This window comes from Nocardia sp. NPDC050435 (assembly GCF_040655395.1).
Taxonomy (GTDB): Bacteria; Actinomycetota; Actinomycetes; order Mycobacteriales; family Mycobacteriaceae; genus Nocardia.
In genome coordinates, this window is the sequence record NZ_JBFAJW010000003.1 from 227,966 (window position 1) to 284,117 (window position 56,152).

Annotated in this window: 51 protein-coding genes and 1 tRNA gene (2 of these 52 cut by a window edge); 26 read left to right on the top strand and 26 right to left on the bottom strand. The window is 69.6% G+C overall.

All coding sequences use genetic code 11. The annotated features are described in order from the left end of the window. Together AB0I43_RS09490 and AB0I43_RS09495 are read right to left on the bottom strand one after the other, a co-directional pair. A protein-coding gene (locus AB0I43_RS09490; RefSeq protein WP_356971228.1) for an NADPH-dependent 2,4-dienoyl-CoA reductase crosses the window boundary here: on the bottom strand, window positions 1–1,074 show its 5' portion. 957 nt of this gene lie to the left of the window's left edge; the window shows 1,074 of its 2,031 coding nt (coding positions 1–1,074); it begins with the start codon at window positions 1,072–1,074; the stop codon falls past the left edge of the window. Continuing rightward, entirely contained in the window at window positions 1,071–1,655 is a 585-nt protein-coding gene (locus tag AB0I43_RS09495) for a PadR family transcriptional regulator (RefSeq protein WP_356971226.1), read from the bottom strand. The genes AB0I43_RS09490 and AB0I43_RS09495 overlap by 4 nt, the downstream gene beginning before the upstream one ends. 150 nt (window positions 1,656–1,805) lie before the next feature. Between AB0I43_RS09495 and AB0I43_RS09500 the strand changes: the two genes are divergently transcribed. Next, window positions 1,806–3,179, top strand: a complete 1,374-nt coding sequence (locus AB0I43_RS09500; protein WP_356971224.1) for an MFS transporter — start codon at window positions 1,806–1,808, stop codon at window positions 3,177–3,179. Window positions 3,180–3,227: 48 nt separating this feature from the next. On the opposite strand, the gene AB0I43_RS09505 is transcribed toward AB0I43_RS09500, so the two are convergent. Together AB0I43_RS09505 and AB0I43_RS09510 are read right to left on the bottom strand one after the other, a co-directional pair. Beyond that, window positions 3,228–4,679 (bottom strand): serine hydrolase domain-containing protein, encoded by a 1,452-nt coding sequence (locus tag AB0I43_RS09505; RefSeq protein ID WP_356971222.1) that lies wholly within the window; start codon window positions 4,677–4,679, stop codon window positions 3,228–3,230. Between the two features lie 149 nt (window positions 4,680–4,828). Continuing rightward, a complete protein-coding gene (locus AB0I43_RS09510) occupies window positions 4,829–5,443 on the bottom strand; it encodes a TetR family transcriptional regulator (protein ID WP_356971220.1) in 615 nt (204 codons plus the stop codon). A 175-nt stretch (window positions 5,444–5,618) separates the two neighbouring features. On the opposite strand from AB0I43_RS09510, the gene AB0I43_RS09515 reads away from it, so the two are divergent. The 3 genes from AB0I43_RS09515 to AB0I43_RS09525 are packed head-to-tail and all read left to right on the top strand — an operon-like array spanning window position 5,619 to window position 8,240. After that, a complete protein-coding gene (locus AB0I43_RS09515; protein WP_356971218.1) occupies window positions 5,619–6,731 on the top strand; it encodes an FAD-binding oxidoreductase in 1,113 nt (370 codons plus the stop codon). 24 nt (window positions 6,732–6,755) lie between these two features. Continuing rightward, entirely contained in the window at window positions 6,756–7,904 is a 1,149-nt protein-coding gene (locus tag AB0I43_RS09520; RefSeq protein ID WP_356971217.1) for an acyl-CoA desaturase, read from the top strand. A 30-nt stretch (window positions 7,905–7,934) separates the two neighbouring features. Beyond that, window positions 7,935–8,240 (top strand): hypothetical protein, encoded by a 306-nt coding sequence (locus AB0I43_RS09525; RefSeq protein ID WP_356971215.1) that lies wholly within the window; start codon window positions 7,935–7,937, stop codon window positions 8,238–8,240. Between the two features lie 4 nt (window positions 8,241–8,244). On the opposite strand, the gene AB0I43_RS09530 is transcribed toward AB0I43_RS09525, so the two are convergent. Beyond that, window positions 8,245–8,787, bottom strand: a complete 543-nt coding sequence (locus AB0I43_RS09530; RefSeq protein ID WP_356971214.1) for a DUF4254 domain-containing protein — start codon at window positions 8,785–8,787, stop codon at window positions 8,245–8,247. 443 nt (window positions 8,788–9,230) lie between these two features. Here AB0I43_RS09530 and AB0I43_RS09535 point away from each other — a divergent pair, with 443 nt between their 5' ends. Both AB0I43_RS09535 and AB0I43_RS09540 read left to right on the top strand, forming a co-directional pair. After that, window positions 9,231–9,509 (top strand): hypothetical protein, encoded by a 279-nt coding sequence (locus AB0I43_RS09535; RefSeq protein WP_356971212.1) that lies wholly within the window; start codon window positions 9,231–9,233, stop codon window positions 9,507–9,509. A gap of 501 nt (window positions 9,510–10,010) precedes the next feature. Further along, window positions 10,011–10,730, top strand: coding sequence for a DUF4389 domain-containing protein (locus AB0I43_RS09540; RefSeq protein ID WP_356971210.1), 720 nt, complete (start codon window positions 10,011–10,013; stop codon window positions 10,728–10,730). Here AB0I43_RS09540 and AB0I43_RS09545 read toward each other — a convergent pair. Genes AB0I43_RS09545 through AB0I43_RS09555 form a run of 3 tightly spaced genes read right to left on the bottom strand, consistent with a single transcriptional unit; the run spans window position 10,712 to window position 13,339 of the window. Beyond that, window positions 10,712–11,704: an ATP-binding cassette domain-containing protein gene (locus AB0I43_RS09545; protein WP_356971209.1), complete on the bottom strand. Its 993-nt coding sequence runs from the start codon at window positions 11,702–11,704 to the stop codon at window positions 10,712–10,714. The two genes, AB0I43_RS09540 and AB0I43_RS09545, sit on opposite strands and share 19 nt — an antisense overlap. 2 nt (window positions 11,705–11,706) lie before the next feature. Next, entirely contained in the window at window positions 11,707–12,540 is an 834-nt protein-coding gene (locus tag AB0I43_RS09550; RefSeq protein ID WP_356971207.1) for an ABC-2 family transporter protein, read from the bottom strand. Continuing rightward, window positions 12,533–13,339: an ABC-2 family transporter protein gene (locus AB0I43_RS09555; protein ID WP_356971206.1), complete on the bottom strand. Its 807-nt coding sequence runs from the start codon at window positions 13,337–13,339 to the stop codon at window positions 12,533–12,535. Before AB0I43_RS09555 ends, AB0I43_RS09550 begins: the two co-directional genes overlap by 8 nt. Before the next feature lie 188 nt (window positions 13,340–13,527). Here AB0I43_RS09555 and ectB point away from each other — a divergent pair, with 188 nt between their 5' ends. After that, entirely contained in the window at window positions 13,528–14,823 is a 1,296-nt protein-coding gene (gene ectB / locus AB0I43_RS09560) for a diaminobutyrate--2-oxoglutarate transaminase (protein WP_356971205.1), read from the top strand. A gap of 148 nt (window positions 14,824–14,971) precedes the next feature. On the opposite strand, the gene AB0I43_RS09565 is transcribed toward ectB, so the two are convergent. Continuing rightward, a complete protein-coding gene (locus tag AB0I43_RS09565; RefSeq protein WP_356971203.1) occupies window positions 14,972–18,460 on the bottom strand; it encodes an indolepyruvate ferredoxin oxidoreductase family protein in 3,489 nt (1,162 codons plus the stop codon). Between the two features lie 299 nt (window positions 18,461–18,759). Between AB0I43_RS09565 and AB0I43_RS09570 the strand changes: the two genes are divergently transcribed. Then, window positions 18,760–19,623: an NAD-dependent protein deacetylase gene (locus tag AB0I43_RS09570; RefSeq protein WP_356971201.1), complete on the top strand. Its 864-nt coding sequence runs from the start codon at window positions 18,760–18,762 to the stop codon at window positions 19,621–19,623. Window positions 19,624–19,635: 12 nt separating this feature from the next. On the opposite strand, the gene AB0I43_RS09575 is transcribed toward AB0I43_RS09570, so the two are convergent. The 4 genes from AB0I43_RS09575 to AB0I43_RS09590 all read right to left on the bottom strand — a co-directional run bounded on the left by AB0I43_RS09575 (window position 19,636) and on the right by AB0I43_RS09590 (window position 22,099). Further along, window positions 19,636–19,977, bottom strand: coding sequence for a hypothetical protein (locus AB0I43_RS09575; protein WP_356971200.1), 342 nt, complete (start codon window positions 19,975–19,977; stop codon window positions 19,636–19,638). Window positions 19,978–20,041: 64 nt separating this feature from the next. Next, window positions 20,042–20,974: a hypothetical protein gene (locus tag AB0I43_RS09580; protein ID WP_356971199.1), complete on the bottom strand. Its 933-nt coding sequence runs from the start codon at window positions 20,972–20,974 to the stop codon at window positions 20,042–20,044. A 162-nt stretch (window positions 20,975–21,136) separates the two neighbouring features. Beyond that, window positions 21,137–21,574, bottom strand: a complete 438-nt coding sequence (locus AB0I43_RS09585; protein ID WP_356971198.1) for a hypothetical protein — start codon at window positions 21,572–21,574, stop codon at window positions 21,137–21,139. 87 nt (window positions 21,575–21,661) lie between these two features. After that, window positions 21,662–22,099 (bottom strand): MarR family winged helix-turn-helix transcriptional regulator, encoded by a 438-nt coding sequence (locus AB0I43_RS09590; protein ID WP_356971196.1) that lies wholly within the window; start codon window positions 22,097–22,099, stop codon window positions 21,662–21,664. A gap of 195 nt (window positions 22,100–22,294) precedes the next feature. On the opposite strand from AB0I43_RS09590, the gene AB0I43_RS09595 reads away from it, so the two are divergent. From AB0I43_RS09595 to AB0I43_RS09605, 3 genes are all read left to right on the top strand, one after another. Next, complete coding sequence (locus AB0I43_RS09595) at window positions 22,295–23,455, top strand: SMI1/KNR4 family protein (protein WP_356971194.1); 1,161 nt, start codon at window positions 22,295–22,297, stop codon at window positions 23,453–23,455. 84 nt (window positions 23,456–23,539) lie between these two features. Beyond that, window positions 23,540–24,400, top strand: a complete 861-nt coding sequence (locus AB0I43_RS09600) for a LuxR C-terminal-related transcriptional regulator (RefSeq protein ID WP_356971192.1) — start codon at window positions 23,540–23,542, stop codon at window positions 24,398–24,400. Window positions 24,401–24,510: 110 nt separating this feature from the next. Then, a complete protein-coding gene (locus AB0I43_RS09605) occupies window positions 24,511–26,127 on the top strand; it encodes an AMP-binding protein (RefSeq protein ID WP_356971191.1) in 1,617 nt (538 codons plus the stop codon). Here the strand turns inward: AB0I43_RS09605 and AB0I43_RS09610 are convergent. Further along, window positions 26,087–27,079, bottom strand: coding sequence for a DMT family transporter (locus AB0I43_RS09610; RefSeq protein WP_356971189.1), 993 nt, complete (start codon window positions 27,077–27,079; stop codon window positions 26,087–26,089). The genes AB0I43_RS09605 and AB0I43_RS09610 overlap by 41 nt on opposite strands. 38 nt (window positions 27,080–27,117) lie before the next feature. On the opposite strand from AB0I43_RS09610, the gene AB0I43_RS09615 reads away from it, so the two are divergent. After that, the gene (locus AB0I43_RS09615; protein WP_356971187.1) at window positions 27,118–27,648 is read left to right on the top strand and encodes a CGNR zinc finger domain-containing protein; all 531 of its coding nucleotides are present in this window, start codon (window positions 27,118–27,120) and stop codon (window positions 27,646–27,648) included. A 68-nt stretch (window positions 27,649–27,716) separates the two neighbouring features. Beyond that, window positions 27,717–29,042, top strand: coding sequence for a bifunctional o-acetylhomoserine/o-acetylserine sulfhydrylase (locus AB0I43_RS09620; protein ID WP_356971185.1), 1,326 nt, complete (start codon window positions 27,717–27,719; stop codon window positions 29,040–29,042). Between the two features lies 1 nt (window position 29,043). Here the strand turns inward: AB0I43_RS09620 and AB0I43_RS09625 are convergent, their stop codons facing one another. The 3 genes from AB0I43_RS09625 to AB0I43_RS09635 all read right to left on the bottom strand — a co-directional run bounded on the left by AB0I43_RS09625 (window position 29,044) and on the right by AB0I43_RS09635 (window position 31,844). Further along, window positions 29,044–29,862 carry an MBL fold metallo-hydrolase gene (locus AB0I43_RS09625; RefSeq protein WP_356971183.1) on the bottom strand — a complete coding sequence of 273 codons (819 nt, stop codon included), beginning with the start codon at window positions 29,860–29,862 and terminating at the stop codon, window positions 29,044–29,046. A gap of 95 nt (window positions 29,863–29,957) precedes the next feature. Further along, window positions 29,958–30,923 (bottom strand): alpha/beta hydrolase, encoded by a 966-nt coding sequence (locus tag AB0I43_RS09630; RefSeq protein ID WP_356971181.1) that lies wholly within the window; start codon window positions 30,921–30,923, stop codon window positions 29,958–29,960. Between the two features lie 30 nt (window positions 30,924–30,953). Continuing rightward, a complete protein-coding gene (locus AB0I43_RS09635) occupies window positions 30,954–31,844 on the bottom strand; it encodes an alpha/beta hydrolase (RefSeq protein WP_356971180.1) in 891 nt (296 codons plus the stop codon). 95 nt (window positions 31,845–31,939) lie between these two features. Between AB0I43_RS09635 and AB0I43_RS09640 the strand changes: the two genes are divergently transcribed. Then, a complete protein-coding gene (locus AB0I43_RS09640; RefSeq protein WP_356971178.1) occupies window positions 31,940–32,968 on the top strand; it encodes a helix-turn-helix domain-containing protein in 1,029 nt (342 codons plus the stop codon). A 264-nt stretch (window positions 32,969–33,232) separates the two neighbouring features. Here the strand turns inward: AB0I43_RS09640 and AB0I43_RS09645 are convergent, their stop codons facing one another. The 3 genes from AB0I43_RS09645 to AB0I43_RS09655 form a co-directional block, all read right to left on the bottom strand. After that, on the bottom strand, window positions 33,233–34,057 hold the full coding sequence (locus AB0I43_RS09645; protein WP_356971177.1) for a hypothetical protein: 825 nt from the start codon (window positions 34,055–34,057) through the stop codon (window positions 33,233–33,235). After that, entirely contained in the window at window positions 34,054–34,803 is a 750-nt protein-coding gene (locus AB0I43_RS09650; protein WP_356971176.1) for a DUF4239 domain-containing protein, read from the bottom strand. The genes AB0I43_RS09645 and AB0I43_RS09650 overlap by 4 nt, the downstream gene beginning before the upstream one ends. A 606-nt stretch (window positions 34,804–35,409) precedes the next feature. Further along, a complete protein-coding gene (locus AB0I43_RS09655; protein ID WP_356971175.1) occupies window positions 35,410–35,889 on the bottom strand; it encodes a nitroreductase family deazaflavin-dependent oxidoreductase in 480 nt (159 codons plus the stop codon). Between the two features lie 109 nt (window positions 35,890–35,998). Here AB0I43_RS09655 and AB0I43_RS09660 point away from each other — a divergent pair, with 109 nt between their 5' ends. From AB0I43_RS09660 to AB0I43_RS09670, 3 genes are all read left to right on the top strand, one after another. Then, on the top strand, window positions 35,999–36,679 hold the full coding sequence (locus AB0I43_RS09660; RefSeq protein ID WP_356971174.1) for a TetR/AcrR family transcriptional regulator C-terminal domain-containing protein: 681 nt from the start codon (window positions 35,999–36,001) through the stop codon (window positions 36,677–36,679). 101 nt (window positions 36,680–36,780) lie between these two features. Continuing rightward, on the top strand, window positions 36,781–37,191 hold the full coding sequence (locus AB0I43_RS09665; RefSeq protein ID WP_356971172.1) for a hypothetical protein: 411 nt from the start codon (window positions 36,781–36,783) through the stop codon (window positions 37,189–37,191). A 144-nt stretch (window positions 37,192–37,335) separates the two neighbouring features. Beyond that, window positions 37,336–38,304 (top strand): NAD(P)H nitroreductase, encoded by a 969-nt coding sequence (locus tag AB0I43_RS09670; RefSeq protein WP_356971170.1) that lies wholly within the window; start codon window positions 37,336–37,338, stop codon window positions 38,302–38,304. Here the strand turns inward: AB0I43_RS09670 and AB0I43_RS09675 are convergent, their stop codons facing one another. Both AB0I43_RS09675 and AB0I43_RS09680 read right to left on the bottom strand, forming a co-directional pair. After that, on the bottom strand, window positions 38,305–38,952 hold the full coding sequence (locus AB0I43_RS09675; RefSeq protein ID WP_356971169.1) for a response regulator transcription factor: 648 nt from the start codon (window positions 38,950–38,952) through the stop codon (window positions 38,305–38,307). 223 nt (window positions 38,953–39,175) lie between these two features. Continuing rightward, window positions 39,176–39,249 (bottom strand) — tRNA-Arg (locus AB0I43_RS09680). A 190-nt stretch (window positions 39,250–39,439) separates the two neighbouring features. Here AB0I43_RS09680 and AB0I43_RS09685 point away from each other — a divergent pair. The 5 genes from AB0I43_RS09685 (at window position 39,440) to AB0I43_RS09705 (ending at window position 50,432) form a co-directional block, all read left to right on the top strand. Next, complete coding sequence (locus AB0I43_RS09685) at window positions 39,440–41,482, top strand: cytochrome c oxidase assembly protein (protein WP_356971167.1); 2,043 nt, start codon at window positions 39,440–39,442, stop codon at window positions 41,480–41,482. 40 nt (window positions 41,483–41,522) lie between these two features. After that, the gene (locus tag AB0I43_RS09690; RefSeq protein WP_357431683.1) at window positions 41,523–42,470 is read left to right on the top strand and encodes a threonine/serine dehydratase; all 948 of its coding nucleotides are present in this window, start codon (window positions 41,523–41,525) and stop codon (window positions 42,468–42,470) included. Between the two features lie 228 nt (window positions 42,471–42,698). Next, window positions 42,699–43,214, top strand: coding sequence for a single-stranded DNA-binding protein (locus AB0I43_RS09695; RefSeq protein ID WP_356971165.1), 516 nt, complete (start codon window positions 42,699–42,701; stop codon window positions 43,212–43,214). Between the two features lie 95 nt (window positions 43,215–43,309). Then, window positions 43,310–44,986 carry an energy-dependent translational throttle protein EttA gene (ettA, locus tag AB0I43_RS09700; RefSeq protein WP_356971163.1) on the top strand — a complete coding sequence of 559 codons (1,677 nt, stop codon included), beginning with the start codon at window positions 43,310–43,312 and terminating at the stop codon, window positions 44,984–44,986. 478 nt (window positions 44,987–45,464) lie between these two features. Further along, the gene (locus tag AB0I43_RS09705; RefSeq protein ID WP_356971161.1) at window positions 45,465–50,432 is read left to right on the top strand and encodes an NAD-glutamate dehydrogenase; all 4,968 of its coding nucleotides are present in this window, start codon (window positions 45,465–45,467) and stop codon (window positions 50,430–50,432) included. Between the two features lie 60 nt (window positions 50,433–50,492). Here the strand turns inward: AB0I43_RS09705 and AB0I43_RS09710 are convergent, their stop codons facing one another. Beyond that, window positions 50,493–50,762 carry a GlsB/YeaQ/YmgE family stress response membrane protein gene (locus AB0I43_RS09710; protein WP_356971160.1) on the bottom strand — a complete coding sequence of 90 codons (270 nt, stop codon included), beginning with the start codon at window positions 50,760–50,762 and terminating at the stop codon, window positions 50,493–50,495. Between the two features lie 90 nt (window positions 50,763–50,852). Then, window positions 50,853–52,094 (bottom strand): MFS transporter, encoded by a 1,242-nt coding sequence (locus AB0I43_RS09715; RefSeq protein ID WP_356971159.1) that lies wholly within the window; start codon window positions 52,092–52,094, stop codon window positions 50,853–50,855. A gap of 83 nt (window positions 52,095–52,177) precedes the next feature. Here AB0I43_RS09715 and AB0I43_RS09720 point away from each other — a divergent pair, with 83 nt between their 5' ends. The 3 genes from AB0I43_RS09720 (at window position 52,178) to AB0I43_RS09730 (ending at window position 54,353) form a co-directional block, all read left to right on the top strand. Beyond that, a complete protein-coding gene (locus AB0I43_RS09720; RefSeq protein WP_356971158.1) occupies window positions 52,178–53,053 on the top strand; it encodes a LysR family transcriptional regulator in 876 nt (291 codons plus the stop codon). A gap of 207 nt (window positions 53,054–53,260) precedes the next feature. Next, on the top strand, window positions 53,261–53,677 hold the full coding sequence (locus AB0I43_RS09725; RefSeq protein ID WP_356971443.1) for a thioesterase family protein: 417 nt from the start codon (window positions 53,261–53,263) through the stop codon (window positions 53,675–53,677). Window positions 53,678–53,690: 13 nt separating this feature from the next. Then, on the top strand, window positions 53,691–54,353 hold the full coding sequence (locus AB0I43_RS09730) for a hypothetical protein (RefSeq protein ID WP_356971157.1): 663 nt from the start codon (window positions 53,691–53,693) through the stop codon (window positions 54,351–54,353). 31 nt (window positions 54,354–54,384) lie between these two features. Here the strand turns inward: AB0I43_RS09730 and AB0I43_RS09735 are convergent, their stop codons facing one another. Together AB0I43_RS09735 and AB0I43_RS09740 are read right to left on the bottom strand one after the other, a co-directional pair. Further along, window positions 54,385–54,696 carry an AzlD domain-containing protein gene (locus tag AB0I43_RS09735; protein WP_356971156.1) on the bottom strand — a complete coding sequence of 104 codons (312 nt, stop codon included), beginning with the start codon at window positions 54,694–54,696 and terminating at the stop codon, window positions 54,385–54,387. Beyond that, entirely contained in the window at window positions 54,693–55,550 is an 858-nt protein-coding gene (locus AB0I43_RS09740; protein WP_356971155.1) for an AzlC family ABC transporter permease, read from the bottom strand. The genes AB0I43_RS09735 and AB0I43_RS09740 overlap by 4 nt, the downstream gene beginning before the upstream one ends. 114 nt (window positions 55,551–55,664) lie before the next feature. Here AB0I43_RS09740 and AB0I43_RS09745 point away from each other — a divergent pair, with 114 nt between their 5' ends. Continuing rightward, window positions 55,665–56,152: the 5' portion of an XRE family transcriptional regulator gene (locus AB0I43_RS09745; protein WP_356971154.1), read on the top strand. 85 nt of this gene lie beyond the right edge of the window; the window shows 488 of its 573 coding nt (coding positions 1–488); the start codon lies at window positions 55,665–55,667; the stop codon falls past the right edge of the window.

The window sequence follows — 56,152 nt, forward strand, 5'->3', positions numbered from 1 at the left end:
GTTCAGCAGGCAGGAGACGGTCTTGTGCTGGAAGGCGTGATCGAGGCAGGCCTGGTTGCAGGCGATGCAGGTGTTGATCTCGTCGGCCCGGTCCTGCCGGGCCTTGTTCACCCATTCGGGGTCGGTGAGGAAGGGCCGGGCGAGCGAGATCAGCTGGGCGTCACCGCGGGTCAGGATCTCCTCGGCGATCTCGGGCATGTTGATCCGGTTGGACGCGCACACCGGGATGTTCACCTGCGCGGTGATCTTCGCGGTGAACTCGACGAACGCCGCGCGCGGCACCGAGGTGACGATGGTGGGCACCCGGGCCTCGTGCCAGCCGATGTCGGTGTTCAGGATGTTCGCGCCCGCGGCTTCGAGTTCCTTCGCCAGGGCGATGATCTCCTCGAAGGTCTGGCCCTTCTCCACCAGCTCGGCCATGGACAGCCGGAACACGATGAGGAAATCCGGGCCGACCGCGGCGCGGGTGCAGCGCACGATCTCCACGGCCAGCCGGCGCCGGTTCTCCGGCGAGCCGCCCCACTTGTCGGTGCGCTTGTTGGTGCGTGCCGCGAGGAACTGGTTGATGAAATAGCCTTCACCGCCCATGATCTCGCAGCCGTCGTACCCGGCGAACTGGGCCAGCTTCGCGCAGCGCGCGTAATCCTCGATGGTCTGCTCCACGCCCTTGGCCGAGAGCGCCCGGGGGCGGAAGGGATTGATCGGCGCCTTGATCGAGGAGGCCGAAACACTGCCGGGCATATAGGAATAGCGGCCCGCGTGCAGGATCTGGATGGCGATCTTGCCGCCCTCGTCGTGCACCGCCTTGGTGATCACGCGGTGCCGGTAGGCCTCGGTCTTGTTGGTGAGCTTGGCGCCGAAGGGCAGCAGCCAGCCGGTGCGGTTGGGCGCGTAGCCGCCGGTGATGATCAGGCCGACGCCGCCGCGCGCGCGTTCGGCGAAGTAGGCGGCCAGCCGATTGGTGTCCCAGGCGCGGTCTTCCAGGCCGGTGTGCATCGAGCCCATCACCACGCGGTTGCGCAGGGTGGTGAAGCCGAGATCCAGGGGCTCGAACAGGTGGGGGAACGGACTCATCGGGGAGCTCCACTTTCTCCGTCGTCGTCCGTGCGCGGGGCTGACGCGCGCGGACGCAGGGCTTGCAATATCTCGTCGCACCATTCGACGAACCCGGCTTCGACACGGATGCCGCCGCGCAGGACGAGGTACTGGTGCAGGGGCGTGCCGGAGAGCTGTTCCGGCACGGGGAAGTCTTTCTTTTCGAGCAGGCGGTACACCTCGAGGCGCTGGGCGTGCTGGTCGCGCTGGCGGGCGACTTCGGCGCACAGGGCCTCGATATCGCCGTGCGCGGCGGCGCGGATCTTCACGCCGAATTCGCTGCGCGGCAGGTCGGTGCTGGAGGGCTCGGCGATCCAGCGGGCCAGTTCGGCTCGGCCGGCGGCGTTGACGGAGTACACCTTCTTGTCGGGTTTGCCGTCCTGGGCGACGGCTTCGCCGTCTACCCAGCCGGATTCCTCCATGCGCTTGAGCACGCGGTAGATCTGCTGGTGAGTGGCGCTCCAGAAGTAGCCGATCGACTTGTCGAAGCGGCGCGCCAGCTCGTATCCGGAGCCGGCGCGCTCGGTCAGCGATACCAGCAGGGCATGCTCGAGTGCCATGCGGACAGAGTATCTGGGACACCCGGTACTATGCAACTAGGTGCATACGCGTGGCGGTGGTCCGGTGTTGGGCCCGCATTCGGCCCGCGGCGCTATTAGGCTGCGCCCATGAGGCAGCATCGCGCGGCGATTCGATGAGGATGGTGGCGGGTGAGCAGTGAACCGGAGGTCGACGCCGAATCGACCGTGGGGCAGGCCGCCGGGCGCGGCCGGGTGCTGGCGTGGGCCCTGTGGGACTGGGGGTCCTCCGCGTTCCACGCCGTGATTCTGACCTTCGTGTTCTCGGTGTACCTGGTCAAGGAGGTCGGCAAGGATCTGCCGGGCGGCATCTCCGCGGGCGCCTGGCTGGGTTTCGCGCTCGGCATCGCCGGGTTCGTGGTCGCGGTGACCGCGCCGGTCAGCGGGCAGTGGTTCGACGCCTCGGCGAAACGCAAACTCTCCCTGGCGATTCTGACGGCGATCACGGTGGCGTCGATGGCCGCGCTGTTCCTGGTGGAGAACGAGCACCGCTATCTCTGGCTGGGCTTGGCGCTGCTCGCGCTGGGCTCCACGGCGTTCGAGCTGTCCAACATCCCCTACAACGCGATGCTGCGCCAGGTGTCGACCCCGCAGACCGTGGGCCGGGTCTCCGGATTCGGCTGGGCGATGGGCTATTTCGGCGGCATCTTCCTGCTGCTGGCCTGCTATCTCGGTTTCATCTCCGGTGACGGCGACAGCCGCGGCCTGCTCGGGGTGACGACCGCCGACGGCCTGAACATCCGGCTGGTGGCGGTGCTGGCGGCGGTGTGGTTCGCGCTGTTCGCGATCCCGGTGTTCTTCGCCGTGCCCGAATTGCCGCGCACCGACGCCGATCCCGGGGCCGCGCGCGCCGGGTTCGCCGACTCGTACCGCGTGCTGTGGCGAGATCTGCGCGAGCTGTGGCACACCGACCGCCGCACGGTCGGGTTCCTGGTCGCCAGCGCGATTTTCCGGGATGGTCTGGCCGGGGTGTTCACCTTCGGCGCGGTGCTCGCGGTGCAGGTCTACGGATTCACCGACGCGCGCGTGCTGCTGTTCGGCATCGCGGCGAACGTGGTCGCGGCGCTGGGCGCGATCGTCGCCGGGCGCTTCGACGACCGGCTCGGGCCGAAGGTGGTGATCGTGGTGGCGCTGGCCTCGATGCTGCTGTGGGGCACCGTGCTGCTGTTCGTGTCCGGGCCGCTGATGTTCTGGATCTTCGGTCTGCTGCTCACCATTTCGGTGGGCCCGGCCCAGTCCTCGGCCCGTTCGTTCCTGACCAGGCTGACGCCGCCGGGGCGCGAGGGCCAGTACTTCGGCCTCTACACCACCACCGGCCGCGCCGCGTCCTTCCTGGCCCCCGCGCTCTTCGGCGCTTTCGTCGCCCTGTTCGGCAACGGCGAACCGGGCGAGGAACGCGTGGGCATTCTCGGCCTGCTGCTGGTGCTCGGGGTCGGGCTGGCCGCGCTGCTCGCGGTGTCGCCGCCGGATCGGTCGCCCGAGCAGCCCGTCGACGCGAAAGTCTGACGGACCGATCCCCCGCCGAATCATCCGGCGGGGGATCGGCTTTTGAGGTCAATCCACCTTCGGAGTCGCGCGGGTGCCGACGATCACACACGGGACGCCGTTGGCCAGCACCGAGAAGATCACCGGCATATAGCCTTCGCTGAAGGACGGTCCCGCACCCGACCCCGCCCAGACCGTCTCGCTGACCGGCGTCAGATCAATGCTCAGCGGCGGGGACATGCCGGCCATCGAGTCGACGAATTCGTAAAGCATGTGCGCCTTGCCTTCGCGCTCGCCGACCGTGACGACGACGCCGGCCCGCTTGTACACGCCCGCGTACGGGGCGATGTCCACCACCGGCGGCTCGACCGCGGGCGCGAACGGCGCGGGCATGGTGACATCGGCCAGCTCGGCCAGCAACTCGCGGAACAGATCCGAGTACAGCTGCCGGGCACCGCCGCCATTGGTCAGCAGCACGATCGCCATCTTCGCCGACGGGATGACGCGCAGGTAGCCGTACTGCCCGATGGCCGCGCCGTCGTGGCCGAAGCCGCCGACGCCGTTCCAGTTGTTGAGCACCCAGCCCAGCCCCTGCCCGTCGCCGCTGACGGTCCACTTGTCCAGGCAGTCCGCCTCGCGGCGCTGCATGGCCGCGGTGCTCGCGGCACTCAGCACCCGCGTACCGTCCTGGGCCACACCGCCGTTCAGATGCATCTGGGCGAACCGCGCCATGGCGCCCGCGCTGGAGATGACCCGGGCCGCGGGGGCCACCGAGCGCGGCATCAGGTCCCACTCCGGCGCCGGATCGGGGTCCACGCCCGGTTCGCCGAGGTGGCTCATCGCGGTGCGGAACTTCAGCGCCTGCTCCGGCAATGTCACCAGGTGCTCGACGCCCAGTGGCCGGGCCAGGCGCTCGGCGACGGCCTGGTCCCAGGTCAGGCCGGTGAGCACCTCGATCATGCGGCCCATCACCACGTAGCCGATGCCGCCGTAGGAGAAGATGGTGCCCGCCGGGCAGTCCTGCGGAACGTCGCGGGCGGCCTCGACGAAAGCGGCCAGGCAGTCGTCGCCCCGGCCGGTGTCGTGATTGAAGTCATTGGTCAAACCCGCGGTGTGCGAGAGCAACTGGCGGGTGGTGATGGTCTCGGTGGCCTGGGCATCGGGCACCGCGAACTCGGGCAGAACATCGACCACCGGGGCGTCGAGATCCAGTTTGCCCTCGTCGACCAGCTGCATGATCAGCGTGGCGGTGTAGACCTTGGCGATCGAACCGCAGAGGAACACCGAGTCGGTGGTGACCTCGACGCCGGTGCCGCGGTGCAGGACCCCGCTGGCCAGTTCGTGCACCTGACCATCGATGACCACGGCCAAGGCGGCGCCGGGCACGTTGTGCGCGGCGCGGAGTTCGTCCAGCCGGTGCTGCCAATGCCCGGTCGCGAACCGGGAGACCGGGCGTTCGGACTTCCCGGATCCCCAGTCGCCCGCGTCGGCCCGGTTGTTCTCGGTGCTGTTCTTCGTCATGGCTGCTCCTCATGCTGCGGGGCGTTCGATGCGAACACTGTTCCCGTATGTAGAACAATGTACTCATATGCGAACGGTGTGCGCAAGTGGTCCGAAAAAACCCGGGCGCCACGGAAACCGTGGTGGGCCCGGGTTGGGAGGTGGAGTGGCTAGCCCTGCGGTTTCCAGACGCCCATGCCGAGTGCGACCAGGCGGACCTGGGACACCGTGCGCTCGACGACGGACTTCTGCTCCCGGGCGGGCGCGGCGATGTAGCCGCTGATGCCCTGGACGACCGTGCCGACGATCAGGTCGGCGGCGATCTCCAGATCGCGCGGCGACCAGGAATCCAGGGCGGAGATGCGGGAGAGATCGGCGACGAGCTCGCGCACGATCAGTTGCAGTTCCGTGGTGATCGCCTGGCGCAGCGCCGCCGAGCCGCCGTGCTGCTCGCGGATGAGGAAGCCGAACAGGTCGCTCTTGCCGTTCACCTGTTCGAAAACGAAGCGGACCGAAGCGGATACGCCGCCGCCGGGGCTGCGCCGCACCTCGCGCAGGGCCAGCCGCAGGGCTGTGACGCCTTCGTCGACCAGGGTGGCGCCCAGGTCGTCGAGGGAGGCGAAGTGCCGGTAGAAGGCGGTGGGGACGATCCCGGCCGAGCGGGCGATCTCCCGCAGGCTCAGCGCCGCGAATCCGCGTTCGGCGGCGAGGGCGAGGGTGCCGTCGACCAAGGCCTGACGGGTCCTCTCTTTGCGCTCGTTCCGCGTTGCTGCCTGCTCGTTCATGTCGATGAGCATACAACCGTTCACTATTCGCACCTTCTGGGGATGTTGTTCGGGTCACACAATCTGCCGGTTGACACCGACACGGGGTCATCGGTCACACTAGTTGAGTGTACAGGCGTGCACTGAAAATGTGGCTCGCACGCCGCAGGCCCGGAAAGAGGGACGGAGAACCAACATGGTGGATCTCATCGATGTGGTGCAGACGCTGACCACGCCGCACCCGCTGGACCGATACCTGGAACTGATCCGGCCCACGCTGACCGCACGCCGGTTGCGCGCCGAGGTCACCCATGTGCGTCGCTCGACGCCGGGCTCGGTGACGCTGAGCTTGCGTCCGACCCGGCAGTGGCGGGGTCACGTGGCCGGGCAGTACGTCCAGATCGGCGTGGTGATCGACGGCGTCCGGCACACACGGTGCTATTCGCCGGTGAATCCCGCGGGCCGGCGGGATCGCTACATCCAGCTCACGATCAAGTCGCACGCGGGCGGGCTGGTGTCGGAGTATCTGTACCGGCACGCCGCGCCCGGGATGGTCCTCGATCTGGAGCCCGCCGCGGGCAGCTTCCGCCTGCCCGAGGCCCGGCCCGAACGGATCCTGCTGGTCAGCGGCGGCAGCGGCATCACCCCGGTGCTGTCGATGCTGCGCACGCTGGCCGACGAGGACTACCGCGGGCAGGTCACCTTCCTGCACTACGCGAAATCGCCGGTGCTGGTGCCACATCGGGCCGAGCTGGACGCGATCGCCCAGGCGCACGACAACTTCCGGATCGAGCTGCGCTACCCGGGCCGGCGCGCGGCCGACGAGCTGGAGCCGGTCACCGTGCGGTCGTGCACCGAGATCAGCGGCATGGGGTACTTCGACTACGACGAATTGGAGCGCGTCGCCCCGTGGTTCGCCGAGGGACAGACCTTCGTCTGCGGGCCGCAGGCCCTGATGGACGCGGTGCGCAAGGTCTACGAGGCCGAGCAGCTCGACGAGCGTCTGCACACCGAGGAGTTCACGCTCAGCCTGGCGCCGGTCGACGACGCCGAAGTCCATGGGACGGTGAGCTTCTCGGCGAGCGGTGTGAGCGCGGCGAACTCCGGGGCGCCGCTGCTGGAACAGGCCGAGGTCGCCGGGCTGAGCCCGGAATACGGCTGCCGGATGGGAATCTGCTTCTCCTGCACCGCGGTACGCCGTACCGGGTGCACCCGCAACCTGCGCACCGGCGAGATCGACAGTGACCCGGATCAGCCCATCCAGTTGTGCATCAGCGCGCCGGTGGGTGACGTCGACATCGACGTCTGACGAGCAAACGACAGGGGACAACTCATGACTATTCTGACCGAGACCAAGGACGGACCGCTGGTTCTGAGCCCGGATCAGGTCGAGGAGCTGGGCAAGGCGCTCGACGACCTGCGGGCTCGCGTCGTCGCCGATCTGGGTGACCGCGACCGCGAGTACATCTACTCGATCATCAAGGCGCAGCGCGGTTTCGAGATCGCCGGCCGCGGCCTGATGTATCTGGGCTTCCTGCCGCCGGTCTGGCTGGCCGCGGTGGCCGCGCTGAGCGTGTCCAAGATCCTGGACAACATGGAGATCGGCCACAACGTGATGCACGGCCAGTACGACTGGATGCGTGAGCCGGACCTGAATTCCCGTGAGTTCGAATGGGATACGGTCTGCCCGGCCGAGCAGTGGCGGCACTCGCACAACTACATGCACCACACCTTCACCAACATCCACAACAAGGACCGCGACATCGGTTACGGCATCCTGCGGATGGACGAGGCGCAGGCGTGGAATCCGCTGCGCCTGGGCCAGCCGCTCTACGCCTTCGCGCTGATGATGCTGTTCGAGTGGGGCGTGATGGGCCACGATCTCGAGGTCGAGAACATCGTGCGCGGCAAGCGCTCCTGGGCGGATGTGAAGAAGCTGGTGCGCGGGCAGTGGCGCAAGGCGGGCAAGCAGGTCCTCAAGGACTACGTGATCTTCCCGGCCCTGTCCGGTCCGCTGTTCCTGAGCACCCTGGCCGGCAACGTGACCGCCAACCTGGTCCGCAATGTCTGGGCCTACTCGATCATCTTCTGCGGGCACTTCCCGACCGGCGTACAGACGTTCACCGAGGAGGAGACGGCCGAGGAGACCCGCGGCGAGTGGTACGTCCGGCAGATGCTGGGTTCGGCCAACATCTCCGGCGGCCGGCTGTTCCACATCATGTCCGGGAATTTGTCGCACCAGATCGAGCACCACCTGTTCCCGGATCTGCCCGCCAACCGTTATCCGGAGATGGCTCCGGAGGTGCGCGCGCTGTGTGAGAAATACGGTCTGCCGTACAACACCGGCCCGTTGAGCAAGCAGGTCGGCTCGGTGTGGTGGAAGATTTGCAAGCTCGCGCTGCCGCCTTCGCTGGTGGCCTCCGACCCGACGCCCGGTGTTATCGTGATGCGTCAGCAAAAGGCAAACGAAGTCGGTGTGTGAATGATCGGGAAATTCGAAAGCAACAAGGACTTGATTCAGGAATTAACCGCTTCCGGCGCCAGACACGTCGGCAATATCGCCTCGATCATCACCAATACGGTGGCGGAGGTGACCCGGGAGATCGGCGATTGGGTCACCGATGCCATCGAGATGAACGAGGCGGCCGCGGCGGCCCGGCGGGACGCGACCGAACAGTCGGATCGCGAGTTCGCCGACACCTCCTTCGACGAGGAGGTGGAGCCGACGGTGCCCACCGGCTCGTTCGTGCCGTCCGAGGTCGTCGTCGAGCCCGAGATCATCGAGCCGGAGATCGTCGAGCCCGGCGAGCACCGCTAGGCGCTCACCAGACCGGCAGCCGGCGCCGGTGCTCGACCACGTCGGTGATCAGATCCTGGTAGCCGTCGGCGAGTTCGGCCAGCCTGGTCCACTGCAGGTGGGCATCGGAGTCCACCTGCGGTGGCGGGGGCGCGCCGTGCCCGTTCATTCCCAGAGCCTGTTGCGCCGCAATCCATTTCGCCGCCATCCGATCGATGACCGCGCCCAGGGTCTCGGTGTGCAGCGAGGCGCCGGAGCGATGCGCGACGTGGGTCGCCACCCAGCCGTCGATGGCGGCGATCAGCGCGCGCCGGCTCTCGTCGATGTCCTCCACCAGCTGACTGCAGGCCGCGACCAACCCGGGGCCGGCGCCGGCCGCGTGCGCGGCCTGCTGTGCGCGGCTGCGGCGCTCGTGGCATTCGACCAATTCGTGCGCCGCGTCCAGGACGCGATGCCTGCGCAGGAGTGGATCGTGGGGTTCGCGAAACGCGCGTAGCAGCGCTGAGCGATGCGGCAACTCGTCGGTTCCGATGCGGGAGTGGGAACCCGTAGACTCGGCGTATTGCATGGTGCACGCCCTTGTGATGATCTTCGATTCGACTGTGTGGATGCGCCAGGGCCGAGGGGGATTTCGGGGAGGGGCACCCCTCGGCTCCGGCGCAGCCCCGGGCCTCGGACGCCCCCCACACAGTCCACCAGCACGGCAAAGAAACCGGGAAATCCGCGACGATGCGATGAGGAAGACGGCCCGAGAAAATCGGGACATATTCAGGAAAGCGCGATAGTCGGACCGGTGCAACCGTATAGCGTAAAAGACCACCAGCTGCCGGGAAATCGTTATCGTCCGTTACGGGCAGGTCACACGGTCCGTGCGCGCCCGATCCCGGGTGCGCGCGAGAGCGCATGGGTGGCAACCACCTTGGGCGCGGCTGCGGTGTGCCGTGCGCGGATGCACTAACCTCCCTATTCGTGCCTGCGTACGTGTCCTCGCCCGAGCTGACATTCGGCTTCATGTTCGCGCTGGAAGACCCCGAGCGAATCGCGGAGGTCGTCCGCGACCTCGTCGTCCGCAAAACGGTGTCGGTGTTCCGGCTCGCGCGGTTGTCCGATGACGACGGGCCGCCGGAGCGCTATGTGGTGAACTGGGCGGCGATCCCGCAAATTTCGATAACCACCGAGTCGCCGCATCCCGAGGATCTGGCCGCGGAGCGAATTCTTCTGGTGAACGCGTTTCTCGGCGAGGGCGGCGAGGTCAGTCTCTACTCTTCGCACGGGTCGACGCCGAGCTGATGACCAGGGCGGATCCGCTCGATCGGTCGTATGTCGGTCACGTTACGGTGATTTGAAACACCAGCGCCTCTAAGTTTGCTATCAGGTCGCGGTCAGTGCTTTCACAGGCCGCCCCGGCATCGTCTGCGGTGTCGGTCGCCCCACGAAGGCGGCCGGCGGACGATTCCGACTATGGAGGTTGCTCTACATGATTCCCGTGATCATCGATACCGGTTCCGCCGCCCTGAACGGCCTGCTCAGCACCGGCTCCGCCGCGCTGTCGGGCATCCTGAGCACGCTGTTCACCGGTTCCTTCGGCGGCTGATAGCCCCCTAGCGTCCGAATTTCGGACCGCCCCCGGCGCTGCGGCGCCGGGGGCGGTTTGCCGTTCCGGCCCGCTGTGCCCGGGTCCGCGACAGGGTTGGCCGATTTCCGCGAAAACGCCTGACCGGTACGGGACAATCGGGGCATACCGCAACGGTTCTCCCGCTGTATCGAAGCGCCCGGGAAGGAGCGTCGATCATGACCGCGTCTGATGACACAGGACCCGACCTCGCGAAGCCGGTTCCCCCTGTCGCCCCCGTCCGTATCCGTGGCGATCTCGACCCCGCCGTGTCCCGCTGGATGTGGCTGGTCAAGTGGATCCTCGCGATCCCGCACTACATCGTGCTGTTCTTCCTGGGCATCGCCTACGTCGTGGTGTGGATCGTCGCGCTGCTGGCGATCTTGTTCACCGGCCGCTATCCACGCGGGCTGTTCGACTTCTCCGTCGGCGTGCTGCGCTGGAGCTGGCGGGTGGGTTTCTACGCCTGGTCGCCGTTGGGCACCGACAAATATCCACCGTTCAGCCTGCGCGTCGACGAGAATTATCCGGCCGATCTGGAAGTCGACTATCCGGACCAGCTGAGCCGCGGTCTGGTGCTCGTGAAATGGTGGTTGCTGGCCATTCCGCATTATCTGGTGGTCATGGCTTTCGCGGGCGGCGGATATATGGCGTTCTCCGAGGATTACGGCATGTCCTGGATAGCGCTGGAACCGCTGCTGACGCTGATCGCCGTCATCGCTCTGCTGTTCACCGCCGCCTATCCCGCGCGGCTTTTCGATTTCATCATGGGCCTGCAGCGCTGGTCGTTGCGTGTACAGGTGTACGCCTCGCTGCTGCGGGACGAATATCCGCCGTTCCGATTGGATCAGGGTCCGCGCGAGCCGGGCTCGCTGATCGTTCAGCGCGCGGATTCGTAGATCCGGCGCACGATGTCCTCGATCTCGGGCTCCTCGATGGACAGGTCGCGGACCTCGGCCCGGTGCGACACGGCCGCCAGAAGCTGGGCGGCCGTGGTGGTTTGCGCGTCGAAGGCGAGGCGCTGCCGGATGCCGCCGCCCTCGCTGGTGAGCAGTTCGGCGTGACAGGGCAGGTCGACCAGGTCGGGTGTGGGCTCGGCCAGGTCGACCACCAGCACGCGCCGGGCGCCGACGGTGGTGCCGAGTCCGGGCAGCGAGCCGTCGTAGACCAGCCGGCCGTGATCGACCACCAGGACGCGGTCGCACAGGCGCTCCACGTCGCCCATGTCGTGGGTGGTGAGCAGCAGGGTGGTGCCCCGGTCCACCCGTTCGGCCCGGAGAAACTCGCGCAGCCGCTGCTTGGACAGCACGTCCAGGCCGATGGTGGGTTCGTCCAGGATCACCAGTTCGGGGCAGTGCAGCAGGGCGGCGGCCACTTCCGCGCGCATGCGCTGACCCAGCGACAGCTGGCGCACCGGAGTGTCCAGGGTCTCGGCCATTTCCAGCTGCTCGACCAGCTCGTAGGTGCGCTTGCGGGTCATGTCGGGATCCAGGCGATGGATCGCCGCCAGGATCGAGAACGACTCGCGCAGCGGCAGATCCCACCACAGCTGGGACCGCTGCCCGAAGACCACGCCGATCCGCGCGGCCAGCTGCCGGCGCTGCCGGACCGGTTCCAGCCCGCAGGTGCGCACGCGGCCGGCGGTGGGCACCAGGATGCCGGTCAGCATCTTGATGGTGGTGGACTTCCCGGCGCCGTTGGCGCCGATGTATCCGACCGCGGCGCCGCGCTCGATCCGGAAGCTCATGTCGTCCACCGCGGTGAGGGTGTCGCGCTGTCTGCGCCAACGGCGGCCGTTCTTGCGGTACAGCGTGAACTGTCTGGTCAGGTTGTCGATTTCAACGATCGCATCCGATAAATCGCCGTCCGCCACGCTTATCCGCCACCTCCCTGGTAGTGCCTGGTTCCGAGCCGCCACAGCCAGAACGCGACGGCCCATACCCACAGTGCGGCCAGGGGCGCCAGCCACGCCAGCCAGGCAGGCAGAATGTCCGGCCCCGGTAGCTGGAGCAGTGCGATGGTGGGCAGGTAGGCCGTGAAGGCGACCGGGATGGCGAATCCGAACAGCAATTTCAACGGGGTGGGAAAAACGGACGCTGGCTGCATGGCGGCGAAAGATCCCCCATAGGTGAAGCTGTTGGTCAGTTCGGCACCGTCGATCAGGAAGAACTGCAGACCGGCCGCACAGACGAAAATGCCGGAAAACAGCAGGACGCCGGTTAACAGGGTAGTGGTAAGCAGGATTACCGCGCCCGGACTCCAGTCGATGTCGTTGCGCAGCAAGCCGATTGCCAGGATCACCATGGCCACCGACGCGCGGGCGAAGCGGCGCAGCGAGATATCGCCGGTGATCAATTGCAGCAGTAGTGGCTGTGGTCGCAGGTGATAGGCGTCGAGGGTGCCCTGCCGGATCAGGGTGGGCAGCGAATCGAGATGCCCGACCAGCACCTGGGCCAGCGCGAAACCGGTGTTGCTCAACCCGAACAGCAGCAGCGCCGCGTCCATGTCCAGGCCGCCCAGCACCCGCACCTGATGGAAGATGACCCACACCTCGGCGAATTCCACGATGCCGATCAGGAACGCGCTGAACACCTCGCTGACGAAGGACAGCCGATAGGCCTGCTGCGCACGGATCCTGGAGCGCAGCACGGCGGCGTAGGGCGTGAGCCAGGTGCCCGCCGGTGCGCTCGCCATCCGGGTCTCAACCACCCTGCACCTCCAGTCTGTGCCGGCCCGCCGCGAGCAGGATGCGGCCGATCGCGCCGACCACGACGACCCAGAACACCTGGACACCAACCAGAGTCAGCGACTCGCCGCCGCCCACGCGACCGGACAGGATGTCGATGGGCGTCTGCAGGATGGAGGGGAACGGCGTGGCGTGCGCGACGACCCGCAACCACTCCGGGAACATGTGCACCGGGACGAACAGCCCGGCCAGGAACGTGCCGCAGATCTGATAGAGCACCCGCAGGCCCCGGGTCTCGATCACCCAGAAGCCGATCAGGCCGACGGCGAACAGGCACAGGAACGACAGCGTGATCGCCAGTAGCAGGCTCAGCGCGCCCCACAGGTAGGGGCCGGCGGTGGTGGGCATGGCCACGCCGAAGGTGAGCATGCCGAAGGCCACGCTGGGGATGCCGCGCGGCAGCATGGTGCACAGGGCGCGGCCCAGATCTGCTGCCAGGTAGCCCAGTTGGATGTCGACGGGGCGCAGGAAATCGATCGCGATGTCCCCGTTCTTGACCCGGTCCACCAGTTCCAGTGGCGGGCCCATGAATTGCATCGCGCCGAGCAGGCCCTGCGACAGCCAGACGTAGGCGCCGATGGTGCCCTCGTCGTACCCGCCGAAATCGCTGCCCGCCCGGACCGCCGCCAGCATCACGGCCGCCCGGACCATGCCGAAGACGCAGTTGGTGAAGAGTCCGGCGAACATGGCCAGCTTGTACTGGGCCTGCCTGCGAAATCCGGCGACGGCGAGTTGCAGGTAGACCCGTTGGGCCCGCCACAATTTCGCTGCCGCAGAGAGTCCTCCTGCCCCCACCGCACTGCAGCGCACAAGCAGTCAACTGTAGTGCGGGGGCCCGGACACGCGGAAGGGTTCCGCGCGGTTTTGGAAAAAGCGAGACAGACCTGTCGCGCCAATGTTAGAAACGCAGGCACTTCAGATTCGCTCTGACGCTCGTGGAAGGACCGACGATGACTGCCGCTAGCGATTGCTTGCCAGAGCGCTCGAAAGGGTCGGTTCAGGGGACCGTATTCGAAAGTCTCGAATCGAATGTCCGCGGCTACTGCCGATCCTGGCCCACGGTGTTCGACACCGCGAGCGGGAGCTGGCTGCGCGACGAGCAGGGCAAGGACTACCTCGACTTCTTCGCGGGCGCGGGGTCGCTGAACTACGGCCACAACAACCCGGTGCTCAAACGCGCGCTGCTGGAGTACATCGCGGGCGACGGCATCACCCATGGCCTGGATATGTCCACCGTCGCCAAGCGCAATCTCCTGGAGGCGCTGCGCGATCTCGTGCTGGAGCCGCGCGGCCTGGACTACAAGGTCCAGTTTCCCGGCCCCACGGGGGCCAACGCCGTGGAGGCGGCGCTGAAGCTGGCACGCAAGGTCACCGGCCGGCAGCCGATCCTGAACTTCACCAACGCCTTCCACGGCATGTCGCTCGGCGCGTTGTCGGTCACCGGCAACGCCGCCAAGCGCGCCGGCGCCGGAGTGCCACTGATCCACGTCGCGCCGATGCCCTACGACGGCTACCTCGGCGGCGCCGACGAACTGCGCTGGATGCGCAAGGCGCTCGACGACTCGTCCTCGGGGCTCGACAAGCCCGCCGCCGTCATCGTCGAGACGGTGCAGGGCGAGGGCGGGGTCAACGTGGCCCGGGCCGCCTGGCTGCGGCAACTGGCCGAATTGTGCGCCGCACGCGGCATTCTGCTCATCGTCGACGACATCCAGATGGGCTGCGGCCGCACCGGCGGGTTCTTCTCCTTCGAGTTCGCGGGCATCACGCCCGACATCGTCACGCTGTCGAAATCGATCGGCGGCTACGGCTTGCCGATGGCGCTGGTGCTGTTCCGGCCCGAGCTGGATCAGTGGACGCCCGGCGAGCACAACGGCACGTTCCGGGGCAACAACGCGGCCTTCGTCACCGCCCGGGTGGCACTCGAGCGGTACTGGTCCGACGGGGTCCTGGCGGCGTCCACGCTGGCCAAGGGCGAGCGCGCGCACACCGCGCTGACGGATCTGGCCGCCGCGTTCCCGGGCCTGTCGGTGCGCGGCCGGGGACTGGTGCAGGGCTTGGTCTTCGAGGACGCCTCCCAGTCCGCCAAGGCCTGCCGGCTCGCCTTCGAACGCGGCCTGCTGGTGGAAACCTCCGGCTCCGAGGACGAGGTGATCAAGCTGCTGCCCCCGCTGACCATCACCGACGAGGAGCTCGAGCACGGGCTGACCGTGCTGTCCGGGGCGGTCTCGGCGATCTGCGGGGGCTGATCGAGTGCCCATATCCCTTTATCGCTGGTAAGAGCCGACATTCGAACACGGATAGGTGCTCGATTCGGCCGCGTTCGGTGTGCTGTGCGGTAACGAGCTCCGGCCGGGACCGTCACACCGTGACGGTCCCGGCCGGAGGAAGCGGGAATCACACCCGCGGCGGCTCCAGCCCGAGCTCCCGCAGCCGCTCGCAGTAGAGCCGCACGTTCGCCAGTTTGATGTCCTCGTAACCGCGGACCACGTCGGTGAGCGCCGCGGCCTGGACGGCGCGGTCGTAGTTCTCGGCGGTCAGCTCGGCGGCCAGGGCGGTCACCATCGCGGTGTAGTGCGCGAGCAGCGTCCGCTCCACCTTGCGGACGTGGGCGTAGCCGAACGGGTCGAACCTGGTGCCGCGCAGCCGCTTCCCCTTGGCCAGCACGCGCAGCGCGACGTGGCTGTTCGGGCCCATGCCGATCTTCTTCTTGCGGCCGAGCGCGCGCAGCACGGGCGGGTGCAGCTTGTAGGTGAGGTTGGCCCCCTCGGGCAGCTGGGCGCTCACCTCGTCCAGAAACGCCGGGTCGGTGAGGCGGCGAGCCACCTCGTACTCGTCCTTGTACGCGGTGAACTTGTACAGGCCGCGCGCCACCTGCTCGCTGAACTCGGTGCGGCCCACGGCCTGATCGGCGGCCCAGATCCGCTGCACGGTGCCGATGTAGTCGCGGGCCACCTTCGTGCCCTGGAAGCCGATCAGCTCCGCGGCCCGCAATTCGACCAGCCGCCGGGTTTCGCCGGTGGCGGTGAAACCCTCGAACAGCACCGGCGGCACGGTGATCTCGGCCTTGGCGCGCGGAGCGCGGGTGGTCGCCGCCGCGAAGGCAGCCGGGTCGGCGATCGCGACCCGGCCCCAGCGGAAGGCGGCGATGTTGGCCGCCACCGCGACGCCGTTGATGCTGATGGCCTCCTCGATGGCGGTGGCCGGGATGCGCAGGCCGCCGGTCTGGCAGGCCGCGCCGACCAGCAGGAAGTTGGCGGCGGCGGTATTGCCGAACAGGATCTCCGCCGCGGCGAGCGCGTCGAAGGATCGCACCGAGCGCGAGACGCCCGCCAGCCGCGCGAGCAGCAGATCGGTCTCGGGGTAGGTCACCGACTTGTCGTAGACCATGTCGCCGGTCGGGGTCTGGCTGGTCGAGGCGACCGACACGGTGGTCTGGGCCGAGCCGTAGCCGAGGTTCTTGACGTCGGTGGCGGCGAGCAGATCGAAGGCGACGATGCAGTCCGCCGAACCCGGGGTGAGCCGGTTGGCCGGCTCCAATTCGCCTGCGACGAAGCGCAGATGCGAGACGACCGGGCCCGCCTTCTGGCTCAGGCCGATCTGATCCAGGCTCGCCACCTCGTATCCGGCCCGCAGCGCGGCGGTGGCCAGCACCTGGTTCACCGTGACGATGCCGGTGCCGCCGATCCCGGCCAGGAAGACGTTCTGCGTCGTCGCCGGGGCGGTGTGGGGCAGCGGCCGCAGCGCGGGCGGTTCCGGATGCCGCGGCTTGGCGCGCTTGGCCTTGGCCTGCGCGGGATCCGGCAGTTCCACCGTGACGAAGGACGGGCAGTCGCCGTCCATGCAGGTGTAATCGGTGTTGCAGGAGGTCTGATCGATGCGGGTCTTGCGGCCGAACTCGGTGTCCACCGGCTGCACCGACAGGCAGTTGCTCTTGGTGCCGCAATCGCCGCAGCCCTCGCACACCGCCTCGTTGATGACGACGCGGGTGCGGCGGGTCGGCAGCGTGCCGCGCTTGCGCTGCCGGCGCGCGTCGGCGGCGCAGTGCTGGTCGTAGATGAGCACGGTGACGCCGGGGACCTCGCGCAGCGCGCGCTGCGCCTCGTCGAGCCGGTCGCGGTGCCAGAGCTTGGTGCCCGGCGCGAGATCGCGCTTGCGGTACTTCGCGGGCTCGTCGGCGCAGACGATGATCTGCGCGACGCCTTCGACGGTGAGCTTGTGCGTCAGCTTCGGCACCGCCAGCGCGCCCTCGGCGTCCTGCGCGCCGGTCATCGCGACGACGTCGTTGTAGAGCAGCTTGTAGGTGATGTTGACTCCGGCCGCCACGCAAGCCTGCACGGCGAGCTGGCCGGAGTGGAAGTACGTTCCGTCGCCGATGTTCTGGAACAGGTGCGGCACCTGCGTGAACGGCGCCTGGCCGATCCACTGCGCGCCCTCGCCGCCCATCTGCGTCAGGCCGAGGACCTTGGAATCCTCGCGACCGGACATGGTGACCATGGTGTGGCAGCCGATGCCGCCGCCGGCCAGCGAACCCTCCGGTACCGCCGTGGAGCGGTTGTGCGGGCAGCCGCTGCAGAAGTAGGCGGCGCGCTTGGCGGGCAGCACGGACAGCGAAAGCGGCTGCGGCAGCGGGCGCTTGATGGTGAGGCCGAGCAGATCGGGGTGCGCGTTGAGGGCGCGGCGCAGCGGCGTGATGATGCGGCCGGTGGTGAGCTCGCCGTCCTGCGGGAACAGCGGCTTGCCGTCCAGGTCGCGCTTGCCGAGGATGCGAGGTGCGTCGGCGGCGCCGTAGAGGATCTCGCGGATCTGGTTCTCCACGAACGCGGTCTTGTCCTCGACGACGATCAGATGGTCCAGGCCCCGGGCGAATTCGCGGACGCGCTCGCCGGCGATCGGGAACGGCATGCCGATGCGGAGCAGCCGGACACCGGCGCGCATCAGGTCGGCGTCCTCGACGCCCAGGTCCAGCAGGGCCTGGCGGACGGCGTCGAAGGTGGTGCCGGTGGCGGCGATGCCGACGGCGGCGTGCGGCGGGTTCACCTCGATCACATCGAGTTCGTTGGCGGTGCTGTAGGCCTGCACCAGTTCCCAGCGCGGGCCGTAGAGATCGGCCTCGGCGACGACGCTGTCGGCGGGTGCCGCCATGGGCCGCTGCTTGTAGACGAAAGGCCGGCCCTCCCAGACGATCTCGGGGACGGTGATGTCGATGTCGCCGACCGCGCCGTCGACCGTCCAGGCGCCGTCCGCGACGTCGGCGACGATCTTCAGCGCCACCAGGCAGCCGCTGGCGCGCGAGAGCGCGACGCCGTGCAGGCCCATGGTGACGATCTCGCGGGCGTTGCGCGGGAACAGCACCGGAATGTTCATCGCGGCCAGCGAGCGCTCGCTCACGGCGGGCACGGTGGAGGATTTCGAGGCCGGGTCGTCGCCGACCAGCAGCAGCACGCCGCCGGCGGCGTTGACGCCGTACATGTTGGCGTGCCGCAGGGTGTCGGTGGCGCGGTCCAGGCCGGGGCCCTTGCCGTACCAGACGCCGACCACGCCGTCGTGGGTCGCGGACTCGGCGGGCAACTGGGCCTGGCTGCCCCACACGGCGGTGGCGGCCAGTTCCTCGTTGAGGCCGGGCACGAAGCTGATGTCGTGTTCGGACAGGACGTCCGGCATGCCGGCCAGCATCTTGTCGACGCCGCCGAGCGGGCTGCCCTGGTAACCGGAGACGAAAGTGCCGACGCGGTGGCCCGCGCGCAGGTCACGCACGTGCTGCTCGACCAGCTGGCGGGCGATCGCCTGCACGCCGGTGAGGACAACGGTCCCGGCGCCGACCCGGTAACGGTCGGCGAGGTCGTAGGGGGCTGGGATCAGTTCGCGATCGGCGAGCTCGGTCATCAGTCTCCACCTCATCCGCTCGGCCTCCCGGTCCGGGACGCTTCGCATCGTTGAGCACTTGTCGCTTGCCAGTCTGTAGATCCGGCGCGATATGAACAAGAGACGAGTCAAAAGTTGAGCAATGTGCGCAATTCGGAGTTTCCGGATTGGGCACCGGCTGCGCAGGGTGCGTGGTCGATGTGATCGCCACCACGTGACGGGGGTTACCGGCGTCGGCGTCGATTGGCTCACACGATAGAACCGCGCGGGCTCCGGAGCCGGTAGCCGTGCGGACGCGTCGGATCCGTACCCTGAAATCCATGCCGGACATCTCGCTCCCGGGCCGCCCCGAGGCGGAGCACGCGGCGCTGCTGGAGCTGCTCTCCGGTCGCCGCGTCGCCGTGCTGACCGGCGCCGGATTGTCCACCGACAGCGGCATCCCGGACTATCGCGGACCGGCGTCCCCGCCCCGCACTCCGATGACCTACCAGCAGTTCGTCGGCGATCCGGTCTTCCGGCAGCGGTATTGGGCCCGCAATCACATCGGCTGGCGGCGGATGGACGCCGCCCGCCCCAATCTCGGCCACCGCGCCTTGGCCCGGCTGGAGCGGCTGGGCGTGGTGACCGGCCTGATCACCCAGAACGTGGACCTGCTGCACACCAAGGCCGGGCACCGCGAGGTCATCGACCTGCACGGCACCTACGCGCGCGTGCGCTGTCTCGGCTGCTCGGCGCTGATCTCCCGGATGACGCTGGCCGACCGCCTGGAGGCCGCGAACCCGGGCTTCGTCACCGCGGCCACGGCGACCGGCGTCGAGGTGGCGCCCGACGCCGACGCGGTGGTCGAGGACACCGAGTCCTTCCGGATGGTCGACTGCGCGCGCTGCGGCGGCCTGCTCAAACCCGACATCGTCTATTTCGGCGAGAACGTCCCGCGCGAGCGCGTCGCCGCCGCCTACGAGGTGGTGGAGTCCGCCGACCTGCTCCTGGTCGCCGGGTCCTCGCTGACGGTGATGTCGGGGCTGCGCTTCGTCCGGCACGCCGCGAAGCGAGGGCAACCGGTCGTCATCCTGAACCGCGGGCGCACGCGGGGCGACGAGCTGGCGGCGCTGCGCCTGGACGCGGGCTGCTCCAGCACGCTGTCGGCGCTCGCCGAGCACACCACCCTCGCGCACGCGCGCTGATCGGCACGCGGGTCAGTTGGTGGTGATGCCCGTCGCGACCTTCACGACGACGTTCTCGGCGGTGACCTCCTGCACGGTGACGTTGAACCCGTCGGCGGGCTGGGTGTCGCCCACGGGGACGTCGACCTGCTGACCGCCGACCTTCAGGGTGACCGTATTGCCGTTCACCGCGACGAGTTCCGCGTCGATGCCCAGCACCGAGGCCTTCGCGTTCACCCCGCGATCGAAGGTGATGGTGCAGCCGCTGAGCTGGCACTCGGTCTTGCTGCCCGCTCCCTCGGCCGAGCAGGCGGCCGCGCCGAAGGTGGCCGTCAGGGCGAACAGGGACAGGGCGATCAGCCGTCGAACTTTCACGCCGCCCAGTCTAGGTCGCGGGGCGCCGAATGGGACGAACCCGGCATCGGCGCGGGATATCGGATCAGCCGGACGAAACCCGGGCCAGCTCGGTCACCGTGCCCAGATAGCTGGTGGCGTACAGCGCGTTCGGATCCCAGCCCGGTCCCGCGCCGAACTCGACCGAGGTGGTCAGCGGCAGGTCGGCGGCGACGGTGCAGAACGCGCCGGTGGCCGGATCCAGCCGGACCACCGCGCCGCCGACGCTGAGCGCCAGGTAGACGGCGCCGTCCGGGCCGACGGTGAGATCGTCGCCGCCGTTGAGCGGCCCGAAGCCCGGCAGGGTGAACAGCTTCGGATCGGAGCCGGGGCGATCGATGTCGTACATCGCGACGGTGGTGGTGGGTGCGAAGGTGGTCGAGACGAACAACCGGCGGCGTTCGGCGTCGTAGGAGACGCCGTTGGTCGACGTCAGCTCGGCGAACGGCCCGGCGTAGGAACCGTTGCGCACCAGCGATACTCGCTGCTCCGGACCCATGTCGGAGGTGAAGACGAACTCGCCGCCGGGCAACCGCGCGAGGCCGTTGGGCAGTCGCAGGTTCGCCGCGACGGTGGCGATCGCGCCGGTGTTCAGGTCGAGGGACTCGATGCTGCCGTCGGCCCGGCCCGCCAGCGCCGAGGACACGCCGAGTCCGGTTGTGTAGTAGGCGATGTCGCCCGAGACCAGGATCGCGCCGGGGCCGTCGACCCTGGCGACGGTGCTGCGGGCGCCGTCGGCGCCGAGCCGCCGGATCGCGCCGGGCCCGTCGGCCGATTGGTCCGACAGCAGCAGGCCGCCGCGACCGTCGAATCCCAAGCCCTCCAGCATGGTGTAGCCGGAGGCCACGACCGAACTGCTCCAGGCTCCGCACCCCGGGGCGGGTGCGGCGACCGCGCTGGGCGCACCGCCGGACAGGGTGAGCGCCGCGCTGGTCAGGGTCGTCAACGCCGAAACGGCAACGCTGCCACGAAAACTCATGTCGATGCCTCATCTCGGCCTGCGTCGGCCAAGGCCGGCGCTGTGAATTTCGGTGAACGGCGGGCGGCCGCATCGAAACGCGATGTGGCGCAAGACATGTGGAAACCGTAGCCGGGCCGTCGTCGCGGCGCAATATAGGAAAGAGTTATTCTCGAAATCGGCTCAGGCGCCGGGCCGGACGATCATGAGCACGACGACCACGGTCCACAGCAGGTTGTAGATCCCGGCCAGCATGGACAGCGCGCGCAATTGCGCGCCGTCGTCGGGCGCGGCCAGGGCGCTGCGCTGCATCGGATGGATCTGCACGGCGAGCAGCCCGCCCGCCACCGCCGTGATGATCATCGCCGCGGTGATCCAGCTCTCGCCGAGTCGCCCCTGCACGGCGGCCAGCACGATGCCGAGCGCCGGGACGACGAGGCCGAGCGCGGCGTAGGTGCCGGTGATCCGGTGCATGGCGCGCGCGACGCCGAGGCTGCGCTCGGAATCCGGCGGTGCGTCGAGCATGGGGGCGTAGCGCGGGAACAGGCTGGTGGCGACCGCCGAGCCGCCCACGAACACGATCCCCGCCAGCACGTGGAGAGACAGCAGTACGTGGTCCACGGGGCGACCTCCCTTCCTTCAATGTGGTTGAAGCCTAGCGCAAGCTTCAGTCATATTGAAGGTTGTGTCCGGGATCGCCGGGACGGCTCAGGGCGCGGCGAAGGCCGCGAGGATCGCGGCGCCGACCTTGCGCAGGATCGGATCCGACTCCGCTCCGAACAGGCGAGTGTCCACGTCCGACACCACTTTTCGCGCCTGGCCCAGCAGGCGCTGCCCTTTGGCCGTGAGTTCGATCGTCGAGGCCGAACCGGCCCGGGCCGTGCGGTCCCGCACCAGTCCGGCGGTCACCAGCGCTTTCACGGCGTTGTGCACGCTCTGCACGCTCGTGCCCGACATGCGCGCCAGCTCACTGAACGACACTCCCGGCAGTCCGGAGATGTGGCCGAGCAGCCCGAGCCGGGCGATCGTGAGATCCAGTGGCGCGAGACCGGCCACCAGTTCGGTCTCCACCTTGCGCGCCAGCGTCAGCACGATGATCGACGGACTGGTGACGGGGGGAGTCGGCCGGGCATTGTCGGTGGTCACGAAATCAGTTTCCCGCACCGCGGCGCCGCGAGCGCCGTACGGTCCGGGACCTGATCTGCGGATTCGCTGAAAAGTAACTCCCAGGACCGCCGCGCCCGACTTAGACACGCCGATTTGCCTGGCCACGGCTACCCGCCCCAGCCGGGGAAGCTAGCTAGGCTCCCGCTGGTAGCAAACAGCCAGCGAAGGAGTCGGATGGGCGCGGCCGTGGGACGGGAGGCATGGCGGGAACTGATCGGCCAGATGGTGGTCCAGAAGAGACGCCTGGTCGAGTTCCGGGAGTACGAATCCGATACTCGGCCGAATCCGGGGGCCAGTGAGGCGGATCTGCGGGCGGCCGAGCTGCGGCTGGGCCGGGAGCTGGACCCCCAGTACCGCGAGCTGCTCTCGGTGGCCGACGGGTGGGAGTACTTCGACCTGTCCTATTCGCTGCTCGGCACCGAGGACATCGGCGCGGGCGCGCGCTGGGCCGCGGGACTCATGCAGGCCGACATCTGGTTCGACGATGAAGAGTGGGCCGAGGAAGTCGGCGCTCCCAACGAGCCCGAGCAGTATCAGCTGGTCGTCGAGAACGACATCGGCTACGCCGGCAACATCTTCCTCTTCGCCGGCCGGGCCACCCGCCTGGGCACCGGCGCGGCGGTGCCCCTACCGCCGGAGATGACCTACCCCGATCTCTACAGCTTCTTCAGCGCCGAGCTGGACAGCATGATCGCCGAGGCCGATCAGGCCACGCTCGGCGAATACTCCGAACCCTGGTGGGGTCGCAACCTGCGCACCCATCCGCCGACGCTCGCCGAGATCGTCGGCAAGATCGCCGAACTGCATGCCCTCGGCCGCCCGGACAGCCCGTCTCCGCTGCAACCCGGCGCCTCCGACTACGAACTGGCCCTGCTGCATCGCAATCTGGGCGGCTGCCTGCATCCGGAACACCGCGAGCTGCTCTCGGTGTCGAACGGTTTGCGCACCCCCTACCACGGCGTCGGCGATATTCTCTCGGTCGAGGAGATCCTGGACGGCGCGCGGTGGCGGGACATGCTGGTGCGCAAGCAGATCGAGGACGACCGCTGCTACCACGACCAGGTCCTCTACCGGCGGGATTCGGATCTGCCCGACCCCGATCCGCTGGCCCCGGTCGCCGAGCGCATCGGACTCATCCCGGCGGTGCCGTTCGCGATCTCCGGCACCGATCCGCAGGGCATCGATGTCCGCGACGGTTTCGTTCGCGATCTGCTCATGGACGACACGGTGTCGCGCGGCGCGCGCCGCAGTTCGGCCGGAACCGTGCGGGCCCACCTGCTGCACGCCTGCTGGCGGATCTGGTGGGAGATCGGGTGCCCGAGCCGGGTCTCCTAGGCTCGGGAGACCGCAAAGACAGGACATCGTCGCAGCGCCGGACTTAGCATCCGAGTGGCCGGCCGCCGCACGAAGGGATCGCCGATGATCGAGACACAGGCCGCGCTGCGCCCGAGCGACGACGACGCGCTGCGCGCGGAGCTGCGCCGGATCGTGCGGGAGCTGGCGGCTCCGGTCGTCTTCGGCGGCGTCGTGCGGGCCGGCGCGATGCTGACCCTGTCGGAGTTCATCGGGACGCGGACCCGCGGCCTGCACGGCCTGCTGGTCGCGCCGGCCAGCGGACTGGGTGGGCGGGTGGTCGCGCTGGGCCGGCCCGCCGGTGTCGCCGACTACGCGAAAGCGCGCTCGATCAGCCACGACTACGACCGGATGGTGGTCGGCGAGGGCATCCGGTCGGTGGTGGCGGTGCCCGTGGTGGTGGGCGGGCAGGCTCGGGCGGTGCTGTACGCGGCGGGCCGCGCGGAACCCGTCGGCGACCGGGCCACCGCGGTCCTGGCCGGCGCCGCGACCCGGCTGGCCACCGAATTCACGATCCGCGACGAGGTGGACCGGCGGGTGCGGATGGCCCGGGCGGCGACCGTCGCCGCGGCCGTCCCCGACGCCGGGCGCACCGAGGAGATCCGCGGCATCCACGCCGAGTTGCGCGGGCTGGCCGGCGCGATCGAGGATCCCGCGCTGCGCCGCAGCCTGGCCGGGCTCTCGGAGCGACTGGCCGCCGTGACCCGGGGCGTGACCGCCGAGCCGGCGGCGGTGGCGCTGTCGCCGCGCGAACTCGACGTGCTCGCCCAGGTTGCCCTCGGCTGCTCGAATATCCAGGCGGCGGAACGACTTTCGCTCGGCACCGAGACGGTGAAGAGCTATCTGCGCAGCGCCATGCGCAAGCTCGGCGCCGGCTCACGGCACGAGGCCGTGGTCTGCGCGCGGCGACTGCGACTGCTGCCGTAGCTCCCCTCATCCGGGGGTAGCAGGCGGGTGATCGGCGTCACTACGGTGCCAACCATTCGCATGCGGTCCGGCATCGCGTGCGCTCGTCCCGTCCGACCAGGAGATAGCTCATGACCGACCCCGCCGTCCGGGTACAGCAGCTGCACGAGCAGTACGGCACGCCGCAGGCGTGCGCGGCCGAGCTGCTGTGCGACCGGCATCCCGCCGCGGCCGTCGCCTTCACCGTCGTCGAAGACGACCTGACGGCAACGGATCTGACCTACGGCGAGCTGCGCGACCGGTCCACCCGGTTCGCCGCGGCGCTGGCCGATCTCGGCGTCGAGCCGGGGGATCGGGTCGGGGTGCTGATGGGCAAGTCCGCCGATCTGGTGACGGTGCTGCTCGGCATCTGGCGGCGCGGCGCGGTGCACGTGCCGCTGTTCACCGCGTTCGCCGCCCCCGCGGTCGCCTTCCGGCTGAGCTCGAGCGCCGCCGCATTCGTGATCGCCGACGCCGATCAGCTGCCGAAACTCGCACCCGGACCGGATATCCCGGCCGACCCGCCGTGGCGGGTGATCGTGGCGGGCAGTGCCGAGGGTGAATTGTCGGTCGGCGCACTGATCTCGCGGTACAGCGCCACGGATCCGCGCGGCGCGGCCGTCCCGGTCGGTCCGGACGGGCTGCTGGTTCAGCTGTACACCAGCGGCACCACCGGAACCCCGAAGGGCGTGCCGGTGCCGCTGCGGGCGCTCGCGAGTTTGCAGCTCTATCAGGAGTTCGGGCTCGACGTGCGGCCGGAGGACGTCTACTGGAACATCGCCGATCCCGGCTGGGCCTACGGCCTGTACTACACCCTGCTCACCCCCATGCTCACCGGCACCCGCAGCCTCCTGTTGCATTCGGGCTTCTCCGCGCCGCTCACCTGGCGGGTGCTCGAGCGTTTCGGCGTCACCAACTTCGCCGCCGCGCCCACCGTCTATCGCGCGCTGCGGGCCGAAAGCGCTACCGCCCCGGCGGGTTTGGCGCTGCGGCGGGCCTCCTCGGCCGGCGAACCCCTGACCCCCGACATTCCCGCCTGGTCGGTCACGACGCTGGGCATCGCGGTGCGCGACCACTACGGCCAGACCGAAACCGGCATGCTGATCGCCAACGCCTGGCAGGACGACGTGCGCGCCGACCCGCGCCCCGGCTCGATGGGCCGGCCGCTGCCCGGATTCGCGCTGGCGATCCTGGCCGCAGACTCCGATCGGGAGCTCGGCCCGCAGGAGGCGGGACGCGTGGTGGTCGACACCCGGCGGAGCCCGGCAATGTGGTTCACCGGTTACCTGGACGCGCCGGAGAAGACCGCCGCGCGCTACACCGGGGACGGCCGCTGGTACATCACCGGCGACGCGGGCCAGCGAGACGCGGACGGCTTCTTCTACTTCTCCGCCCGCGACGACGACGTGATCATCATGGCGGGCTACCGGATCGGGCCCTTCGACGTGGAAAGCGTCCTGGTCCTGCATGATTCGGTGCTCGAGGCCGCGGTCGTCGGTAAGCCGGACGAGCTGCGCGGCGAGGTCGTCGAGGCCTACGTGGTGCTGCGCGCGGGCGTCACGGGTAGCCCGGAGCTGGAAACCGAACTGCGGCAACTGGTGAAGACGAAGTTCGCGGCGCACGCCTACCCGCGCACCGTGCACTTCGTCGACAGCCTGCCCAAGACCCCTAGCGGGAAGGTTCAGCGGTTCCTGTTGCGGCAACGGTGATCCGCTCGGCCTGCCGGTCCGCCGCGTCGAGTTCGCCGCGGCGGACCACCACCACGCCGAGCAGAATCAGTGCGCCGCCGAGCAATTGGATCAGCCGCGGCGCCTCGCCGAGCAGCAGCCAGGCGAAGCTGAGCGCCGCCAGCACCTCGAACAGGGCGACGAAGGAGGCCAGGCGGGAGCCGAGCAGGCGGGTGGCGGCGATCCCGGACACGTAGGCGAAGGCGGCGGTGATCGTGCCGAGCGCGAGCACCGGCAGGTACCAGGGGACCGTGAAGTCCTGGAAGACCACCGGTTCGGTGGTGGCGCGCAGCGGCACCAGGCCGAGCGCACCGGCCGCCAGCAGGGCCAGCCCGCCCAGCAGCAGGCCGCCCGCGGCCAGCACCGTGCCCGGCAAGCTGCCCTCGCCCTGCGCGCCGAGCACGAAATACGCTGCCGCGCCGATCATCGCGATCAGCGCCCACGCGATGCCGACCCAGCTGGCCGCCAGGCCCGAGCGCAGGTCGATGACCAGGATCAGGCCGGTGATGCCGATCAGGCCGCCCGCGACGGTCGCCACGCCCGGGCGCTCGCGATGGCGCAGCCACAACCAGCCCACGACGGCGATCGGCGCGGTGTATTCGATCAGCAGCGCCACCCCGACCTCCATGTGCCGGACCGCGTTGAAGTAGGCCAGCTGTGTGCCCGCGACGGCGAGCAGGCCGTAGGCGGTGATCAGGCCGGCGTGGCGGCGCAGCAGCCGCCACTCGCCGCGCAGGTGCGCCACCGCGATCGGCAGCAGCACGGCGGCGGCGACCAGTACGCGGACGGCGACCGCGGCGGCGGCGCTCCAGCCCGCGTCCATCAGGCCCCGGGCCAGGGCGCCCGAGAGGCCGAACGACGTCGCCGAAGCCAGCGCGACGAAGAGCCCGGTGCGCAGCCGTCGCACCGCGATGTCATGAGTCAAATCCGCCATGGCTAATGACGGTAAGACCGGTTTGGTAATGTGTCAACATGAATTTTGCTCATGACACCGAAGCGTCGCTGGTCGCCGCGGTGGAGCTGGCCAACTCGGCCGAGGAGCCGGACACCCTGACCGAAATCGCGCACCTGGACCGGTTTTTCGCCAAGCACGTCTACACCGGGGCGCACGCCGGGACGGCCGCCGAACTCGACGCGGTCCGCGCCCTGCGCCCGGCGCTGCGCCGCCTGCTCACCAGCGACCGCGACACCACCGTGCGCCTGATCAACGAGACCTTGGCCGAGCACCGCGCGCTGCCCCAGCTGGTCCGGCACGGCGAGGTCGACTACCACATCCACGCGGTCGCGCCGGACGCGCCGCTGCCGGTGCGCATCGCCGTCGAGACGGCCATGGCCATGATCGATCTGGTCCGCGCCGACGACCTGAGCCGCCTGGCGATCTGCGCCGACAGCGCGTGCGCGGGCATCGTGCTCGACCTGTCCCGCAACCGTTCGCGCCGCTACTGCAGCACCACCTGCGGCAACCGCAACGCCGTCGCGGCCTACCGGGCCCGGCGCAGGTGAGCGCCAGTATTGGGTTCACCGCGAAAGAAAGGGTTGCGGCCGGGCTACTCCGTTCCTAGCGTCGTGGAATGAGCGAACCTACCCCCGTGGCCGACCCGACCGCCGACTGGAGTTTCGAGACCAAGCAGGTCCACGTCGGTCAGGTGCCCGATACCAATACGCAGGCCCGTGCCCTGCCCATCTACCAGACCACCTCCTACACCTTCCGCGACACCGCGCACGCCGCCGCGCTGTTCGGGCTGGCCGAGCCGGGCAACATCTACACCCGCATCGGCAACCCGACCCAGGACGCCGTCGAGCAGCGGATCGCGGCGCTGGAGGGCGGCGTGGCCGCGCTGCTGTTGTCCTCCGGGCAGGCCGCCGAGACCTACGCGATCCTGAACCTCGCCGGCGCGGGCGACCACATCGTGTCCAGCCCGCGGCTCTACGGCGGCACCTTCAACCTGTTCCAGTACACGCTGCCGCGGCTGGGCATCGAGGTCTCCTTCGTCGAGGACCCGGACGATCTGGAGCAGTGGCGCGCGGCCGTCCGCCCCAACACCAAGGCCTTCTACGGCGAAACCGTCTCCAATCCGCAGAACCACATCCTCGACATCCCCGGCCTCGCCGAGGTGGCGCACGCCGCCGGGCTGCCGCTGATCGTCGACAACACCGTCGCCACCCCGTACCTGATCCAGCCGATCGCGCTGGGCGCCGACATCGTCGTGCACTCGGCGACGAAGTACCTCGGCGGCCACGGCGCGGCCATCGCGGGCGTGATCGTCGACGGCGGCACCTTCGATTGGACTGTGCGCGCGGGTGATGCGCCGCGCTTCCCCGGCTTCGTGGAGCCGGACCCGAGCTACCACGGCGTGGTCTACGCCGACCTGGGCGCGCCGGCCTTCGCGCTGAAAGCGCGCGTGCAACTGCTGCGCGATCTCGGCGCGGCCATCGCGCCGTTCAACGCGTTCCTGATCAGCCAGGGGCTGGAGACGCTGAGCCTGCGGGTGGAGCGCCACGTCAGCAACGCGCAGGCCGTCGCGGAGTACCTCGAGGCGCGCCCGGAGGTCACCTCCGTCGCCTACGCGGGTCTGCCCTCCTCGCCCTGGTACGAGCGCGCCAAGCAGTTGGCGCCCAAGGGCGCCGGCGCGATCATCGGCTTCGAACTGGCCGGCGGCGTCGACGCGGGCAAGAAGTTCGTCGACGCCCTCACCCTGCACAGCCACGTCGCCAACATCGGCGATGTGCGCTCGCTGGTCATCCACCCGGCCTCGACGACACACTCCCAGCTCAGCCCGGAGCACCAGCTCGCCGCCGGCGTCACCCCCGGCCTGGTCCGGCTGGCGGTCGGCATCGAGGGCATCGAGGACATCCTCGCCGACCTGGGCGCCGGATTCGAGGCGGTGGCCGAGTAGTTCAGGTCAGGTGGTCGAAATCGCCGCGCACCCAGCCGAGGTAGCGGTCCGCCGAGCGGCGGACCGTGGCGCGGGCGTCGGCGTCGATGGTCTTGCCGAAATTGTCGTAGAGGCGGTCGAATTCGAACTCTTCCACCGCCACCGTGACGCGTTCGACCACCGCGGGGGAGAGCGGGATGCGGTTGGGGTAGCTGCGCATGAAGGCGACGGAGGCGCGGTCGGGGTTGGCCTGCACGGTGTCCGCGCTGAACAGCACACCCCGGCCGCCGGCCCCGGCGGCCCAGTGCAGCACCGCGCTGCCGGGAAAGTGCCCGCCCAGCTGCCGCACGGTGACGCCGGGCAGCAGGTCGAGCCGCCCGGACCAGGGGCGGATCACGGGGTCCGGGCGCGCGATCCACTCCAGGTCGGCTTCGGCGACGAGAACCGGCACGTCGCCGAGGGCCCGGCTCCACTGCACCTGCACGCCGTAGTGGTGCGGATGACTCGGCACGATCGCCACCACCGGGCCGAGTTCCAGCACCCGGTGCGCGGCGGCGTCGTCGACGAATGCGGTGACATCCCACAGCACATTGCCCGCCGGCGTGCGCAGCAGGTGTGATTCCTGGCCGATGCCGAAGACCGGCTCGGTCCGCAGGCCGAACAGATCCGGTTCCAGCTCCTGGATCGTGACCCGATGCCCCTGTGCCGCAAGCTCTTCGAGCGTGACCCAGTGCTGCCCGTCGGCGGGCATCCACTGCCGCTCGTCGGCGCAGATCCGGCAGATCTCCGCCGCCGCCTCGTGTTCGACCGCGCAGGTCCGGCAGATCTTCCACATAGTCATCCCCTGTTTCTACACACGGCGATCACACGAAGTGGGCCGAACGCGGGCGCGTCGCCGCGAATTCGTCCGCCCCGCGTAACCGCTCGGGTGCGGCGTCAGCTCCGGGCGAGCGGGCCGGTTGTCAGGCGTTCGCCGAGGAAGCCGAGGATGTCGGCGCGCGCGGTACGGGCGGCCGGGACCAGGCCCGGCATGCTCAGGAAGGCGTGTGTGGCCGCGGGGTAGCGGACCAGGGTGACGTCCGTTCCCGCCAGGCGCAGCCGGTCGGCATAGGCGGCGGCTTGGTCTTCCAAGGTGTCCAGGCCCGCCGACAGGATGAGTGCGGGGGCCGAGCTCGGTGGACCGGCGTGCAGCGGCGAGAGCGCGCGGCCGTCGACGGACGCGGGAAGCGCCAAGCGGCGGAACGCGCGGCAGTTGGCGGGGGAGGCGGTCGGCGCGCCCGCGTTCTCGGTGAACGAGGGGTAGTCGAAAAGCCGCTCGGTCCAGTCCAACTGGGGATTGATCAGCACCTGGGCCGCCACCCGGAGCCCGGGGTCGGACGCGGTGCGCGCGGCCAGGGTGGCGCCCGCGCTGGAACCGAGCAGGACCAGCCGGTTCGGGTCCGCGCCCCACCCGGGCGCGAGCTCCGCCAGTCGCGGCACCGCGTCGTGGGCGTCGGTGATCTGGGCGGGCAGCGGATGTTCGGGCGCGAGCCGGTAGTCGACGGAGGCGACCACGGCCGGCAGTCGCGCGGCCAGCCGGGTGAGCAGCCAATCGTCCTGCGCGGGGGTCCCACCGATGAATCCGCCACCGTGGAACGCGACGATCAGCGGCAGCCCCGCGCCGCCCGCGCGGGGGCGGCAGAGCCGGATCCCGAGCTCGCGATCGGGCAGTTCCAGTGTGTGCGTGCCGATGTCGGCGCCGGGGTCGGGCCTGCCGCCGACCAGGCGGCCCAGCGCGCTGTCGAGCTTGCGATTCTGCGCGTGCCGCAGTTCCACGGCCTGCTCGGGCGTGACCGCGTCCCACTCGATCGCCGGGGCTACCGCGGCGAACAGCCGCATCCGCCAGGGCAGTGTGCCTCGCATGAAAGTGCCTTTCGTTGGGTGTTTTCCGGGTCAGGCCAGCGCGCGGCGCAGCACCGCGCCGAGCTCGGCGTTCTGCCGTTGGGAGATCTCGGCCGACAGGATCGCCTGCGAACCGTGGAAAGTGCCGGGCCACTGGTGCAATTCGACCGGCACGCCCGCCTGGAGCAGACGCAGCGCGTAGTCGATGCCCTCGTCCCGGTTCGGGCAGAATTCCGCGGTCGCGATGTAGGCGGGCGGCAGCGCGGACAGGTCGGTGGCTCGCGCCGGCGCGGCATAGGGCGTGGCGGGCGCGACACCGAGATAGTGGCCCCACATCTGGCTCACCTTGCTCCGCGTGACGAACGGTGTATCCGTGAAATGCGTTGCCGACCAAGTGTTCTGGCGGTCGTCGAGGCCGGGCTGATGGAGTAGCTGGAATCGGATCGGCGCGCTCTGCTCGTCCCGCACGCGCAGCGCGACCGCTGCCGCGATGCCCGCGCCGGAGCTGTGGCCGCCGATCGCGATCCGCCCCGGATCCAGGCCCAGTTCCTCGGCCTGCTCGGCCAGCCAGAGCAGCACCGTGTACGCGTCGTCGTGCGCGGCGGGGAACGGGTGCTCCGGAGCCAGCCGGTAGGCGACCGAGACGACCGTCGCGCCGGAGGCCCGGGCCAGGGTGGCGGCCCAGGGGTGCTCGGTCTCCAGATCGCCCATCACGAATCCGCCGCCGTGCAGCCATACGATCGCGCCGCGCGCCTCCTGGGGCCGGTAGATCCGGATCGGGACGGCGGGTTCGCCGGGCACGCTGCGGGTTTCGATGGCCAGACCGCCGGTGTCCACCGGTACCGCGGCCGACAACGCGGCCAATTGCGCCCGCGAGGCCGCGGGATCGGCGAGGTCGGCCGCCGGGAACAGGGCGATGAACGGTTCGAGTTCGGGGTCCATGACGTCAATCCTCGCGACCGGCGGCCACGGGAGCATCCGCCAAACGTCGCGCATTCGGCCGCCCGCACGCGACGATCGCCGCCTATCCTGCAGGAGTGGACGCGTTGATCGTGCGGCTGTCGCAGCTGGATTCCGAGGCCGAGGGCGCGATGCGGGTGGTGATGTTCTACGACACGCTCCTGCGCCGGCGCGTCGATCTCCCGGCGCTGGCCCGGGCCTCGGCCAATCTGGCGGAGTGCGTCGCGGGCATCCGCCTGCACGGCACCGGGCGGGTGGTGCGGTTCGGCCCGGACGGGCGCGAGGTCACCGGTCCCGCGCCCGTGCCCGCCGTGGCGTCGCCGATCGTGCTGGACGAGGAGGAGATCGGCAGCGTCTGGCTGGAGCGCGCGGGTGCACCCCGCGCTCTGGACGACCTGCTGCTGGACCGGCTGGCGATCACCACCGCGGCGGTGGTCGAGCGCTACGGCCCGGCCCGCACCACGATGGCGGATCCGGCGCTGGTGGAGCTGGTGATCAGCGCAGACGCCGACGCGGCCGCCCGGGATCGCGCCTTGCGGCTATTGGGATTTCCGGCCGACGTGCCGGTCCGCGTCGTCGCGGTGCGCTCGCGGCTGCCGCTGGACCGGATCGGCGCGCTGATCTGCCCGGCCCGCCCGGTGAAGGCCGCGACGGTCGGCGACGTCGGCGTCGTGCTGGCCGCGGCGGTCGAGGTCGCCGCCATTCCGGACGGCGTGCGCGCGGGCATCGGCGAGGTCACAGCGCCCGCCGAGTCGTGGCGGCAGGCGCGCACCGCGTTGCGGTTCAGCACCGCGCGCCACCCCGTCGTCTCGCACGCGGAGCTGGGCGTGCTCGGCCTGCTCGCCCAGGTACCCCGGGAAGCGTTGCGCGACAACGCCGATGTCGGCGCGATCGCCGCGATCGGCGCGGACGACCTGGACACCCTGGAGATCTACTGCGCCACCGGTTCGCTGCGCCGCGCCGCGGATTTGCTGCACCTGCACCACAGCAGCGTCGCGCGCCGGCTCGATCAGCTCGGCAAGGCACTGGGTTTCGAGCTCACCGAGCCCGGGGGAGTATTGCGCGCCCGGCTGGCACTGGTTGCCTGGCGGCTGTTGGAGGAGTGACCGGCTCTACTGCGGTTCTGAGTTCAGGCAGCCTGATGCATGGAGTACGCGACGCTGGTTTCGCATCGAGGTGACGAAACATGCTGTGGTGCGGTGCGATACAGCTGCGCTGCCGGACGTGGCGTTCTCGGGAGGGGTGCATGCGACTGCCGATCGGCGACGCCGGGGGCGCGGTCGTAGCGTGACCCAGCCTTTCAGGGCGCGCGTGACAGCCCTGCTCGACCGGTGGCGGCTGTTCAGCCTGCGCGAATTCCGCACGCGCCGCTACCGTGCCCGGCCGCGACTGCGGCCCGCCGACCGGGTGGCGATCACGGCGACGACCATCAAGGTTACCACCGCCAAGGTGCTCAAGCCTTTCGGTTCCACCGCCGGTTCGGGTTCGCCCGCCTCGATCTCGGGCGTCGAGGCCGCCAATCGTCCCGGCACTGCCGGGGTTTCGGGTTCCGGCGACGGTGCGGGAACAGCCACGGGCGCGGCGACCGGGACCAGCGGCGGCAACGCCACGGGCGGGATCAGCAGCGGAATACCGGGCGGCGCCACCGGATCGGGGATGGCCAGCAGGCAGGTCAGCAGCGCACTGCCGGTGAGCGCGCTGCCGACCGCGGCGCTGCCCAGCGCCGATCCGCTCGACCCCACGCCGGAGCCGGTGACCGCGGACCCGGTGAGCAGCCACAGCGCCAGGCTCGGCGACCCGGATCCGCTGGACCCGGCCGACCCCAGCGCCGAACCGGACAGCAGCGCCGACCCGCCGAGTACGGCACTGCCCGCGCAGGCCGTGAGCATGCTGCCGCTGTCCAGCCCGAGCACGACCGGCTCGGCGGCCACCGGCTCGAGCGCCAATTCCTGCGGCTCGGGCTCGGGTACGGGAGCGGGCGCGGGGATGGCGACCGCGGTGGGCGCGGCGGCGGGACCGAGCCGCATCGGTATTCCGGCGGAACCGCTTTCGGGCAGGGCGGCCTCGGGTAGCGCGCTTCCGGTCCCGAGGTCACCGAGGCCGGGCACCTCGGGATCGGCGCCGGAACGCGCACCGCACAGCAGCAGTGCCGCCGTGCAGGCGCTCACCATCACCAGGGCTGGAACGCGTCTCATCGGTGCGACACGGCTTCGACACTGGCGATCCCGGCGGAGATGCGCTGGAACTCGGCATCGGCGTAGTCGAAGGCGTCGGTGGACACCCCTAGCACGCCGGAATAGGGCCGTTCCACGTTGTGGATGGCCAGCACCGTCAAACCGACCACCACGCCCAGCAGCGCCGTCATCGCGAGGCTGCGCATCGTGACCAGGGTGCCGGACAGCACCGGATCCAGCAGCACCAGGATCGCGCCGACCACCAGGGTGATGAACAGGAACGTGGGCAGGGTGCCGCCCGCGTCCAGGGCCCGATCCTGCCGCGCCTCCGAAACCCGGTCGAGGGCCGCCAGGGCGGCGGCCCGGGCCTCCATCACCGTCGCGTCCTCGGAGCGCACCGCCGTCACGGCCGCGCGCAGAGTGTTGAGCATGTCGCCGGTGGATTCGCTGAGCGCGGCATCGCGTTCCATCACATGCCACTCGTCGGTGCGCACCTCGTCGTTGTAGGCGCGCACGCGATCGTTGATGGCGCGATACGGCTCGGGCATGCTGTGCACCGCCTGATACGCGGCGACCAGACCCTTGGCCTCGTCCACCGTGTGATCGTGCGCTGTCTGGTTCTGTTCCCAGCAGATCACGAAAACGAAGGCGACGACCGCGACGAAGAAGGTCTTCACCAGGTCCAGCGCGAGCGGACCGGCCCCCTCGTCGGAGGCGTGCTCCCACGTCTTCGGGCGTAAACGGTTGCCGACCACCAGAACTGCCACTGCGACCACCGCGGAACCGATCGCAACCACTAATACGGGAATCATCGATCTCCAGCCTTCTTACCGAGGGGTTCGACAGCAGGGGGAGCACTACGGTAGCTATTCGCCGCCGAGCTGTCCCTGGATCGGCAACCGCACCGCGAACGGTTACGGAGCCGACTCGTGATCGACCGTAAGTTGTGACGTGTCGGCGGGGCGCGTGTCGCGCCGAGTCGGTCTAGGGGGCAGTGGATCTCGGGTTCTTCGAGATCGGTGCGCTGGGGAAAGATCCGGACAAGCGTGACGTATCTGCTGTCTTCACAGGCTATTTCGCGGGTGATGCCTTATCCTCGTCGCTCGCATAAGCGGGAACCACCCCGCGCCGGTCGGGCGATGCCCTCTCGGGATCTAAACCGGGGCAACGGATGCTGCAACCGGGCTCAGCGATGCCGGATCCAACGTCGCCCGCTCTTTCGCCGATTCTGCCCGGCATTGCGGGCCAACCCCCAGCGAACCCGGCGGTTGGTTGGTTTTCTCCCTCATCGCCGGGTCCACCTGTGCTGGAGCCGTATTGGATGCCGCGGCAGGGTGGGCCGAAAGTGCGCTGCGGCGTCGGTATTCCGGGCGTTACCGCGCGACCGTCAGTCGCAACACATTGTCCACGCCGAATACCCGCCCGGCCAGGCGCTCGCCGCGCGGCAGCTCCCGGGCGACCGAGGCCAGCGGGACCACCTCGGGCTCGGTGACCCGATAGGTCACGCCCTCGTGCACGACCTCCGCCGTGCCGGCCGCGCGCACGTTCTTCAACCAGTCCGGCGTGGTGCCGTAGGGCAGCAGGGTGAGGAAGGTGTCGCCGGCCGCGGCGATGCCGATCGGCGTCGAGTACGGCTTGCCGCTGGAGCGGCCGCGATGCCGGATCACCGAGGCGCTGGCGCCTTGCTGTCCGGCGGTCTTCATGTTGTGCCGATTGGTGAAGCGCCGGTTGAACCGGCGCACCGCCGTGAGCCCGGGCCCGAAGCCCGTGCGCATGGACAGCACCAGGCCGAGCAGCCCGACGAGGACGAGCCCCACCGGGATCCCCGCGACGATCGCGATCCAGATCCACATGATCACACCAACTCTCTTACGTTGTAAGTCCGCTGCGTCCAGCGAAGCATTACAACGTAAGGCTGTCAAGACCTGGGAGCCTTACCGCGTACGGTAAAGTCGGCCGACAATGGCTACCGAGCAACGTCCGCGCCTGAGCCGCGAGCAGATCCTCCGCGCCGCCGTCGCCCGCGCCGATCGCGACGGGGTCGAAGCGGTCACCATGCGCAGCGTCGCCGGCGACCTCGGCGTCGAGGCGATGTCGCTCTATCACCACGTGGCGAACAAGGCCGAACTGCTCGGCGGCATGACCGAGGTGGTGCTCGACGCCATCAACGCCGCGGTCCAGCCGCTGACCGCCGCAACGCCCGGCGACTGGAAACCGGTGCTGCGCCAGCGCATTCTGCGCGCCCGGGAAATCCTGCTGCGCCACCCCTGGGCGCCGGGCCTGATCAGCACGGGCTCCCCGATGACGCTCGCGATGATCACCTACTTCGACGCGGTCATCGGCCTGCTGCGCACCGGCGGCTTCTCCTACGATCTCGCGCACCACGGCCTGCACGCCCTGGGCAGCCGGGCGCTGGGCTTCACCCAGGAACTGTTCGACTCCGCCGGCGAGCAGTCCGACGAGGAGGCGACGGCCATGCTCGCCGCCATGGCCGATCAGTTCCCGAACATCGCGGGCATGATGGCCGAGCCGCCGCACGAGGACACCGACCCCAAGCTCGGCTGGTGCGACGATCAGACCGAATTCGAGTTCGGCCTCGATCTGATCCTCGACGGCCTCGAGCGCCTGCGCGCCGCGGGCTGAGCTTTGCCCCGGGCAGGGTGCAACCGGTGACGGCGCGCCGGAGCGCCGATCCGGGTGGCGTGATCGAGGATCCGGGATATCCCGATGAGAGGAGCTCGATCATGACCCACAGCGCGGACCCGGACAGTCCAGTACGCCAGGGCATCGCGGCCGGAGTGTCGGTCGGCGCCGCGATCCTGCTGCTGATCGCGGGTGTGCTCTCCGTCCTGAACGGCATCTCGGCCGTGGCCAACGACAACCTGTTCGTCGTCGGACCGGACTACACCTACAAATTCGACATCACCGGCTGGGGCTGGTTCCACATCATCGTGGGCGCCATCATGGCCCTCAGCGCCATCGGCCTGATGATGGGCGCCACCTGGGGCAAGGTCGCCGCACTGACCTTCGTCACCGTCTCCATCATCGGCAACTTCCTGTGGCTGCCGTACTACCCGCTCTGGTCCATCCTGATCATCGCCATCGAGATCGTCGTCATCTGGGCGATCACCACCTGGCGCAGCGACCAGATCTGAGTTTCCGCTGGACGGGGGTCCCGAGTTTTCGGGACCTTCGGACCAGTGTTAATTGCCATAAATTTGCGAAGACTGGAATCCGGTGGCGCGCACACCGCGTGATCCGCTCACGCACGCCCACCGGAGAGGACGTCAGCCAATTTCATGAGCTCCGCACAGCCGGACGCCGAGACCCTGCACGCCGCGCTCGACCTGGCGATCCGGGCGCCCTCGGTCCACAACAGCCAGCCCTGGCGCTGGCGGATCACCGGTTCCGCGGTCCAGCTCTGCGCCGATCCCGAGCGGCACCTGCCGGCCACCGATCCGCAACAGCGCGGGCTGATTCTGAGCTGCGGCGCGGCGCTGCACCATCTGCGCGTGGCCATGGCGATGCTCGGCTGGGAGAGCGCGGTCACCTACCTGCCGGAACCCGGCGACCCGGACCACCTGGCCGCCGTCGAATTCACGCCGCGCGAGCCGGTCCGCGCCGATTTCGAACTGTCCGCGGCGGTGCTGCACCGCCGTTCCGACCGCCGGCGCTACACCTCGTGGCGGGTGCCGCCGGGATACATCCGGGCGATCGCCGCCCACGCCTCGCGCAACGGTGCCGTCGTCCGGCACGTGCCCGAGGGCCTGCGCGCGCACCTGGCCCGTCCGGCCCGCGAGGCGGTGGACCAGCACGCCGAGGATCCCGAATACCAGCGCGAACTGGCCCGGTGGAGCGGGCGGCGCGGCACCGCCGACGGCGTCCCCGCCGCGAACAGCCCGGTGCCGCACGCCGACGACGAGATTCCGGTGCGCGCGTTCGCCGGACCCGAACTCCCCGACCGCACCCAGCATCCCGACGCCGCCGAATGGCTGGTGCTCTGCACGGCCGCCGACGACCGCCGTTCTCGGCTGCGCGCCGGTGAAGCCATCAGCGCGGCGCTGCTGACCGCGACCGATCTAGGACTGTCCAGTTGCCTGCAGACCGAGCCGCTCGGGGTGCCGGAGCTGCGCGCCGACATCCGGACCCACGTGCTGCTGGACTGCGCCTACCCCCAGGCGATGGTGCGGGTGGGCTGGGTGCCGACCTGCGCGGCCCCGCTGCCGCACACGCCGCGCCGGCCCGTGGCCGAGGTGGTCGAGACGTAGTCAGGTCTGCGAGTTCGGCAGGCCGAGCTTGGTGGCCAGCACCGCGGCTTCGGTGCGGCCGCCGACCTCCAGCTTCGACAGCAGCTGGGAGACATAGTTCTTCACGGTCTTCTCCGACAGGAACATCCGGCGCGCGATCTGCCGGTTCGTCAGGCCCTCGCCGAGCATGCCGAGCACGGTGCGCTCGCGGTCGGTCAGATTGGCCAGCGGCCCGCTCTCGGCCGCGGCCTGGCTGCGCAGTTGCGCCATCAGCGCCGCGACGGCGCGCTCGTCGAGCAGCGAGCGGCCCGCGCCCACCGCGCGGATCGCGTCGACCAACTCACCGGCGCGGATGTCCTTGACGAAGAAGCCGCTGGCGCCGGCCAGGACCGCGCCGATCATGGATTGCTCGTCGACGTAGGAGGTGAGCATCACGCAGCGCAGCCCGGGCGTGGCGGCGAGCAGATCGCGGCAGAGTTCGACGCCGTTGCCGTCGGGCAGGCGCACATCGAGGACGGCGACATCCGGACGCAGCGGCGGTATGCGCCGCAGCGCCTCCTGGTAGGTGCCCGCATCGCCGATCACTTGCAGATCCGCCGCGCCGCGGAGCAGATCGCGGAGGCCGAGCCGGACGATCTCGTGGTCGTCTACCAGGAACACCGTCGTCACACCGCAGCACCTCCTCGGCTCCGGTGAAAGCCCCGGGCCTCCACCTACCTGCTGTACCCCACGGGGGCACCGCGAAACGAACTGCCGCCTGTAGCGGGAAGTTTGCCAGCTGGCTATACCCGCGCGGCGCGTGCCCGCGGGGAAGTTCCTTGGTGTTTCAGCGCGGAACTGGACGGGTAATCGCCCTCTGGCCTGGCGATGTGCCAGGCCAGAGGGGGTGGAGCGCCCCCGGCAGGAATCGAACCTGCGACCTAGGGATTAGAAGGCCCTTGCTCTATCCAACTGAGCTACGGAGGCAGTGGGTTTCCACCATGGCCGAGTTTGGCCGTGCTGTCTAGCGGCAGGGCAAGTATAGCGACCGTCCAGATCGGTACTTCTTAGCGACGGAAACAATTCTTGCCGTGTCGGACCGGTGCCGGTCCAAGAACAGGTTATCGGCCCAAACCCGGCCGGGCCACGCATTAAGCCTCGAACTACGCTCAGTCGTATGTCGTCACCGCTGGACCCGCACGCCGAAGCAGAGGGATCGGACTCCGCCGGGCCGGGTGCATCGGGAACTTTCGCCGTGGTCACCGCGATCTCGATCGCGATCGCCGCGGTCGTCGCCGCGCTGGTCGTAGGACTTTCCGCGGCCCAGGCCCTGAGTCTGCTCGGCATCCCCGACCCGGGTCCGCTGACAACATACGGCCTGCCCGCCATCCGCGCGCTGGCGGACCTGCTCGCCGCGCTGACCGTCGGCTCGCTGCTGTTCGCCGCGTTCCTGACCCCGCCGCAAGCCAACGGATTGCTGGACGTCGGCGGCTACCGCGCGGTGCGCCGCGCCTCGAATTTCGCCCTGCTGTGGGCCTGCTGCGCCGCGCTGCTGGTCCCGCTGACCGTGTCGGACACCACCGGGCAGACCCTCGACCAGGTTTGGCGCCCCGAACAGCTCTGGCGCGCCATCGGTTTGGTGGATCTGGCGCAGGCCTGGCGGACCACGGTGGTGCTCGCGCTGCTGGTCGCGGTCGGCTGCCGGCTGGCCCTGCGCTGGGGCTGGGCGCCGGTGCTGTTCGGCGGCGCCCTCGTCACCATGATGCCGCTGGCGCTGACCGGGCACTCGTCCTCCGGCGGCGCCCACGACCTGGCGACCAACAGCCTGATCCTGCACCTGATCGCCTGCGCGGTCTGGGTCGGCGGGCTGTTCGCGGTGCTGGCCTACGCGATGCGCGGCGGCGCGCACACGGCGCTCGCGGCCCGCCGGTTCTCGCTGGTCGCGACCATCGCGTTCGTCGTCATCGCGGCCAGCGGCGTGATCAACTCGGTGATCCGGGTGTCCTGGCCGGAACTGTTCGGCAGCACCTACGGCCGGCTGGTCGTGGCCAAGGCCGTCGCGCTGATCGTGCTCGGTGGCATCGGCTACCTGCAGCGCCGCGCCGCGCTACCCGCCCTGGCCGCCGATCCGAAGGACCGGGGCGCGCTGATCCGCTTCGGCGGTGTCGAGGCGCTGATCTTCGCGGCCACCATCGGCCTGGCGGTCGGGCTGGGCCGCACGCCGCCACCGGCGCCGGCCACGGTGCCGACCCCGGCCGAGGTGGAGATCGGCTACAACCTCGCGGGGCCGCCGACGCTGGGCCGGTTGCTCTTCGACTGGCGCTTCGACCTGATCTTCGGCACGCTGGCCCTCGTGGCGGCGGTGGTGTATCTGATGGGTGTGCGCCGCTTGCGTTCGCGCGGTGACGCCTGGCCGGTCGGCCGGACCATCGCGTGGCTGGCGGGCTGCGCGGTGCTGCTGCTGGCCACGTCCTCTGGGGTGGGCCGCTACTCGCCCGCGATGTTCAGCGTGCACATGGTGCAGCACATGGCGCTGTCCATGCTCGCGCCGATCCTGTTCGCGCTCGGCGGCGCGGTCACCCTGGCGTTGCGCGCCCTGCCCGCCGCCGGGAAGACCGGCGCTCCCGGGCCGCGCGAATGGATCCTGGCGGCGGTGCACAATCCGGTGTCGCGGTTCCTCACCCACCCGATCGTCGCCTCGGTCATCTTCGTCGGCGGCTTCTACGCGCTGTACATGGGCGGCATCTACGACTCGGTGGTCGACTCGCACGCCGCGCACCTGCTGATGAACCTGCACTTCCTGCTCAGCGGATATCTCTTCTACTGGGTGGTGATCGGCATCGATCCGAAACCGCGCCGGGTCGAGCCGCTGACCAAGCTGGGCATGGTCTTCGGTTCGCTGCCCTTCCACGCGTTCTTCGGCGTGGCGCTGATGAGCATGACCACGGTCATGGGCGGCTGGTTCTTCCGCAGCCTCGGCCTCGGCTGGAACGTCGACCTGCTCGACGACCAGCGCACCGGCGGCAGCGTGGCCTGGGCCAGCGGCGAGGTGCCGCTGGTGGTGGTCATGCTGGCCCTGCTGATCCAGTGGTCGCGCAGCGACGCGCGCCTGGCCAAGCGCACCGACCGGGCCGCCGAGCGCGACCACGACGCCGACCTCGCCGCGCACAACGCGATGTACGCCGAGCTGGCCAAGCGCGACCGCGGGGTGCGCGAGTGAGCGGGTGCGCGTGACCGATCGCGGGTTGTCCGAGGATCGCGTGGGGGAGAGTGAGACAGCGGGGCGGGTGTCCCGGTCCGATGTGCGCTCGGCACGGCGCAGGCTGACCGGGCGGGTGCGCAAGACACCGGTGTTCCACACCTCGGTGCCCGGGCCGAACGGGCCGGTGCCGGTGACCTTGAAGCTCGAATACCTGCAGCACGGCGGGACGTTCAAGGTGCGCGGCAGTCTGAACGCCCTGCTGGAGTCGGGGAAGTCGGCCGAGCACGTGGTGATCGCCTCCGGCGGCAACGCCGGGATCGCCGCGGCGCTGGCGGCGGCGCAGCTGGGCAAGGGCTGCACGGTGGTGGTCCCGGAGTCGGCGCCGCACACCAAGGTCGCGGCCATGTGGTCCTACGGCGCCGAGGTGCTGTGGCACGGAACGACTTACGCCGAAGCGCACCGTTTCGCCCGGGAACTCGCCCTGGAACGCCGGGCGCTGCAACTGCACGCCTACGACCTGCCCGCGGTGGTCGCCGGGGCCGGTGTGATCGGGCTGGAGCTGGAGGAGCAGGTGCGCGGGCGTCCGCCGGTGCTGGCGGCGGTCGGCGGCGGCGGACTGGTCGCCGGGCTGGCGGCGGCCTTCGGGCGCAGACAGCCGGTGATCGGCGTGGAACCCGAGGGCGTCCCGGCGCTGCACGCGGCGCTGACGGCGAACCGGCCGGTGGAGGTGCGCGCCACCGGACGGGGCGCGCAGGTGCTGGGCGCCACCCGGATCGGCGATATCGCGCTCGACGTGGCGCGCCGCTACGGCGTGCCCTCGCTGCTGGTCACTGACGAGGCCGTCGTCACCGCGCGCGACTACCTGTGGCGGGAGTTCCGCATCGTGGTCGAATTCTCCGGGGCCACCGCGTTCGCCGCGGTGCAGAGCGGCGCGTACGTGCCGGGGCCGGGGGAGCGGCCGGTGGTCGTGCTCTGCGGCGCGAACACCGATCTCGACCTCAACTGAGCGGGCGCATCGTAGTCCTGCACCGGAGCGGACGCCCGGACGGCGAACTGCGAAAGCCCTGGTCACATGCTGTGAAGTGAGGGATCTCCACACTCGGGAGAGTTGTCCCCAAATCGGCTCGGGGAGCTCCGGTCCGGGCCGGCGGCGCGCAGGCTGGAGGAGCCCTCACAGCGGGGGCCGCGAGCTCCCGGGGCGCCTGCCCGGGCCGAGATCCGAAGGGGCGTAACCATGTACGAGACCACCGGCACCATCATCGGCAACGTCGTCACCGCGCCGGTGCGGCGGGCGCTGCCCAGCGGGGAACCCATGGTCACCTTCCGGCTCGGCAGCACCTCGCGCCGGCGCGACGCGGCGGGGGAGTGGGTGGACAGCGGCACCCTGTTCATCACGGTGACGTGCTGGCGCCGCCTCGCCCACGACGTCGCCGCCTCGCTGCGCTGCGGTGACCCGGTGATCGCGCACGGCCAGTGGCGCACCGTGGAGTACCGCGCCAAAGACGGCACCGACCGGCGCGAGCTGGAATTGCGCGCCTACGCCGTCGGCCCCGACCTCTCGCGCTGCACCACGGTGGTGACGCGCAACTCCGAGTACGGGTCCGCCTCGGCCCCCGCGAGCCTGATGCGGAATACTTGCCTAGGATCGAGCGCTGAAGAACGCACAAGGGTCGGCGAGGACCAGGGGGACGCGACGACCGTGCAGAGCGCTTCCTCCGACCGCGCCGAGACCCAGCCGGTCGACGCGTGATCCGCGCCCCACGTGCTCACCCACCCGCGGCCCCGCCGCCGGCCATCCCCCCTTGGCTTCGCTTCACCCACCCCTAGACCGATAGGCTTGCGTATATGGCTGAGTTCATTTACACGATGAAGAAAGTTCGTAAGGCGCACGGCGACAAAGTCGTGCTCGACGACGTCTACCTGAACTTCCTTCCCGGCGCCAAGATCGGCGTCGTCGGCCCGAACGGCGCCGGTAAATCCAGCGTGCTGAAGATCATGGCCGGATTGGACCAGCCGAACAACGGTGAGGCCTTCCTCGCGAACGGCGCCACGGTCGGCATCCTGCAGCAGGAGCCGCCGCTGAACGAGGAGAAGACCGTTCGCGGCAATGTCGAGGAGGGGCTCGGCGAGGTCAAGGTGAAGCTGGATCGCTTCAACGAGATCGCCGAGCTGATGGCCACCGACTACTCCGACGAGCTCATGGAGGAGATGGGCAAGCTCCAGGAGTACCTGGATCACGCCGACGCCTGGGATGTCGACTCCCAGCTCGAGCAGGCCATGGACGCGCTGCGCTGCCCGCCGCCGGACGCGCAGGTCACCAACCTCTCCGGTGGTGAGCGCCGCCGTGTCGCGCTGTGCAAGCTGCTGCTGAGCAAGCCCGATCTGCTGCTGCTCGACGAGCCGACCAACCACCTCGACGCCGAGAGCGTGCTCTGGCTGGAGCAGCACCTGGCCTCCTACCCGGGCGCCGTGCTGGCCGTCACCCACGACCGGTACTTCCTCGACAACGTCGCGGAATGGATCCTCGAGCTGGACCGCGGCCGCGCCTACCCCTACGAGGGCAACTACTCCACCTACCTGGAGAAGAAGGCCGAGCGCCTGGCGGTGCAGGGCAAGAAGGACCAGAAGCTGCAGAAGCGCCTCAAGGACGAGCTCGCCTGGGTGCGCTCGGGCGCCAAGGCCCGGCAGGCCAAGAACAAGGCGCGCCTGGGTCGCTACGAGGAGATGGCGGCCGAGGCCGAGAAGCACCGGAAGTTGGATTTCGAGGAGATCCAGATTCCGGCGGGCCCGCGCCTGGGCAATGTCGTGGTCGAGGTGAAGAACCTGGACAAGGGCTTCGGCGACCGCCAGCTGATCAAGGATCTCTCGTTCACCCTGCCGCGCAACGGCATCGTCGGCGTGATCGGCCCCAACGGCGTCGGCAAGACCACGCTGTTCAAGACCATCGTCGGCCTGGAGTCGCCGGACAGCGGCGAGGTGAAGGTCGGCGAGACGGTCCGGCTGAGCTACGTCGACCAGAACCGCGGCGGCATCGACCCGAAGAAGAACGTCTGGCAGGTCGTCTCCGACGGGCTGGATTTCATCGAGGTCGGCAACCAGGAGATGCCGTCGCGCGCCTACGTGAGCGCGTTCGGCTTCAAGGGCCCGGATCAGCAGAAGCCGGCGGGCGTGCTCTCCGGTGGTGAGCGCAACCGCCTGAACCTGGCGCTGACGCTCAAGCAGGGCGGAAACCTGATCCTGCTCGACGAGCCGACCAACGACCTGGACGTGGAAACCCTGGGCTCGCTGGAGAACGCGCTCGAGCAGTTCCCCGGCTGCGCCGTGGTCATCTCCCACGACCGCTGGTTCCTGGATCGCACCTGCACCCACATCCTGGCGTGGGAGGGCGATTCGGACAACGACGCCAAGTGGTTCTGGTTCGAAGGCAACTTCGAAGCGTACGAGGCCAACAAGATCGAGCGCCTCGGTCCCGAAGCGGCACGCCCGCACCGGGTTACGCACCGCAAGCTGACCCGCGACTGAGCCAGGGGTCACCTTCCGATCCACCGGACGGCGGGGCGAGCGTATTCAGCGCATCGCCTCGCCGTTCGGCGTTCCGGGTCCGAACATGCTGTCGAACGCGCGATTTCCGCCGAAGGTGTCACAAAAGTGCCATCTGACCGAAGGACCTGCGGCTTCGAGGCGCCGCGCCCCAGGAGCGCCGAAGGATCTTTGGTCGGCCGACACGGTGCCGCAACTCTCGCTACTGTGGGCACCGTGCATGCGCAGGCGCAGTCCGAGCAGTGGGTGAAACACGCCGTGATCGCGTCCACCTGAGGGTGTCGGTCCGATCAGTGCTGGGCCAGCGGTTTCGACGTTGGCAAGTCGGCGGCTACCACTACGGCAGTGGTGAACACCCTGTGTTTAGAAGGGATTTCACCCCCTTGCGTGTATCGCACAGCTACTCTCGGACCGGCGTCACTTTGTTGCGGAACCGAATCCGAGGAGTTGGCGAAAAATTATGACGGTCTCGTCCGAATTGTCCAATGGCGGGCGGCATCTGGAGCGAACGGAGGCTGCGGCCTGGTCCGCGAGCCTGCCGGAGTCGCTGCGAGATGCGCTCGGGACACTCGAGGAGGCGTACTTCCGCCACGTCGACGCGGGCGATGTGGACTGTGCGGTCAACGGTTTCACCCAGATCTTCCAGCGGCACCTGGAATTGGCGATGACCCGGCCCAAGGGCCGGGCGCTGGTCCGGGTCTACCACCCCGACGACGCGTCGGGGGTCGGCGCGGCCGTGCAGCTGGTGACCGATGACATGGCCTTGCTCGTGGAGTCCATCACCTCGTCGCTGAGCCGGATGGGCGTCAGCGTCAGCGAGGTCATCCACCCGATCTTCGAGGTCACACGCGACGACAACGGCCGGCTGCTCACGGCCGCGCCGCACGAGGTCGATCGCAGCAACGGCGGAATACTGCGCGAATCCTGGATGCACCTCCAGTTGCACCCCTCCACCAGCCGGGAAGTGCTCGACCGGATCGAGCAGGCGATGCCCGATGTCGTGGCCGACGTCCGCCAAGTCATCGGCGACACCGACGCCATCCAGGCGGTGCAGAGCAAGCTGGCCGACGATCTGGAGCAGGCCGCCGCCTCCGGTGGCTCCCCGTTCGACTCGGCCGACCTGGTCGACACCGCGAACCTGCTGCGCTGGCTGGCCAGCGGCAACTTCACCGTGCTCGGCTTCGCGCAGTACCGCCTCGCCACCACCGAGGAGGGCCTGACCACGTCGAACCCGTTGCCCGGCACCTGCCTCGGCGTGCTGCGCCCGGATGTCGGCACCGATTTCCGGGTCCCGGTCAACGGCGGCGCACGCCCGCTGCTGATGCTGACCCAGGGCCTGGTGCCGGCCACCGTGCACCGCTCGGTCTACCCGTACTTCATCGGCGTCGCCGATTGGGACGAGCACGGCAACGTCGTCGGCGAGCATCTGTTCATCGGTGTCTTCACCGTCACCGCGGTGCACGAGAACGTGCTCGACATCCCGGTGATCGAGCGCCGGGTGCGCGCGGTGATCGAGGACAGCGGCTTCGATCTGGATTCGTTCTCCGGCCAGGCGATGCTCGAGGTCATCCAGTCGTTCCCGCGCACCGAACTGTTCTCCTCCGACATCCAGACCATGCGCCGGACCGCGGTGGCGGTGCTCAATGTGAGCCTGCGCCGGCAGGTGCGCCTGTTCATGCGCGAGGACAGCTACGGCCGTTTCGTCGCCTGCCTGGTCTATCTCCCGCGTGACCGCTACACCACCCGGGTGCGCCTGGAGATGCAGGACATCCTGGTCCGCGAGCTCGGCGGCGTCTCCATCGATTACTCCGCGCGGGTCAGCGAAAGCGAGCTCGCGAGCGTCTATTTCACGGTGCGGATGCCGGATTCCGATTCCGGCACGCCGCGCGAGGCACGCACCCTGGCCGACACCTCCGAGCCGAACCGGCTGCGCATCCAGCGTCTGCTCGCCGCGGCCAGCCACACCTGGGACGACCATCTCAACGACGAGGTCAGCGACTCCGCCGTGCTGGACCCGGGTGTGGTGCAACGCTATGCGGCCGCCTTCCCGGAGGGCTACAAGCAGGATTTCACCCCGCGGCACGCGCTCGGCGACATCGTCCGGCTGGAACGGCTCTCCGAGGGCCGCATCGATCAGCACCTGTACCGGAAGGCGGATTCGGAGCCCGGATCCTGGCGCTTCGGTCTCTACATCGGCGGCAGCGGCATCTCGCTGAGCCAGGTGCTGCCGGTGCTGCAGAGCCTCGGTGTCGAGGTGGTCGACGAGCGTCCGTACCAGATCCTCATCGATCGCCCGGCCGCCCCGAACATCGAGCGCTGGATCTACGATTTCGGCCTGGTCGCCCGGCCCGAACTGCTGCGCAGCTCGCTGGATCGCGATCTGGACGCCGAACTACTGGAGGTCTCGGCCCGCGCGGACGCGCTGGAGGCCGAGGTGCGCGGGCTGCGGGAGCGTTTCACCGACGCCTTCGAGGCGGTCTGGTTCGGCCGCGCCGAGGCCGACGGCCTGAACGAACTGGTGCTGCGCGCCCGCCTGCCTTGGCGGGCGGTGTCGATCCTGCGCACCTACGCGAAGTATCTGCAGCAGGCGGGTTTCCCGTACAGCCAGGCCAATATCTGCCGTGTCCTGCTCACCTACCCGGATGTGGCGCGCCTGTTCGTCGACCTGTTCGCGGCCCGCTTCGATCCCGACACCGTCGACGCGGCCGACGCCGAGCGACTGGAAACCCAGCTGCGCGGCCGCATCGACGAGGTGGTCAGTCTCGACGCCGACCGCATCCTGCGCGCCATCCTCGGCTTGATCAAGGCCACGCTGCGCACCAACTACTACGTCACCGATCTCGAAGGCAATCCGCGTGATTTCCTGTCGATCAAGGTCGAGCCGCAGCTGATCGCCGAATTGCCCAAGCCCAAGCCGCAATTCGAGATCTTCGTGTACTCGCCGCGGGTCGAGGGCGTGCACCTGCGTTTCGGGCCGGTGGCGCGCGGCGGGCTGCGCTGGTCGGACCGCCTGGAGGATTTCCGCACCGAGATCCTGGGCCTGGTGAAGGCGCAGGCGGTGAAGAACGCGGTGATCGTGCCGGTCGGCGCCAAGGGCGGTTTCGTGGTGAAGCAGCCGCCGCCCGCCACCGGCGATCCGGGCGTGGACCGGCAGGCGCTGGGCGCGGAGGGCGTCGCGTGCTATCGCACCTTCATCTCCGGTCTGCTCGACATCACCGACAATGTCGACCGCACCACCAACGAGGTGCGGCCGCCGGCGCGGGTGATCCGGCGTGACGGCGACGACACCTACCTGGTGGTGGCCGCCGACAAGGGCACCGCGACGTTCTCCGACATCGCCAACGACGTGGCGCAGCGCTACGGTTTCTGGCTCGGCGACGCGTTCGCCTCCGGCGGCTCCGCGGGCTACGACCACAAGGCGATGGGCATCACCGCCAAGGGCGCGTGGGAGAGCGTGAAGCGGCACTTCCGCGAGATGGATCTCGACACCCAGACCCAGGATTTCACCGTGGTCGGCGTGGGCGACATGAGCGGTGACGTGTTCGGCAACGGCATGCTGCTCTCCGAGCACATCCGGTTGGTGGCGGCGTTCGACCACCGGCACATCTTCCTGGATCCGAACCCGGACGCGGCCACCTCCTATGCCGAGCGGCAGCGCATGTTCGAGCTGCCGCGCTCGTCCTGGGCCGACTACGACACCTCGCTGATCAGCGCGGGCGGCGGCGTGTGGGACCGCACCGTGAAGGCGGTGCCGATCAGCCCGCAGGCGCGCGAAGCGCTGGGCCTGGGCGCGGACGTGGTGTCGCTGTCGCCGCCGGATCTGGTGCGCGCGATCCTGCTCGCGCCGGTCGGGCTGCTCTGGAACGGCGGTATCGGCACCTACATCAAGGCCAGTACCGAGTCCAACGCCGAAGTCGGTGACAAATCCAACGATCCGGTGCGCGTCAACGGCAATCAGCTGCGGGTGCGGGTGATCGGCGAGGGCGGCAACCTGGGCGCCACGGCCCTGGGCCGGATCGAGTTCTGCCGCAACGGCGGCAAGATGAACACCGACGCGCTGGACAATTCGGCCGGTGTGGATTGCTCCGACCACGAGGTCAATATCAAGGTGCTGCTGGACGGCGTGGTCAGTGGCGGCGGGCTGCCCGAGGCCGAACGCAATCCGCTGCTCGCCTCGATGACCGACGACGTGGCGCGGATGGTGCTGCAGGACAACGTCTCCCAGAACTATCTGATGGGTCTCTCACGGTTCAACGCCGCGCGCATGCTGAACGTGCACATGCGCCTGATCGATGATCTGGAGCAGCGGCGCGGGCTGGACCGGGAGCTGGAAGCACTGCCCTCCGAGGCCGAGATGCAGCGCCGGATGGACGAGGGCTCCGGTCTGGCCTCGCCCGAACTGGCGAATCTGATGGCGCACGTGAAGCTTTCGCTCAAGTCGGATTTACTGGATTCGGATCTGCCGGACATGCAGCACTTCGCCGCCCGGCTGCCGGAGTACTTCCCGGAACCGCTGCGCGTCCGTTTCCCCGCCGCCGTCAAGAAGCACCCGCTGCGCCGCGAGATCCTCACCACCATGATCGTGAACGAGGCGGTCGACTACGGCGGCATCACCTACGCGCACCGGCTCAACGAAGAGATCGGCGCCAGCACCACCGACGCCGTGCGCGCGTTCGCCGCCGCCAGCGAGATCTTCGATCTGCACGACCTGTGGGCGCGGATCCGGGCCGGCGACACCCCGGTCGGGGTGCGCGACGAACTCGAGCTGGAGACCAAGAAGACGCTGGATCGGGCCTCGCGCTGGCTGCTCAGCAACCGGCCGCAGCCCATCGCGGTCGGCGCCGAGATCAACCGGTACAGCCGGGGCGTGCGGGAATTGGCGCCGAAGGTGCCGGGCTGGCTGCGCGGTCACCACGTCGCCATGCTCACCGATCAGTCGAAGGAACTGCTCGGCCGGGGCGCGCCGGACGACCTCACCAACGAAGTCTTCAACCTGCTCAACCTGTTCCCGCTGCTCGATGTCATCGATATCGCCGACATCACCGATCGCGGCGGCGAGGAGGTCGGCTCGCTGTACTACGCGCTCAACGAGCACCTCAAGATCGACTGGCTGCTCCAGGCCGTGAGTCATCTCGAGCGCGGCGACCGCTGGCATTCGCTGGCGCGGCTCGCGCTGCGCGACGACATGTACGGTTCGCTGCGCTCGCTCACCCTCGACGTGCTCTCCGCGGGTGATCCGGAGGAGACGGCCGACGAGAAGATCGCCTACTGGGAATCCAAGAACCAGTCCCGCCTCGGCCGCGCCCGCGCCGCCCTGGCGGAGCTGTTCGAGTCGGGGACACACGATCTGGCGACGCTGTCGGTGGCGGCGCGTCAGGTGCGCAGCATGGTCAGCGGTGTCGGAGCACAGTCCGAGGTACCGCGCTGAGGCAGCCGTGAATGACGCGGGCCCCGAACGATTCCGTTCGGGGCCCGCGTGATTCGAACGCTAGCGGCGGACGAAGCTGCTGCGACTGGCGGCGGCGATCAGGATCGCGGCGCAGACGATCTGCAGGATCCACTGCGCCCAGTCGATGCCGCTGGTGGAATCCAGGCCCAGGAGCAGCGCCACGACGCCGCCGATGAAGGCGCCCAGCGAACCCAGGCCCCAGGTCTTGAAGAAGGAAATGTTCTGCTTACCGGGTAACACCAGCCGCGCCAGCGCGCCGATGAACGGGCCGATCAGAAGGGCGAACAACAGCATCCCGAAAATCCGCATGGCGGAGCCTTTCTCGAACTCTGCGCGCAAAACCGCTCCGCCAGTGTAGAACCGCGATCGAGCCGCCGATACGGTTGCCGGGCAACGGTTTCAGCTCGGATCGCGCAACAGCACCGGTATCCGGCGCAGCACCTGGCCGAGCACGGCCACCACCAGGAACAGCCCCGCCGTCAGCGCGGCGACCCCGGACCAGCCGGCCGCCGTCCAGGCGTGCGCGCCGAGACTTCCGAACACCGACGCGCCGACGTAGTACGCGAACAGATAGAACGCCGCCGCCTGGCTGGTGCTCGCCCCGCCGGCGTGCGCGCGGGCGGCCACCCAGCCGCTGGCCAGGCCGTGCGTGACGAAGAACCCGACGGTCAGCGCGCCGATCCCGGCGACCACCAGCGGCAGCCACCCCGACAACGTCAGCCCGATTCCGGCCAGCGCGAGCGCGCTGCCGATCGGCATGATCGCGCGCCGCCCCAGCCGGTCGGCGAGGCGGCCGGACACCGTCGAGCCGATCGTGCCGAGCGGGTAGACCAGATACACCAGGCTGACCACGCCGACCCCGAGGTGGAACGGGGAGCTGGTGAGCCGGAAACCGAGCGCGTTGAAGGCGGCGACCAGCGCGCCGACCGAGCAGGCGCCGATCACGTACAGCGCGAGCAGCGCCGGGTCGGCCAGGGCGCCGCGGGCCATCGCCAGGATATTGCGCGGCCGGGCCGGGCGCGGCACGAAGTGCCGGGAGGCCGGCAGGGTGAACCAGACGACGGCCGCGCAGAACACGGCGACCCCGGCGGCGGCCACCAGCGCCCAGCGCCAGCCGAGCGTCTCGGCGATCGGCGCGGTGACCAGTCGTCCCGCCATACCGCCGAGCGCGGTGCCGCCGATATAGAGGCCCGCGGCGCGCGCGTGCGTGCTGGGATGCAGTTCTTCGCGCAGATAGGCGGTGGCGACCGCGGGCAGACCGGCCAGCGCCAACCCGGCGAGCAGGCGCAGCGCCAGCAGCGCATCCCAATTCGGTGCGAACGCGCAGGCCAGCGCGATCACCGCCGAGGAGATCAGCGAGCAGTGGATGAGCCGGGTGCGGCCGACGGCCTCGGACAGCGGACCGAAGACCAGCAGCGCGAGCGCCAGCGCGGCGGTGGTCACCGACATGACCAGGGTGCTCTGTGCGGGGGAGACGCCGAAGGCGGTGACGAACTCGGGCAGCAGGGCCTGGGTGTCGTAGAGCAGGACGAAGGTCGCCATGCCCGCGGCGAACAGCGCGACCAGAACCCGCCGGTAGCCGGGACTGCCCGGCCGGTGGCCCAGGTCGAGCTGTTCCAGGTCCGGTGCGGCGATAGTCACTCCGACGATCTTCGGCCGCCGCATCTCATACGTCCAATGTCGGTAGCAGGGAATCTGCATACGTCGGACGTATGATGCTGCCCATGCAGCTGCGCGACCTCGACTGGCTGGTCGCCCTCGCCGATCACCAGCACCTGACCGACACCGCCGCGATGCTCGGGGTCAGCCAGCCCACCCTCTCGCGCGCCCTGGCCCGCATCGAAACCGAACTCGGCACGCGGCTGTTCGAGCGCGTGTCCAGCGGCGTGCGGCCGACTCCCAACGGTGAGCTGGTGCTCGCCGCCGCCCGCGACCTGATCGGACGCTACGAGCAACTGACCGTCGAACTGGCCGGGCGGCTGAACCCGGACAGCGGCGTGGTCCGCCTGGCCTTCCTGGATTCCATGGCGACCTCGCTGGTGCCCCGGCTGCTGCGCGGCTTCCACGAGCACGCCCCGGGGGTGCGGGTGCTGCTCAGCCAGGAACCGCACCATCACATCCTGCGCGATCTGCGATCGGGCGCGGTGGAACTCGCGGTGACCTCGTGGCGCGAGCCCGGCGGCTTCGGCTGGCTGCCGCTGCACCGCGAACGGCTGGTCCTGGTCGTCCCGCCCGCGCATCGCCTGCGAGAGCGCTCGCGGGTCGCGCTGGCCGAGCTCGCCGCCGACGAATTCGTCACCACCCCGGTCGGTTTCGGCTACCGCACCCTGCTCGACAGCCTGTTCGCCGAGGCCGGCGTGGTTCCGAAGATCTCCTTCGAAAGCGCCGATCTCGCCACCATCGAGGGGCTGGTCGCGGCGGGTCTCGGCGTGGCGATCCTGCCCGAGCAGTTCGCGGGCGCCTCCGGCACCATCGGCCTGCCGCTCACCACACCCGCCGCCCGCCGCACCGTCGGTCTCACCTGGCGGACCGACCACCCGCTCGCCCCGCCCGCCGCCCGTTTCCACGACTATCTCGCCTCGAGCTGGCCCCGCCCCTAGCCCGCGGATCCGGGGGCCGACCCGCCGGACCCGGCAGCGGTTGCGATACTGGGGGCGAGATCGATCCCCGGTTGCGGGGAGTATGTCCACGATCTCGTCGGATCGCCGACGGCAGCGAAGCAGGGCGAGTGCGGCGGGCGACCAATCGGAGGTATCACGGTGACGAGTTCGGTGAACGGCAGCGGGCGGCAGCCCGGTGCGACCGTACTGCTACCCAAGCGTTTCCACGCCAAGGTGGAGATCCGCTGGTCGGATATGGACGCGTTCCAGCACGTCAACCACGCTCGCATGGTGACGCTGCTGGAGGAGGCGCGGATTCCGTGGCTGTTCGACGACGGGCGCCCCACCGTCGCGCTGCGGGAGGGCTGCGTGCTGGCCGATCTGCACGTGCGCTACCGCGGGCAGCTGCGGCACGAGGACACCCCGCTCGACATCGCCATGTGGATCGAGCAACTGCGCGCGGTGGATTTCACCGTCGCCTACGAGGTGCGCGCGGCGGGTGCGGCACTGGACGCGCCGGCGGCGGTGACCGCCTCCACTCAGCTCGCCGCCTTCGACATCAAGACCCAGCGGTTGCGCCGCCTCACCGACGGTGAGCGCGAGTACCTGTCCGAGTGGATGTGACCGGGTAGCGTCGATGGAGCAGCGCGTGTTGCACGTCGCCGATCCCGCCGAGCGGGAGAATCTCGCCACGTTCCTGTCCCGGGCGGTCCGCTTGGATCCGGCGGCTGTGGTCCGCCTGCGCCGACGCGACGCGACGCTGGTATCGGCCTGGGTCGCAACCGGTTTCGAGGCGCTGGCGGTGCGCACCGTGGTCGCCGAACTCGGCGTCGACGACGTCACCGTCGGCGCGGATCTGGTGCTGGCGGGCCTGCCCACCGGCAGCCCGGTCGATCTCGGCTATTCCCTGGATTCGGCCTGGCGCGGCGCGCTCCCGCCGACCGACGGCTTCGGTCACGTGGACGACGTCCCCGCCCGCACTCTGCTCGAGCTCGCCGAGCGCGGCGCGGAAGTGGCCAGGGAACACGGCAGCGCGCACGGACCGCCCGCGGCACTGCTGGACCAGACGGTGCTGACGGTGTCCGGGCACGGCATCGAGGTGGAGGTGCCGATGCGCGTCGTCTTCGCCCTCACCGCAATGGATTTCATCCCGCACTCGGGGGAGAAGGCCGAGTCCCGGCGGGTGCCCCCGACCGAGATCGTCCGTGTCCGCGCGACCGCGACCTGGCTGCGGATCGACGCGCGCTACGGCTCGGTGGCCCGGCGGCGTGCGGGCGCGATCCCGCTGTTCCCGAACTAGCCGGCCCGGGTAGCGCCTGCGGCACCTGGAACTACGCCACGCCGAACGCGCGCAGCCCGGCGGTGGTGGCGGCGGCGGCCAGGATCACCAGCAGCAGGGGGTATCTGCGCCACGCCAGCACCCCGGCGACCAGGACTCCGGCCGGAAGCGCCGCGCCGACATGGCCTTCCGTGAACGGTAGCGTCTCGACCGCGACCAGAGCGGCGAGCAGCACCGTCGCCCCGACTTCGAGGAGTCGTTTCGCGCGGTCCGGGAACTGGATTCGGCTGCGCAGGGCGGGCCCGGCCCAGCGGATGGCGTAGGTGCCGACCGCGAGGGCGATGATTCCGGCGACGAGCATCATGACGCCACTCCGGAAAGCTGTTTCGGCGCAACCACTTCCGAAACGCTGCCGTCATCGGCCGGGTTGCCGTCCGTCGTGCCCGAACCTGCTGCGGCGTTCGGTGCGGAGGTGTCGCTATCTGCGGCGGGCGCTGCTGGAGTGCCCGGAGCTGCGGTAGCGCTCGGTGCGAGGGGGCTCTTTTCCCCTCGGGTGCGGAACGCCGCCCACAGAACGCCCGAAAGCGCCACCAGCACCGGCATTCCCGCGGGCAGGAACGGCGCGGTCGCCATCGCGACCGCGACACCCACGCACACCGCGCCCAGCGTCGTGCGGTCCCGCAGCGCGGGCACCACCAACGCCAGCAGCACCGCCGGGAAGACCGCGTCGAGGCCGAGCGCGGTGGTGTCGGGCACCACCGAGCCGATCAGCGCGCCCATGACCGCGCCGCCGGGCCAGGCCAGCAGCACGCCGAGTCCGCACACCCAGTACACGATCCGCTTGCGCGTGCTCTCGGATTCGGCCAGCGCCAGCGCGACCGACTCGTCGTTCATCACGTGCACGCCCAGCGCCCGCCGCCAGCCGGTGCCGACCACGTCCTCGGGGACCGACAGTCCGTAGGGCAGGTGCCGCGCGTTGACGACCAGCCCGGCCAGCACCGCCGCGATCGGGCTCCCGCCTCCGGCGATGATCCCGAGGAACAGGAACTCCGCACCGCCCGCGAGCACGGCGAAGCTCAGCACCACCGGCAGCCAGAGCGGGAAGCCCGAGCTGATCGCGGTGGCGCCGTAGGACAGCCCGATGACCCAGACCGCCAGCAGCACGGCCCCGATGCCGGAGGCTGTATCCCGGCCGAGTGTTCGCCATATCGAACGCATGTTGTTTATGGTGAACGCCGAGGGGTGGATAAGTCAACACGGGCCCGATCGGCCGATCCGATGCCCCGACGCGGCTGGGTAAGCTCAGCGTTCCGACCGGAACGGGAGCAGGAAATGGTGCAGGACGAACCCATGGCGGGGCCGCCCCAGGCGGTGATCGCCGAGTCGCTGCGCCGTGAGCGCGCCCGCGCCGGCCTCTCGCTCACCGAGGTGGCCAACCGCGCCGGTATCGCGAAATCCACACTGTCGCAACTGGAATCGGGAAGCGGTAACCCGAGCATCGAAACGCTGTGGGCGCTGTGCGTGGCCCTCAACATGCCGTTCTCCCGGCTGCTGGATCCGCCGCGCCCGAACGTGCTGGTGATCCGCGCGGGCGAGGGCCCGCGCCTGGCGGCCGAGCACGCCGACTACAGCGCCACCCTGCTCGCGGTGAGCCCGCCGAACAGCCGGCGTGATCTGTTCCGGATCACCGCCGAACCCGGCCACGCCCGGCGTTCGGAACCGCATATGCCGGGCTGCACCGAGCACGTCCTGCTCGCCAGCGGCCGGGCGCTCGTCGGCCCGGTCGACGCCCCCGTGGAACTCGGCCCCGGTGACTACAT

Bases quoted from the DNA above. Each gene is read 5' to 3' on its own strand.
- AB0I43_RS09710 (WP_356971160.1), bottom strand. From the start codon at position 50,762: ATGCGGATTTTCGGGATGCTGTTGTTCGCCCTTCTGATCGGCCCGTTC.
- AB0I43_RS09570 (WP_356971201.1), top strand. From the start codon at position 18,760: ATGCCGGACATCTCGCTCCCGGGCCGCCCCGAGGCGGAGCACGCGGCG.
- AB0I43_RS09635 (WP_356971180.1), bottom strand. From the start codon at position 31,844: ATGGACCCCGAACTCGAACCGTTCATCGCCCTGTTCCCGGCGGCCGAC.
- AB0I43_RS09705 (WP_356971161.1), top strand. From the start codon at position 45,465: ATGACGGTCTCGTCCGAATTGTCCAATGGCGGGCGGCATCTGGAGCGA.
- AB0I43_RS09530 (WP_356971214.1), bottom strand. From the start codon at position 8,787: ATGCAATACGCCGAGTCTACGGGTTCCCACTCCCGCATCGGAACCGAC.
- AB0I43_RS09505 (WP_356971222.1), bottom strand. From the start codon at position 4,679: ATGACGAAGAACAGCACCGAGAACAACCGGGCCGACGCGGGCGACTGG.
- AB0I43_RS09695 (WP_356971165.1), top strand. From the start codon at position 42,699: ATGTACGAGACCACCGGCACCATCATCGGCAACGTCGTCACCGCGCCG.
- AB0I43_RS09740 (WP_356971155.1), bottom strand. From the start codon at position 55,550: ATGCGTTCGATATGGCGAACACTCGGCCGGGATACAGCCTCCGGCATC.
- AB0I43_RS09510 (WP_356971220.1), bottom strand. From the start codon at position 5,443: ATGAACGAGCAGGCAGCAACGCGGAACGAGCGCAAAGAGAGGACCCGT.
- AB0I43_RS09685 (WP_356971167.1), top strand. From the start codon at position 39,440: ATGTCGTCACCGCTGGACCCGCACGCCGAAGCAGAGGGATCGGACTCC.
- AB0I43_RS09665 (WP_356971172.1), top strand. From the start codon at position 36,781: ATGACCCACAGCGCGGACCCGGACAGTCCAGTACGCCAGGGCATCGCG.
- AB0I43_RS09655 (WP_356971175.1), bottom strand. From the start codon at position 35,889: ATGTGGATCTGGATCGCGATCGTCGCGGGGATCCCGGTGGGGCTCGTC.
- AB0I43_RS09595 (WP_356971194.1), top strand. From the start codon at position 22,295: ATGGGCGCGGCCGTGGGACGGGAGGCATGGCGGGAACTGATCGGCCAG.
- AB0I43_RS09645 (WP_356971177.1), bottom strand. From the start codon at position 34,057: ATGAGACGCGTTCCAGCCCTGGTGATGGTGAGCGCCTGCACGGCGGCA.
- AB0I43_RS09730 (WP_356971157.1), top strand. From the start codon at position 53,691: ATGGAGCAGCGCGTGTTGCACGTCGCCGATCCCGCCGAGCGGGAGAAT.
- AB0I43_RS09610 (WP_356971189.1), bottom strand. From the start codon at position 27,079: ATGGCGGATTTGACTCATGACATCGCGGTGCGACGGCTGCGCACCGGG.
- AB0I43_RS09620 (WP_356971185.1), top strand. From the start codon at position 27,717: ATGAGCGAACCTACCCCCGTGGCCGACCCGACCGCCGACTGGAGTTTC.
- ettA (WP_356971163.1), top strand. From the start codon at position 43,310: ATGGCTGAGTTCATTTACACGATGAAGAAAGTTCGTAAGGCGCACGGC.
- AB0I43_RS09535 (WP_356971212.1), top strand. From the start codon at position 9,231: ATGTTCGCGCTGGAAGACCCCGAGCGAATCGCGGAGGTCGTCCGCGAC.
- AB0I43_RS09540 (WP_356971210.1), top strand. From the start codon at position 10,011: ATGACCGCGTCTGATGACACAGGACCCGACCTCGCGAAGCCGGTTCCC.
- AB0I43_RS09515 (WP_356971218.1), top strand. From the start codon at position 5,619: ATGGTGGATCTCATCGATGTGGTGCAGACGCTGACCACGCCGCACCCG.
- AB0I43_RS09630 (WP_356971181.1), bottom strand. From the start codon at position 30,923: ATGCGAGGCACACTGCCCTGGCGGATGCGGCTGTTCGCCGCGGTAGCC.
- AB0I43_RS09615 (WP_356971187.1), top strand. From the start codon at position 27,118: ATGAATTTTGCTCATGACACCGAAGCGTCGCTGGTCGCCGCGGTGGAG.
- AB0I43_RS09670 (WP_356971170.1), top strand. From the start codon at position 37,336: ATGAGCTCCGCACAGCCGGACGCCGAGACCCTGCACGCCGCGCTCGAC.
- AB0I43_RS09720 (WP_356971158.1), top strand. From the start codon at position 52,178: ATGCAGCTGCGCGACCTCGACTGGCTGGTCGCCCTCGCCGATCACCAG.
- AB0I43_RS09495 (WP_356971226.1), bottom strand. From the start codon at position 1,655: ATGGCACTCGAGCATGCCCTGCTGGTATCGCTGACCGAGCGCGCCGGC.
- AB0I43_RS09605 (WP_356971191.1), top strand. From the start codon at position 24,511: ATGACCGACCCCGCCGTCCGGGTACAGCAGCTGCACGAGCAGTACGGC.
- AB0I43_RS09735 (WP_356971156.1), bottom strand. From the start codon at position 54,696: ATGATGCTCGTCGCCGGAATCATCGCCCTCGCGGTCGGCACCTACGCC.
- AB0I43_RS09625 (WP_356971183.1), bottom strand. From the start codon at position 29,862: ATGACTATGTGGAAGATCTGCCGGACCTGCGCGGTCGAACACGAGGCG.
- AB0I43_RS09600 (WP_356971192.1), top strand. From the start codon at position 23,540: ATGATCGAGACACAGGCCGCGCTGCGCCCGAGCGACGACGACGCGCTG.
- AB0I43_RS09520 (WP_356971217.1), top strand. From the start codon at position 6,756: ATGACTATTCTGACCGAGACCAAGGACGGACCGCTGGTTCTGAGCCCG.
- AB0I43_RS09660 (WP_356971174.1), top strand. From the start codon at position 35,999: ATGGCTACCGAGCAACGTCCGCGCCTGAGCCGCGAGCAGATCCTCCGC.
- AB0I43_RS09565 (WP_356971203.1), bottom strand. From the start codon at position 18,460: ATGACCGAGCTCGCCGATCGCGAACTGATCCCAGCCCCCTACGACCTC.
- AB0I43_RS09580 (WP_356971199.1), bottom strand. From the start codon at position 20,974: ATGAGTTTTCGTGGCAGCGTTGCCGTTTCGGCGTTGACGACCCTGACC.
- ectB (WP_356971205.1), top strand. From the start codon at position 13,528: ATGACTGCCGCTAGCGATTGCTTGCCAGAGCGCTCGAAAGGGTCGGTT.